Source organism: Cupriavidus sp. IK-TO18 (assembly GCF_015549295.1).
Lineage (GTDB): Bacteria > Pseudomonadota > Gammaproteobacteria > Burkholderiales > Burkholderiaceae > Cupriavidus > Cupriavidus oxalaticus_A.
Genome location: NZ_JADGMP010000045.1, coordinates 56,110 through 113,009 on the forward strand (window position 1 = coordinate 56,110; position 56,900 = coordinate 113,009).

Annotated in this window: 53 protein-coding genes (1 of these 53 running past the window's edge); 33 read left to right on the top strand and 20 right to left on the bottom strand. The window is 66.7% G+C overall.

Going from position 1 to position 56,900, the window contains the following annotated elements; genetic code table 11:
- The first annotated feature begins 508 nt into the window (after positions 1-508).
- The 6 genes from ltrA to dut all read left to right on the top strand — a co-directional run bounded on the left by ltrA (position 509) and on the right by dut (position 8,721).
- On the top strand, positions 509-2,209 hold the full coding sequence (ltrA, locus tag IPF36_RS30885; protein WP_195431927.1) for a group II intron reverse transcriptase/maturase: 1,701 nt from the start codon (positions 509-511) through the stop codon (positions 2,207-2,209).
- A gap of 121 nt (positions 2,210-2,330) precedes the next feature.
- On the top strand, positions 2,331-3,326 hold the full coding sequence (locus tag IPF36_RS30890) for a bifunctional riboflavin kinase/FAD synthetase (protein WP_133092225.1): 996 nt from the start codon (positions 2,331-2,333) through the stop codon (positions 3,324-3,326).
- Between the two features lie 114 nt (positions 3,327-3,440).
- Positions 3,441-6,341, top strand: a complete 2,901-nt coding sequence (gene ileS, locus IPF36_RS30895) for an isoleucine--tRNA ligase (protein WP_133092226.1) — start codon at positions 3,441-3,443, stop codon at positions 6,339-6,341.
- The gene (gene lspA, locus IPF36_RS30900; RefSeq protein ID WP_135705873.1) at positions 6,341-6,871 is read left to right on the top strand and encodes a signal peptidase II; all 531 of its coding nucleotides are present in this window, start codon (positions 6,341-6,343) and stop codon (positions 6,869-6,871) included. The genes ileS and lspA overlap by 1 nt, the downstream gene beginning before the upstream one ends.
- Before the next feature lie 122 nt (positions 6,872-6,993).
- A complete protein-coding gene (coaBC, locus tag IPF36_RS30905) occupies positions 6,994-8,196 on the top strand; it encodes a bifunctional phosphopantothenoylcysteine decarboxylase/phosphopantothenate--cysteine ligase CoaBC (RefSeq protein WP_133092228.1) in 1,203 nt (400 codons plus the stop codon).
- A 30-nt stretch (positions 8,197-8,226) separates the two neighbouring features.
- The gene (gene dut, locus IPF36_RS30910) at positions 8,227-8,721 is read left to right on the top strand and encodes a dUTP diphosphatase (protein WP_133092229.1); all 495 of its coding nucleotides are present in this window, start codon (positions 8,227-8,229) and stop codon (positions 8,719-8,721) included.
- Between the two features lie 54 nt (positions 8,722-8,775).
- On the opposite strand, the gene IPF36_RS30915 is transcribed toward dut, so the two are convergent.
- The 4 genes from IPF36_RS30915 to clpS form a co-directional block, all read right to left on the bottom strand.
- Positions 8,776-9,624, bottom strand: a complete 849-nt coding sequence (locus tag IPF36_RS30915; RefSeq protein WP_135705874.1) for a VOC family protein — start codon at positions 9,622-9,624, stop codon at positions 8,776-8,778.
- A 47-nt stretch (positions 9,625-9,671) separates the two neighbouring features.
- On the bottom strand, positions 9,672-10,667 hold the full coding sequence (locus IPF36_RS30920) for a tripartite tricarboxylate transporter substrate binding protein (protein WP_135705875.1): 996 nt from the start codon (positions 10,665-10,667) through the stop codon (positions 9,672-9,674).
- Positions 10,668-10,868: 201 nt separating this feature from the next.
- Complete coding sequence (gene clpA, locus IPF36_RS30925; RefSeq protein ID WP_195431928.1) at positions 10,869-13,163, bottom strand: ATP-dependent Clp protease ATP-binding subunit ClpA; 2,295 nt, start codon at positions 13,161-13,163, stop codon at positions 10,869-10,871.
- Positions 13,160-13,486: an ATP-dependent Clp protease adapter ClpS gene (clpS, locus tag IPF36_RS30930; protein WP_010814998.1), complete on the bottom strand. Its 327-nt coding sequence runs from the start codon at positions 13,484-13,486 to the stop codon at positions 13,160-13,162. The genes clpA and clpS overlap by 4 nt, the downstream gene beginning before the upstream one ends.
- Positions 13,487-14,016: 530 nt before the next feature.
- Here clpS and IPF36_RS30935 point away from each other — a divergent pair.
- Positions 14,017-14,223, top strand: coding sequence for a cold-shock protein (locus IPF36_RS30935; protein WP_010814999.1), 207 nt, complete (start codon positions 14,017-14,019; stop codon positions 14,221-14,223).
- Positions 14,224-14,445: 222 nt separating this feature from the next.
- Here IPF36_RS30935 and IPF36_RS30940 read toward each other — a convergent pair whose 3' ends face one another.
- Together IPF36_RS30940 and icd are read right to left on the bottom strand one after the other, a co-directional pair.
- Positions 14,446-14,907 carry a VOC family protein gene (locus tag IPF36_RS30940; protein WP_135705876.1) on the bottom strand — a complete coding sequence of 154 codons (462 nt, stop codon included), beginning with the start codon at positions 14,905-14,907 and terminating at the stop codon, positions 14,446-14,448.
- A gap of 149 nt (positions 14,908-15,056) precedes the next feature.
- Positions 15,057-16,307, bottom strand: a complete 1,251-nt coding sequence (gene icd, locus IPF36_RS30945) for an NADP-dependent isocitrate dehydrogenase (protein WP_133092234.1) — start codon at positions 16,305-16,307, stop codon at positions 15,057-15,059.
- A gap of 238 nt (positions 16,308-16,545) precedes the next feature.
- On the opposite strand from icd, the gene IPF36_RS30950 reads away from it, so the two are divergent.
- The 3 genes from IPF36_RS30950 to IPF36_RS30960 all read left to right on the top strand — a co-directional run bounded on the left by IPF36_RS30950 (position 16,546) and on the right by IPF36_RS30960 (position 18,090).
- Entirely contained in the window at positions 16,546-17,187 is a 642-nt protein-coding gene (locus tag IPF36_RS30950) for a pseudouridine synthase (RefSeq protein ID WP_133092235.1), read from the top strand.
- A 104-nt stretch (positions 17,188-17,291) separates the two neighbouring features.
- Positions 17,292-17,483, top strand: coding sequence for a hypothetical protein (locus IPF36_RS30955; protein ID WP_133092236.1), 192 nt, complete (start codon positions 17,292-17,294; stop codon positions 17,481-17,483).
- Between the two features lie 145 nt (positions 17,484-17,628).
- The gene (locus tag IPF36_RS30960) at positions 17,629-18,090 is read left to right on the top strand and encodes a DUF192 domain-containing protein (RefSeq protein WP_135705877.1); all 462 of its coding nucleotides are present in this window, start codon (positions 17,629-17,631) and stop codon (positions 18,088-18,090) included.
- 55 nt (positions 18,091-18,145) lie between these two features.
- Here IPF36_RS30960 and IPF36_RS30965 read toward each other — a convergent pair whose 3' ends face one another.
- Positions 18,146-18,631, bottom strand: coding sequence for a YajQ family cyclic di-GMP-binding protein (locus tag IPF36_RS30965; RefSeq protein ID WP_063240205.1), 486 nt, complete (start codon positions 18,629-18,631; stop codon positions 18,146-18,148).
- 131 nt (positions 18,632-18,762) lie between these two features.
- On the opposite strand from IPF36_RS30965, the gene murB reads away from it, so the two are divergent.
- Positions 18,763-19,773, top strand: a complete 1,011-nt coding sequence (gene murB, locus IPF36_RS30970) for a UDP-N-acetylmuramate dehydrogenase (protein ID WP_135705878.1) — start codon at positions 18,763-18,765, stop codon at positions 19,771-19,773.
- A gap of 27 nt (positions 19,774-19,800) precedes the next feature.
- Here murB and IPF36_RS30975 read toward each other — a convergent pair whose 3' ends face one another.
- Positions 19,801-20,112 carry a pyrimidine/purine nucleoside phosphorylase gene (locus IPF36_RS30975; protein ID WP_133092239.1) on the bottom strand — a complete coding sequence of 104 codons (312 nt, stop codon included), beginning with the start codon at positions 20,110-20,112 and terminating at the stop codon, positions 19,801-19,803.
- A 79-nt stretch (positions 20,113-20,191) separates the two neighbouring features.
- On the bottom strand, positions 20,192-21,115 hold the full coding sequence (gene argF, locus IPF36_RS30980) for an ornithine carbamoyltransferase (protein ID WP_133092240.1): 924 nt from the start codon (positions 21,113-21,115) through the stop codon (positions 20,192-20,194).
- Between the two features lie 428 nt (positions 21,116-21,543).
- On the opposite strand from argF, the gene IPF36_RS30985 reads away from it, so the two are divergent.
- Positions 21,544-21,843: a DUF3579 domain-containing protein gene (locus IPF36_RS30985; protein ID WP_063240208.1), complete on the top strand. Its 300-nt coding sequence runs from the start codon at positions 21,544-21,546 to the stop codon at positions 21,841-21,843.
- A 125-nt stretch (positions 21,844-21,968) separates the two neighbouring features.
- On the opposite strand, the gene rpsT is transcribed toward IPF36_RS30985, so the two are convergent.
- Entirely contained in the window at positions 21,969-22,238 is a 270-nt protein-coding gene (gene rpsT / locus IPF36_RS30990; protein ID WP_063240209.1) for a 30S ribosomal protein S20, read from the bottom strand.
- Between the two features lie 351 nt (positions 22,239-22,589).
- Here rpsT and murJ point away from each other — a divergent pair, with 351 nt between their 5' ends.
- Together murJ and IPF36_RS31000 are read left to right on the top strand one after the other, a co-directional pair.
- A complete protein-coding gene (murJ, locus tag IPF36_RS30995; RefSeq protein WP_133092241.1) occupies positions 22,590-24,140 on the top strand; it encodes a murein biosynthesis integral membrane protein MurJ in 1,551 nt (516 codons plus the stop codon).
- A gap of 52 nt (positions 24,141-24,192) precedes the next feature.
- The gene (locus tag IPF36_RS31000) at positions 24,193-25,041 is read left to right on the top strand and encodes a SirB1 family protein (RefSeq protein ID WP_133092242.1); all 849 of its coding nucleotides are present in this window, start codon (positions 24,193-24,195) and stop codon (positions 25,039-25,041) included.
- 28 nt (positions 25,042-25,069) lie between these two features.
- Here IPF36_RS31000 and IPF36_RS31005 read toward each other — a convergent pair whose 3' ends face one another.
- Entirely contained in the window at positions 25,070-25,723 is a 654-nt protein-coding gene (locus IPF36_RS31005; RefSeq protein WP_133092380.1) for a VTT domain-containing protein, read from the bottom strand.
- Between the two features lie 162 nt (positions 25,724-25,885).
- On the opposite strand from IPF36_RS31005, the gene mutL reads away from it, so the two are divergent.
- The 4 genes from mutL (at position 25,886) to IPF36_RS31025 (ending at position 30,300) form a co-directional block, all read left to right on the top strand.
- The gene (mutL, locus tag IPF36_RS31010) at positions 25,886-27,886 is read left to right on the top strand and encodes a DNA mismatch repair endonuclease MutL (protein WP_195431929.1); all 2,001 of its coding nucleotides are present in this window, start codon (positions 25,886-25,888) and stop codon (positions 27,884-27,886) included.
- A gap of 31 nt (positions 27,887-27,917) precedes the next feature.
- Positions 27,918-28,886 carry a tRNA (adenosine(37)-N6)-dimethylallyltransferase MiaA gene (gene miaA, locus IPF36_RS31015; RefSeq protein WP_135705881.1) on the top strand — a complete coding sequence of 323 codons (969 nt, stop codon included), beginning with the start codon at positions 27,918-27,920 and terminating at the stop codon, positions 28,884-28,886.
- Positions 28,887-28,942: 56 nt separating this feature from the next.
- A complete protein-coding gene (locus IPF36_RS31020) occupies positions 28,943-29,446 on the top strand; it encodes a GNAT family N-acetyltransferase (protein ID WP_135705882.1) in 504 nt (167 codons plus the stop codon).
- A gap of 110 nt (positions 29,447-29,556) precedes the next feature.
- Positions 29,557-30,300, top strand: a complete 744-nt coding sequence (locus IPF36_RS31025) for a GntR family transcriptional regulator (RefSeq protein WP_135705883.1) — start codon at positions 29,557-29,559, stop codon at positions 30,298-30,300.
- 55 nt (positions 30,301-30,355) lie between these two features.
- On the opposite strand, the gene IPF36_RS31030 is transcribed toward IPF36_RS31025, so the two are convergent.
- From IPF36_RS31030 to purM, 5 genes are all read right to left on the bottom strand, one after another.
- Entirely contained in the window at positions 30,356-31,099 is a 744-nt protein-coding gene (locus IPF36_RS31030) for an aspartate/glutamate racemase family protein (RefSeq protein ID WP_133092247.1), read from the bottom strand.
- A gap of 17 nt (positions 31,100-31,116) precedes the next feature.
- A complete protein-coding gene (locus IPF36_RS31035; RefSeq protein ID WP_195431930.1) occupies positions 31,117-32,511 on the bottom strand; it encodes an amidase in 1,395 nt (464 codons plus the stop codon).
- Positions 32,512-32,551: 40 nt separating this feature from the next.
- Complete coding sequence (gene hydA / locus IPF36_RS31040) at positions 32,552-33,988, bottom strand: dihydropyrimidinase (RefSeq protein WP_195431931.1); 1,437 nt, start codon at positions 33,986-33,988, stop codon at positions 32,552-32,554.
- A gap of 55 nt (positions 33,989-34,043) precedes the next feature.
- On the bottom strand, positions 34,044-35,372 hold the full coding sequence (locus IPF36_RS31045) for an MFS transporter (protein WP_133092250.1): 1,329 nt from the start codon (positions 35,370-35,372) through the stop codon (positions 34,044-34,046).
- 333 nt (positions 35,373-35,705) lie between these two features.
- Entirely contained in the window at positions 35,706-36,758 is a 1,053-nt protein-coding gene (gene purM, locus IPF36_RS31050; RefSeq protein ID WP_133092251.1) for a phosphoribosylformylglycinamidine cyclo-ligase, read from the bottom strand.
- A gap of 218 nt (positions 36,759-36,976) precedes the next feature.
- Between purM and IPF36_RS31055 the strand changes: the two genes are divergently transcribed.
- The 9 genes from IPF36_RS31055 to IPF36_RS31095 all read left to right on the top strand — a co-directional run bounded on the left by IPF36_RS31055 (position 36,977) and on the right by IPF36_RS31095 (position 44,608).
- Positions 36,977-38,047 carry an AI-2E family transporter gene (locus tag IPF36_RS31055; protein WP_133092252.1) on the top strand — a complete coding sequence of 357 codons (1,071 nt, stop codon included), beginning with the start codon at positions 36,977-36,979 and terminating at the stop codon, positions 38,045-38,047.
- Positions 38,048-38,106: 59 nt separating this feature from the next.
- A complete protein-coding gene (gene hda, locus IPF36_RS31060; protein WP_133092253.1) occupies positions 38,107-38,817 on the top strand; it encodes a DnaA regulatory inactivator Hda in 711 nt (236 codons plus the stop codon).
- Between the two features lie 61 nt (positions 38,818-38,878).
- On the top strand, positions 38,879-39,553 hold the full coding sequence (locus tag IPF36_RS31065) for an HAD family phosphatase (RefSeq protein WP_133092254.1): 675 nt from the start codon (positions 38,879-38,881) through the stop codon (positions 39,551-39,553).
- 1 nt (position 39,554) lies between these two features.
- Positions 39,555-41,084, top strand: a complete 1,530-nt coding sequence (gene pcnB, locus IPF36_RS31070; RefSeq protein ID WP_135705887.1) for a polynucleotide adenylyltransferase PcnB — start codon at positions 39,555-39,557, stop codon at positions 41,082-41,084.
- Positions 41,085-41,612, top strand: a complete 528-nt coding sequence (gene folK / locus IPF36_RS31075; RefSeq protein ID WP_133092256.1) for a 2-amino-4-hydroxy-6-hydroxymethyldihydropteridine diphosphokinase — start codon at positions 41,085-41,087, stop codon at positions 41,610-41,612.
- A gap of 28 nt (positions 41,613-41,640) precedes the next feature.
- Entirely contained in the window at positions 41,641-42,282 is a 642-nt protein-coding gene (locus IPF36_RS31080) for a deoxynucleoside kinase (protein ID WP_195431932.1), read from the top strand.
- Between the two features lie 106 nt (positions 42,283-42,388).
- A complete protein-coding gene (gene panB, locus IPF36_RS31085) occupies positions 42,389-43,210 on the top strand; it encodes a 3-methyl-2-oxobutanoate hydroxymethyltransferase (RefSeq protein WP_195431933.1) in 822 nt (273 codons plus the stop codon).
- Positions 43,211-43,214: 4 nt separating this feature from the next.
- A complete protein-coding gene (locus IPF36_RS31090) occupies positions 43,215-43,913 on the top strand; it encodes an ABC transporter permease (RefSeq protein WP_133092259.1) in 699 nt (232 codons plus the stop codon).
- Complete coding sequence (locus IPF36_RS31095; protein WP_133092260.1) at positions 43,910-44,608, top strand: energy-coupling factor ABC transporter ATP-binding protein; 699 nt, start codon at positions 43,910-43,912, stop codon at positions 44,606-44,608. Before IPF36_RS31090 ends, IPF36_RS31095 begins: the two co-directional genes overlap by 4 nt.
- Before the next feature lie 3 nt (positions 44,609-44,611).
- On the opposite strand, the gene IPF36_RS31100 is transcribed toward IPF36_RS31095, so the two are convergent.
- The 4 genes from IPF36_RS31100 to IPF36_RS31115 all read right to left on the bottom strand — a co-directional run bounded on the left by IPF36_RS31100 (position 44,612) and on the right by IPF36_RS31115 (position 50,826).
- On the bottom strand, positions 44,612-46,534 hold the full coding sequence (locus tag IPF36_RS31100) for a bifunctional anthranilate synthase component I family protein/class IV aminotransferase (protein ID WP_195431934.1): 1,923 nt from the start codon (positions 46,532-46,534) through the stop codon (positions 44,612-44,614).
- 229 nt (positions 46,535-46,763) lie between these two features.
- On the bottom strand, positions 46,764-47,909 hold the full coding sequence (dnaJ, locus tag IPF36_RS31105) for a molecular chaperone DnaJ (protein ID WP_135705891.1): 1,146 nt from the start codon (positions 47,907-47,909) through the stop codon (positions 46,764-46,766).
- A gap of 171 nt (positions 47,910-48,080) precedes the next feature.
- Positions 48,081-50,024, bottom strand: coding sequence for a molecular chaperone DnaK (gene dnaK / locus IPF36_RS31110; RefSeq protein ID WP_133092263.1), 1,944 nt, complete (start codon positions 50,022-50,024; stop codon positions 48,081-48,083).
- A 247-nt stretch (positions 50,025-50,271) separates the two neighbouring features.
- A complete protein-coding gene (locus IPF36_RS31115; RefSeq protein ID WP_135705892.1) occupies positions 50,272-50,826 on the bottom strand; it encodes a cob(I)yrinic acid a,c-diamide adenosyltransferase in 555 nt (184 codons plus the stop codon).
- Between the two features lie 282 nt (positions 50,827-51,108).
- On the opposite strand from IPF36_RS31115, the gene IPF36_RS31120 reads away from it, so the two are divergent.
- The 6 genes from IPF36_RS31120 to glcE form a co-directional block, all read left to right on the top strand.
- Positions 51,109-52,539: an FAD-binding oxidoreductase gene (locus tag IPF36_RS31120; protein ID WP_195431937.1), complete on the top strand. Its 1,431-nt coding sequence runs from the start codon at positions 51,109-51,111 to the stop codon at positions 52,537-52,539.
- A 10-nt stretch (positions 52,540-52,549) separates the two neighbouring features.
- A complete protein-coding gene (locus IPF36_RS31125; protein ID WP_022536516.1) occupies positions 52,550-53,440 on the top strand; it encodes a LysR substrate-binding domain-containing protein in 891 nt (296 codons plus the stop codon).
- Between the two features lie 21 nt (positions 53,441-53,461).
- On the top strand, positions 53,462-53,977 hold the full coding sequence (locus IPF36_RS31130) for a GNAT family N-acetyltransferase (RefSeq protein ID WP_135706305.1): 516 nt from the start codon (positions 53,462-53,464) through the stop codon (positions 53,975-53,977).
- Between the two features lie 218 nt (positions 53,978-54,195).
- Positions 54,196-55,719: an FAD-linked oxidase C-terminal domain-containing protein gene (locus IPF36_RS31135; protein WP_135705893.1), complete on the top strand. Its 1,524-nt coding sequence runs from the start codon at positions 54,196-54,198 to the stop codon at positions 55,717-55,719.
- Positions 55,720-55,729: 10 nt separating this feature from the next.
- Entirely contained in the window at positions 55,730-56,656 is a 927-nt protein-coding gene (locus tag IPF36_RS31140) for an ion transporter (RefSeq protein WP_135705894.1), read from the top strand.
- A 50-nt stretch (positions 56,657-56,706) separates the two neighbouring features.
- Positions 56,707-56,900, top strand: the start of a protein-coding gene (glcE, locus tag IPF36_RS31145; RefSeq protein WP_133092270.1) for a glycolate oxidase subunit GlcE. Its footprint extends 910 nt past the window's final position; the window shows 194 of its 1,104 coding nt (coding positions 1-194); its start codon is at positions 56,707-56,709; its stop codon lies beyond the right edge, outside the window.

Genomic DNA, 56,900 nt, shown 5'->3' on the forward strand with positions numbered 1-56,900 from the left:
GCAGCATCGGTTGAGGAGCTAGGCTGGCTGGTATGGGTAACACATGTGAACTGCTGATAAACGTCGTAAGCATTGCAGTGCCAAAGCTGATGATAGGCACTAACCAAAAGGTACGTGGTCGGATACTCCGCTTAAAGCTCGGAGTACATCGCCTTCAGACCACCGGCGAAGAGGCAGGCCCTAACCCAGTCGTGTAACGCGTGGGGAACGTGGTAAGCCCGTATAGCTGCCCGAGCGCTGTTTGGCTCAGGCAGGCGAACCGCAAGGAACGCTGTTGGCTGTGCGGGTATGGGAGGTTGGAAAAAGCGAATGCCGGGCTGTAACGGTCCGGATAGGGGTTGAAACATCATCCCACGCGAAAGCGGGCAGACTTCCAACTGGTCTACTCGTCGCAAGACGACTGACTGAACTCGCTTGTTTAACTTTTCTTCCCTTGTGGGACAACATGTCCCGCAAGGGGCATGTTGTCTTTCGATGTTGGGGAAGATCCTCAAGATAGGAGGGCAGCATGGAAGCATTGATCCGTGAGGATGAATCTGCGCCTTCCGGCGTACCAGAGCGATGGGGCGACATTGACTGGCGCCGCGTCGACCGGAACGTTCGGGTAATGCAGATTCGAATTGCGAAGGCAACACAGGAAGGGGACTGGCGCAGGGTGAAAGCCTTGCAGAGGTCCCTGACCCGCTCGTGGTCCGCCAAAGCATCGGCGGTACGGCGAGTGGCGATGAACCAAGGTGCGCGGACGGCAGGAGTCGATCGCGTAGAGTGGGAAACGCCTGAAGACCGATGGGAAGCCATCGGGAGGTTGGAGCACCGGGGGTATCGACCGCTGCCGTTGAAGCGTGTCTACATCCCCAAGTCAAATGGGAAGAAGCGCCCTCTGGGCATTCCGACCATGCACGACCGAGCCATGCAAGCGCTGTATCTGCTGGCGCTGGAGCCGGTGTCCGAAGGGACGAGCGATCCGAACTCTTATGGGTTTCGGATCAATCGGTCCACTCACGATGCCATGTCCCAGCTCTTCGCGTCCCTGTCCAAGCGAGCTTCGGCTCAATGGGTGCTGGAAGCGGATATCAAAGGGTGTTTTGACCATATCAGCCACAACTGGCTGGAGCGCAATGTCCCAATGGACAAAGCAATCCTTCGGAAGTGGTTGAAAGCTGGCGTGGTTTTTCAGGGCCAGTTTCAGGCGACCGACGCCGGAACACCACAGGGAGGCATCATTTCCCCGACTCTGGCAAACGTGGCACTGAACGGATTGGAGCGACAACTGGATGCGTCCCTACGGGCGAAATTCGGCGTCGTGAAATCCAACAAGCTGAAAGTGAATGTAGTGCGCTATGCGGACGACTTCGTGATCACCGGCAATACGCCGGAGGTGTTAGAAAATGAAGTGAAGCCGTGGGTGGAGAAGTTCCTGGCAGTACGGGGGCTGACACTATCGACGGAGAAAACGCGGATCGTCAACATCGCCGACGGCTTTGACTTTCTAGGGTGGAATTTCCGGAAGTACTCGGGAAAGCTGCTCATCAAGCCGAGCAAGAAGAACGTGCAAGCGTTCTACCGCAAAGTGAAGGAAGTCATCAGTGTCAAGAAAACGGCAAAGCAGGATGATCTGATCAGACTGCTGAATCCGATGCTAAGAGGGTGGGCGCAGTATCATCGCCCGGTGGTAGCAACGGCGGCGTTCACCAAGATGGAGCACCAGATCTTCTGTGCTTTGTGGAGGTGGGCAAAACGGCGACATCGAGGGAAGAATGCCGAGTGGGTGCGGAAGAAATACTTCGCCACCATAGAGGCTCGGAACTGGGTGTTTGGAACCACGACTGTGGATAAGAAGGGCGATCCTTTCTGGCTGGAGCTGTATTCGCTTGCGGGTACGCAGATCAGGAGGCACAAGAAGGTTCGGGCGGACTACCATCCGTTTGACCCAGCGCAGGAGATGTATGGCGAGAAATTGCGACAGGCACGCATGTCCGACGACATGTCACACCGCAAGCAATGGATCAAGCTGTATATGTCCCAGCGGGGCTTGTGTGCGGTGTGTCAGAGCAAGATAACCAAAGAGACTGGATGGGATGACCATCACATCGTGCCGCGCGTTCTTGGCGGCTCCGATGCTCTAGGAAATCGAGTGCTGGTGCATCCCGGTTGTCATGTTCAAGTCCATCACTACGGCAGAATCGCTGTAAAGCCGGTACTTGATTGACTCATTTACTTTGAGAGGCTTGAGCCGTATGCGGGGAAACTCGCACGTACGGTTCTTAGGGGGGAGCATCACCAGAAATGGTATGCTCCTACCCTACCCCGAAACATTTCCCGCCGTCCCCGTGAAAGTCTTCCGCGGCCTGCCCAACGCCGAGAGCCGGGCGCCCTGCGCGCTCACCATCGGCAATTTCGACGGTGTGCATCGCGGCCACCAGTCGCTGCTTGCGCGCGCGCGCGCGGCGGCGGACGCGCGCGGCCTGCCGCTGTGCGTGATGACGTTCGAGCCGCATCCGCGCGAGTTCTTCACCCCGGACAAGGCGCCCACCCGCATCGCGCTGCTGCGCGACAAGCTGGAAAGCCTGCGCCGCAACGGCGTGGACCGCGTCGTGGTCGAGCACTTCAACGCCCACTTTGCCAGCCAGTCCCCGCAGGAATTCGTTGAAAACGTGCTGTGGCACGGCCTGCACACGCGCTGGCTGCTGGTCGGCGACGACTTCCGCTTCGGCGCCAGGCGCGCGGGCGACTTCGCCTACCTGCAGGACGCCGGGCACCGGTTCGGCTTCGACGTCGAGCAGATGGGCTCGGTCTCCGAGGGCGGCATCCGCATTTCCAGCTCGGCGGTGCGCCAGGCCCTGGCCGATGGCGACCTCGAGCACGCGCGGCGCCTGCTGGGCCACGGCTATGCCATCAGCGGCCACGTGATCCACGGCCGCAAGCTGGGCCGCGACCTGGGCTTCCCGACGCTGAACCTGCGCATCTCGCACAAGCGCCCGGCGGTCAACGGCATCTTCGTGGTGCAGGTGCATGGCATTGCCGACCACCCGCTGCCCGGCGTGGCCAGCATCGGCGTGCGCCCGACCATCGAGGACGCCGGCCGCGTGCTGCTGGAAGTCCACCTCTTTGACTTCAATGAAAGCCTGTACGGCAAGCTGGTACGGGTCGAATTCATGAAGAAGCTGCGCGACGAGGCGCGCTTCGACAACCTGGAAGACCTGACCGCCGCGATCGCCAAGGACAGCGCCGACGCGCGCGGGTTCTTCGGCCTGACCGCGCCCGGCGCTGCCGAGGGCACCGGCGGCCGCGACTTCGCTACCTCCGCCACCGACCGAATTAGCTAGCGGCCGGCGCCCGCCAGTGTGCGCGGGCCCGGTTCGCATGCCCCGCCCAGTCTTCCCGCGCGCGCCCCGGCCTGCTGCCGGCCGCGCGCCAAACGAATTGCTCCGAGAATCGAAATGTCCGACGACAAACGCGCCAAGTCCGATCAGAACCAGAAAAACAAGTATCCCGTCAACCTGCTCGACACGCCCTTCCCCATGCGTGGCGACCTGCCCAAGCGCGAGCCGCAGTGGGTCAAGCAGTGGCAGGAGAAGCAGCTCTACAAGAAGATCCGCGCGGCGCGCAAGGGCGCGAAGAAGTTCGTGCTGCATGACGGCCCGCCGTATGCCAACGGCGATATCCACATCGGCCACGCCGTGAACAAGGTGCTCAAGGACATGATCATCAAGGCGCGCGGCCTGAGCGGGCTCGACGCCGTCTACGTGCCGGGCTGGGACTGCCATGGCATGCCGATCGAGATCCAGATCGAGAAGAAATTCGGCAAGGGCCTGCCGGTGCAGGAAGTCCAGGCCAAGGCGCGCGCGTACGCCACCGAGCAGATCAAGCGCCAGATGGTGGACTTCGAGCGCCTGGGCGTGCTGGGCGACTGGGACCACCCCTACCTGACCATGAACTACAGCAACGAGGCGGACGAATTGCGCGCGCTCGGCAAGATCATGGAAAAGGGCTACGTGTTCCGCGGCCTGAAGCCGGTGAACTGGTGCTTCGACTGCGGCTCGGCGCTGGCCGAGGCCGAAGTCGAGTACAAGGACAAGGTCGACCTGTCGATCGACGTGGGCTTCCCGTTTGCCGAGGCCGACAAGCTGGCGCACGCCTTCAAGGTGCCGTTCGACCAGATCAACGCCAAGCCCGGCTGGATCGTGATCTGGACCACCACGCCGTGGACCATCCCGAGCAACCAGGCGCTGAACGTGCACCCCGAAGTGGAATACGCGCTGGTCGACACGCCGCGCGGCTACCTGATCCTGGCCACCGAGCGCGTCGAGGAGCAGCTGAAGGTCTACGCGCTGGAAGGCAAGGTCATCGCCACCGCAACCGGCGCCGCGCTGTCGGAAATCCGCTTCCACCACCCGCTGGCCAAGATGGACGCGGGATATGACCGCCTGTCGCCGGTCTACCTGGGCGACTACGTCACCACCGACACCGGCTCGGGCATCGTCCACTCGGCGCCCGCCTATGGCGTGGAAGACTTCCAGTCGTGCAAGGCGCACGGGATGCCCGACAGCGACATCATCAGCCCGGTGATGGGCAACGGCGTCTACGCCGGCACGCTGCCGCTGTTCGGCGGGCTGTCGATCTGGGATGCCAACCCCAAGATCGTCGACGCGTTGCAGGAATCGGGCAACCTGTTCAACTCGCACAAGTACACCCACAGCTACATGCACTGCTGGCGTCACAAGACGCCGATCATCTACCGCGCCACCTCGCAGTGGTTTGCGGGCATGGACGTGGATCCGACCGAGGAGAACGGCAAGCCCGTGCCGACCCTGCGCGAGACCGCGCTGGCCGGCATCGATGCCACCGAGTTCTACCCGGCGTGGGGCAAGCAGCGCCTGCACAACATGATCGCCAACCGGCCGGACTGGACGCTGTCGCGCCAGCGCCAGTGGGGCGTGCCGATGGCCTTCTTCGTGCACAAGGAAACCGGCGCGCTGCATCCGCGCACGCCTGAACTGCTGGAAGCCATCGCCAAACGCGTCGAGCAGCAAGGCATCGAAGCCTGGCAGACGCTGGATCCGGCCGAACTGCTGGGCGACGAAGCCAGCCAGTACGAAAAGAACCGCGACACGCTCGACGTCTGGTTCGACTCCGGCACCACGCACTGGACCGTGGTCCGCGGCTCGCACCGCGACGACCTGTACGACCCGGCCGCCGACACAGCCGAAGGCCGCCTTGCCGACCTCTACCTGGAAGGCTCCGACCAGCACCGCGGCTGGTTCCATTCGTCGCTGCTGACCGCGTCGATGCTGTACGGCAAGCCGCCGTACAAGGCGCTGCTGACGCACGGCTTCACCGTCGACGGCGAGGGCCGCAAGATGTCCAAGTCGGTCGGCAACACCGTGTCGCCGCAGGACATCTCCAACAAGATGGGCGCCGAGATCATCCGGCTGTGGGTGGCCTCGACCGACTACTCGGGCGAGCTGTCAATCTCGGACGAGATCCTCAAGCGCGTGGTGGAAAGCTATCGCCGCATCCGCAACACGCTGCGCTTCCTGCTGTCGAACCTGTCCGACTACGACCACGGCAAGCACGCGCTGCCGGCGTCGGAATGGCTGGAGATCGACCGCTACGCCGTCGCGCTGACCGACCGGCTGCAGAAGGAAGTGCTGTCGCACTACGAGGCCTACGAATTCCACCCGGTGGTGGCCAAGCTGCAGACCTTCTGCTCGGAAGACCTGGGCGGCTTCTACCTTGACGTGCTGAAGGACCGCCTCTACACCACGGCGGCGGACTCCAAGGCCCGCCGCGCGGCGCAGAACGCGCTGTACCACATCACCCAGGCGATGCTGCACTGGATGGCGCCGTTCCTGTCGTTCACCGCCGAGGAAGCGTGGCAGGTCTTTGTCCACGGCACCGAGCACACCGACACCATCTTCACCAGCACCTACTACCCGGTGCCGGAAATGGACGACGCCGACGACCTGCTGCAGAAATGGCATACGCTGCGCGAAGTGCGCGCCGAAGTCACCAAGCAACTGGAAGCGGTGCGCGTCGAAGGCGAGATCGGCTCGTCGCTGCAGGCGGAGCTGACCATCCAGGCCGGCGGCCCGGTGCTGCAGGCGCTGCAGAGCCTGGGCGACGACCTGCGCTTCGTGCTGCTGACATCGTCGGCCAAGGTCACCGCCGCGCCCGAAGCCGGCGACCTGCTGGTGACGGTAACGCCGTCGGCACATGCCAAGTGCGAGCGCTGCTGGCACTACCGCGCCGATGTCGGCCACAACCCGGACCACCCCACCCTCTGCGGCCGCTGCGACAGCAACCTGTTCGGCGCCGGTGAACACAGGAGCCACGCCTGATGGCATCGACCACGTCCCGATCCGCCCGGCCGGCGCGCCGCGGCAGCAAGGCCGCGGGCAACACCACGCCGCTGCTGTGGCTGGCGTTCGCACTGCTGGTGGTGCTGCTTGACCAGTTCTTCAAGATCGTCATCGTGCGCAGCTTCACTTACGGTGAGTCGCGCCCGGTCACGAGCTTCTTCAACCTGGTGCTGGTCTACAACAAGGGCGCGGCATTCAGCTTCCTGGCCGACGCCGGCGGCTGGCAGCGCTGGTTCTTTACCGGACTGGGCCTCGTGGTCGGGGCGTTCATCGTGTGGCTGCTGTATCGGCATACCGGGCAGCGGTTGTTCTGCTTCGCCGTGTCGCTGATCCTGGGCGGCGCGGTCGGCAACGTGATCGATCGCGTGGTCTACGGGCACGTGGTCGACTTCCTGGATTTCTACGCGGGCCGGTATCACTGGCCGGCCTTCAATGTCGCGGACTGCGCGATCACGGTCGGCGCGGTGCTGCTGATCGTGGATGAGTTGCGGCGGGTGCGGAAGCACTGAACTGCCGGATTGTGTTCCCCTCTCCCGCCGGGCGGGAGAGGGGAGCAAACCATCTTGGGAAGCAAACCTCCAGCCGGCTTCCCCGGTATCATTTCCCTTTCCCCCCAGCCAGGTTCCCCACCATGGATTTGCGCGGCAAGCACATCGTTCTCGGCCTGACCGGCGGCATCGCCTGCTACAAGTCGGCCGAGCTGGTCCGCCTGCTGACCAAGGCCGGCGCCACCGTGCAGGTGGCCATGACCGAGGCGGCGACCCACTTCATTACCCCGGTGACTATGCAGGCGCTGTCCGGCCGCCCGGTGTTCCTGTCGCAGTGGGACGCCCGCATCGACAACAACATGGCGCATATCGACCTCTCGCGCGAGGCCGACGCCATTGTCATCGCACCCGCTTCCACCGACTTCATGGCGCGCCTGGCCAACGGCCTGTGCGACGACCTGCTGAGCACGCTGTGCATCGCGCGCGACTGCCCGCTGCTGGTGGCGCCGGCGATGAACCGCCAGATGTGGGCAGCGCCGGCAACCCAGCGCAATGCCGCGCAGCTGCGCGCCGACGGCGTGACCATCCTGGGGCCGGGCAGCGGCGACCAGGCCTGCGGCGAGGTCGGCGACGGCCGCATGCTCGAGCCCGAAGAACTGCTCGACGACATCATCGCCTTCTTCCAGCCCAAGCCGCTGCAAGGCAAGCGCGTGCTGATCACCGCCGGGCCGACCTTCGAGGCAATCGACCCGGTGCGCGGCATCACCAACCTGTCGTCGGGCAAGATGGGCTTCTCGATCGCGCGCGCGGCGCGCGAGGCCGGCGCCGAAGTGCTGCTGGTGGCCGGGCCGACCAGCCTGCCGACGCCGCGCGGCGTGGTGCGCACCGATGTGCGCAGCGCGCAGCAGATGCATGATGCAGTGCTGGCACAGCTGCCCGGCGCTGACGTCTTCGTCGCGGTGGCCGCGGTGGCCGACTGGCGCCCCGCCGAAGTGGCCCGGCAGAAGCTGAAGAAGGCCAACGACACCGACACGCCCACGCTGCAGTTCGTGCAGAACCCGGACATCCTCGCCACCGTGGCGGCGCGCACGGATGCGCCCTACTGCGTCGGTTTCGCGGCCGAAAGCGAAAACCTGGAGCAGTACGGCGAACAGAAGCGCCAGCGCAAGGGCGTGCCGCTGCTGGTCGGCAATATCGGCCACCATACCTTTGGCCTGGACGACAACGAGATCGTGCTGTTCGATGCCGCCGGCATGACGCGGCTGCCGCGCGCCGACAAGCTGTCGCTGGCGCGCCAGCTCGTTGCCGCCATCGGCCAACGCCTGCCCGGGCGGCCGCGTCCCTGATTGTTGAAACGAATTTCCCCGAGATTGTCTATGACCCAGCCTCTGAACCCCACCGTCGAAATCAAGGTGCTCGATGCCCGCCTGAACGAATGGGGCCTGCCTGCCTACCAGAGCGAAATGGCCGCCGCCATCGACCTGCATGCCTGCGTCGACACGCCGGTGTCGATCGCCCCGGGCACGCCCGCGCAATTAGTGCCGGCCGGCATCGCCGTGCACATGGGCAACCCCTACATGGCCGCGACCATCGTGCCGCGCTCGGGCCTCGGCCACAAGAAAGGCCTGGTGCTGGGCAACTCGATCGGCGTGATCGATGCCGACTACCAGGGCCAGATCATGGTCAGCGTGTGGAACCGCAACGCGCCGGGCACCGAGCCGATCGTGATCCAGCCGGGCGAGCGCATCGCGCAGATGATGTTCGTGCCAGTGCTGCGGCCGGTCTTCACGACGGTGGACGAGTTCAGCGAAGACAGCGAGCGCGGCGCCGGTGGCTTCGGCTCGACCGGGGTGCATCACGCCAAGGCCTGACGCTCATTCACGCTGGCAAAGGAAGACTGGCGCCCTGTGGCGCCAGTTTGCATTTCAGCTGCGCTGTTCGAACAGCAACGCCACGCCGCCGGCCGCCTCGGCCGGCACCAGCGTTTCGCGCGGGCCGAGGTCGAGGGTCGGCACACCGGCGTTGCGCCAGAGCGCGCGCGCCGCGGCCAGGTCGCCGGTACGCAGGCGCATCGCGGCGTATCCCGGCACCTCCCTGTGCACATGCGCCGTGCCGGTCGCCGAGGCCAGCGCCTGCGGCGTGCTGACCACCAGCGCGGCGTCATCCAGCGCCAGGCTGCTGACGTGCTCGCTCAGCTGCGTCAGCTCGCCGCCGGTCAGTTCCGCATAGGCCCGCGCCGCGGCATCGACCAGCGCGGGCGCCACCACCAGGAACATGGTCGCGATGCTGTCGGCGCCGTTGGCGTGTGACATCCATTCCGGCCGCCACAGCAGCTCGGGCGTGCGGTGCTCGCAGACGAAATAGCGCGCGCCCGGGGCATCGTCGAGCGCGGTCACGCGGAAGGTGGCGGAATGTTCGCTGCCGTCGTCCAGCCGCACCGGGCGCGAGAACTCGATCGGATCCGAGGTGTACCAGCCCGACGCACGCAGCCGTGCGGCGGCGCCGAAGGCGTCGTCGCTCTTGCACGACATTGCCGCGCAGCCGCCGCCGCGCGCCTGCGCGTCCCAGTAGTACTGGCGGCTGGGGGTGGGCGCTGTGACGTGCAGCAGCTCGACGTAGTCGTGCCCCAACATGATGCAATGGTTCTGCGAACCCAGCGTGTGGTAGCCGCGCGGCGTCAGCGTAAAGCCGAGCCGTTGCCAGGCCTGCGCCCCCGCATCGAGGTCGGGACACACCACCACCGCATGGTCAAACATTTCCGCTTGGCTTGCCATCGACATCACCTCGGTCTGTGCGGCGGGCGCGCCTGCGCCGGCCGCCGTCATTCGAACTGGATATTGGCCTTGCGCGCCACGGCCTGCCACTTGTCGTGCTCCTGGCGCACCAGCTTGCCGAGGTCGGCCGGGCTGCCGCCGACGATCTCGAAGCCCTGCGCGGCCAGCGCATCGACCACCCGCGGCTGGCGCAGCGACTCGACCAGCGCCTGGTGGATCCGCGTGACCGTTGCCGCGGCCAGGTTGGCGGGCCCGAACACGCCGATCCAGGAATAAGCTTCAAAACCCTTGAGCCCCTGCTCGGCCACGGTCGGCACCTGCGGCAACTGGCGCAGGCGGCTGGTGCCGGTCACGCCCAGCACCTTGATGGTGCGCGCGGCCACGTGCGCCTGTACCGCGGCATAGCTGCTGAAAAAGATATCGACCTCATTGGCCAGCACCGCCTGCACGGCCGGGCCGCCGCCCTTGTAGGGCACGTGGAGCATGTGCATGCCGGCTTCGGTCGCCAGCGCCTCGGCTGCAAGCTGGTTCAGGCTGCCGATGCCGGACGAGGCATAGCGCACGCTGTCGGGCTTGGCCTTGGCCAATGCCACCAGTTCGCGCACATTGGCGGCCGGCAGCGAGGGATTGGCGGCGATGACCAGCGGAAAGCGCACCAGCTGCGAGATCGGCGTGAAATCGTGGAAGGTGTCGTAGGGCAGCTGCTTGTAGGCAAACGGGTTGATGGCGTGCGTATCGAAGGCCATCAGCAACGTGCTGCCGTCAGGCCTGGCGCGCGCCACGGTGCTGGACGCGATCAGGCCGCCGGCGCCCGGCTTGTTGTCGACCACCACGGTCTGCCCCAGCGCCGCCTTCAGCCCCGGCTGCAGCTGGCGCGCGACGATATCGACACTGCCGCCGGGCGGGAACGGCAGCACCAGCGCGAGCGGACGGTTGCCGGCCGGCGCCTCGGCGGCGGCGTGCATCATCGGGACAGGCATGGCGCCCAGCGGCAGGATCTTGAGCAGCAGGCGGCGGCGCCGCGTGCGTTCGGCAGAGGACATCGGGTATTCGGGCGTTGGCGACCGCAATGCCGGCGGCCGCCGGGACAAAAAAGAAGGGGCGGCATCACTGCCGCCCCCTGTATTTTGCCCGATGATCGGCCGCGTTGCAGGCGACCCCCGCCGAACCGCGCCCGGATCGCCACGATCCGGTGCGATTTTCGGCCGTCTCCGGCCCTTTCAGGCCGGAGCGACGGTCGCCGCTCAGGCCTCGGCGCGCTGCTCTTCCGGCGCTTCGGGCGGTTCCGGCTCGATCTCGGAGAAATCGAGCTTGATCTGGTCCTGGTCGTCCAGGTCGACCACGACCTTGCCGCCGGATACCAGCCTGCCGAACAGCAGCTCGTCGGCCAGCGCCTTGCGGATCATGTCCTGGATCAGGCGTTGCATCGGACGCGCGCCCATCAGCGGGTCGAAGCCCTTGTGCGCCAGGAACTTGCGCAGCTTCTCGCTGAAGCTGGCTTCCACCTTCTTCTCGTGCAGCTGCTCTTCCAGCTGCATCAGGAACTTGTCGACCACGCGCAGGATGATTTCCTCGTCCAGCGAGCGGAAGCTGATGGTGGCATCCAGCCTGTTGCGGAACTCCGGCGTGAACATGCGCTTGATGTCGGCCATCTCGTCGCCCTGCTCGCGCGTGCTGGTGAAGCCGATGGTGGCGCGGTTCATGGTCTCCGCTCCCGCGTTGGTGGTCATGATGATGATCACGTTGCGGAAGTCGGCGCGCCGGCCGTTGTTGTCGGTCAGCGAGCCATGGTCCATCACCTGCAGCAGGATATTGAAGATATCCGGATGCGCTTTCTCGATTTCATCCAGCAGCAGCACGCAGTGCGGCTTCTTGGTGACGGCCTCGGTCAGCAGGCCGCCCTGGTCGAAGCCGACGTATCCCGGCGGCGCGCCGATCAGTCGGCTCACCGCGTGGCGCTCCATGTATTCGGACATGTCGAAGCGCAGCAGCTCGATGCCCATGATGAAGGCCAGCTGCTTGGCGACCTCGGTCTTGCCCACGCCGGTGGGACCCGAGAACAGGAACGAGCCGATCGGCTTGTCGGTCTTGCCCAGGCCGGCGCGCGACATCTTGATCGCCGAGGCCAGCGCCTCGATCGCGGGATCCTGGCCGAACACCACCGACTTCAGGTCGCGTTCCAGCGTCTGCAGCTTGCTGCGGTCGTCCTGGTTCACGCTCTGCGGCGGGATGCGCGCGATGCGCGAGACGATGTCCTCGATCTCGCCCTTGCCGATGGTCTTCTTCTGCTTGGACTTCGGCAGGATGCGCTGCGCCGCGCCGGCTTCGTCGATCACGTCGATCGCCTTGTCCGGCAGGTGCCGGTCGGTGATGAAGCGGGCCGACAGCTCGGCCGCGGCGGTCAGCGCCGAAGCCGCGTACTTGACGCCATGGTGCTCCTCGAAGCGCGACTTCAGGCCGCGCAGGATCTGCACGGTCTGGTCGACCGACGGCTCGACCACGTCGATCTTCTGGAAGCGCCGCGACAGCGCCGCGTCCTTCTCGAAGATGCCGCGGTATTCCGTGAAGGTGGTCGCGCCGATGCACTTGAGCTGGCCCGATGACAGCGCCGGCTTGAGCAGGTTGCTGGCGTCCAGTGTCCCGCCCGATGCGGCGCCCGCGCCGATCAGCGTGTGGATCTCGTCGATGAACAGGATCGCGTTCGGGTTGTCCTTGAGCGACTTCAGCACGCCCTTCAGGCGCTGCTCGAAGTCGCCGCGGTACTTGGTGCCGGCCAGCAGCGCGCCCATGTCGAGCGAGTAGACGGTGGCCTTTTCCAGGATGTCCGGGACTTCGTTCTTGGTGATGCGCCAGGCCAGCCCCTCCGCAATGGCGGTCTTGCCGACGCCGGCCTCGCCCACCAGCAGCGGGTTGTTCTTGCGCCGGCGGCACAGCACCTGCACCACGCGCTCGACTTCGCTTTCGCGGCCGATCAGCGGATCGATCTTGCCGGCCTTGGCCAGCGCGTTCAGGTTCTGGGTGTATTGCTCGAGCGGGCTTTCCTTGCCGTCGCCGCCCTCGCCTTCGCCGGCATTGTCGCCATGCTTGGCGGGCTCGGACTGGTCCTTGCGGATGCCGTGGCTGATGAAATTGACCACGTCAAGGCGCGTCACGCCCTGCTGCTGCAGGTAGTAGACCGCGTGCGAATCCTTCTCGCCAAAGATGGCGACCAGCACGTTGGCACCGGTCACTTCCTTCTTGCCATTGGAAGTGGACTGTACGTGCATGATCGCGCGCTGGATCACGCGCTGGAAGCCGAGCGTGGGCTGGGTATCGACCTCGTCGGTCCCCGGCACCACCGGCGTGTTATCCGCGATGAAGTTCTTAAGGCTGGTGCGCAGGTCCTCGATATTGGCCGCGCAGGCGCGCAAGACTTCAGCTGCCGTGGGATTGTCGAGCAATGCCAGCAGCAGATGCTCCACGGTAATGAACTCGTGGCGTGCCTGCCGGGCTTCGACAAAAGCCATATGCAGGCTCACTTCCAATTCTTGCGCAATCATGCTTCCTCCATCACGCACTGCAAGGGGTGCCCCGCCTGCCGCGCGTGCGTTGACACCAGCTCGACTTTTGTCGCCGCGATATCTCTGGTGTAGATACCGCAGACGCCCTTTCCTTCCCGGTGCACGGTCAGCATGATCTGCGTCGCCGTTTCCCGGTCCCTGCTGAAATACTGCTGCAGGATCATCACGACAAACTCCATCGGAGTGTAGTCGTCGTTAAGCAGCACCACCTTGAACATGGCAGGCGGTTTTAGCGCCTGCTCTTTACGCTCCAGGATGGTGCCCGCTTCGCGTTGTGGGACATTCGCAAGCCGTGTAGCCATGGCTTTATTCTAACCCTTACTCGCAACTCTGCAATTTGGGGAAAAGGCGCCGGATTCAAGGGCCGGGCTACCTGCTTCCGGTTATGAAAAAGCGCGGAACCGCACGCCAGAGGCATTGCAATGCACGTGACGGGAGACCGCAGGACTGATCCGGACAATACCCGATGCTTGCCGCCAAGGTACCATCCCGCGCCGTCCGTTTCCCGCCACACCCTGCCCGCAGTGGGGATTCCGCCAGCTTGACAGTATGTATGTTTGACAGAAGAATCGTTCGCACACCCGCCTGAAGCCGCGAGCCAAAGCAAAAGGCCAATGAGCGGGTGATCCGTGAGCAGGGAGGCCCACGGCCTGGCGGCGGCGAGTCAGCATCCAGACTGGCCGCCACGCGATTGCACCTCGCCGCGCGTCATCGCCGGCCGCACCTCGGGACGCGGCCGGTCATGGCGTCGCAGTGCGTGCGCTGCAGTCCGAGCCATCCGGCCGGCATCGGCTTCCCCGCTTTGAAATCTGCTATTTCGTTGGGGGAGTATATGGCAAGCGGTATCGTCAAATGGTTCAATGACGCCAAGGGCTTCGGGTTTATCAAGCCGGACGAGGGCGAAGAAGAACTGTTTGCGCACTTTTCGGCTATCCAGATGTCGGGCTTCAAGACGCTGAAGGAAGGTCAACGCGTCTCGTTCGAGGTGGTCCAGGGCCCCAAGGGCAAGCAAGCCACCAATATCCAGGACGCCAGCTAAGCTGCGCCGCGACCGTATCCCGGCCGGCAGAGCCGTGGAGCGGTCTACGAGGGTGCGGGGGGAGCTCCCCCGGGACGGGATCGGCGCCAGTGCCGGCCACGCTGTCTCAGGCAGCCGGGCAGGTTGTGGCGCATATCAGCTGCACGCACCGCATCCGACGGAAAGCCCGGCCTCGTGCCGGGCTTTCTGCTTTGCGCGGGCCGGCCATGGGGGCTGGCCAGCTCAGGCCCAGCCGTCGATCTTCAACCCGCTGGCCTGCTCGGCCTCTTCCTTTGTGACCTGCCGCACAGTCTGGCCGAAGGTCCAGACATGACCTTCCGGGTCCCTGGCAGTGTAGGAGCGGTCGCCATAGAACTCGTCCTGCGGCTCGCGCACGATCACCGCGCCCGCGGCACGGGCCCGCTCGCAGTGCTGGTCGATCCCATCCCGCAGGTGCACATGCACCGTCTGCGTATTCTTGCCGCCGATCGACGCCGGGCTGGCTGTAAAGTCAGCCCACTCGCTGCCGACCATCAGGTAGCTATCGCCGAAGCGCATTTCCGAGTGCACCAGCTGGTCCTGCTGGTCCCGGATCACCATCACCCGCTGGAAGCCGAAGGCGCGTTCGAGCCAGTCCAGCGCGGCCAGCGGGTCCTTGTAAAAGACGGCCGCGCCGAAGGCGGTGCGGCGGAAAGGATCGTCCATGGCAGTCTCCCCGGGCCAGCCCGCCCGTCCGTTGCAATCCCTGAAGTTCTAGGCAACGGCGCTGGCCGGCGCAAGAAAAAACCCCGCAGCCGGGGCACGGCAGCGGGGTTCTTCCAAGGCAGGTCGCCCGCTACAGCGGGAGTCCGTGCTTACATATTTTCGATCATCACCTGGCCAAAGCCCGAGCACGAAACCTGGGTCGCGCCTTCCAGCAGGCGGGCGAAATCGTACGTGACCTTTTTGGACAGGATCGACTTTTCCATCGACGCGATGATCAGGTCCGCGGCCTCGGTCCAGCCCATGTGGCGCAGCATCATTTCCGCCGACAGGATTTCCGAGCCCGGGTTGACATAGTCCTTGCCGGCGTACTTGGGCGCGGTGCCATGGGTGGCCTCGAACATGGCGACGGAGTCGGACATGTTGGCGCCCGGGGCAATGCCGATGCCACCGACCTGCGCGGCCAGGGCGTCCGAAACGTAGTCGCCGTTCAGGTTCAGCGTGGCGATCACCGAGTATTCGGCCGGACGCAGCAGGATCTGCTGCAGGAAGGCGTCGGCAATCGCGTCCTTGACAACGATGTCCTTGCCGGTCTTCGGGTTCTTGAACTTGCACCACGGGCCGCCATCAACCAGCTCGGCGCCGAATTCCTTCTGCGCCAACTCGTAGCCCCAGTCACGGAAGCCACCCTCGGTGAACTTCATGATGTTGCCCTTGTGCACCAGCGTCACCGACGGCTTGTCGTTGTCGATGGCGTACTGGATCGCCTTGCGCACCAGGCGCTCGGTGCCTTCGCGCGAAACCGGCTTGACGCCGATGCCCGAGGTGGCCGGGAAGCGGATCTTCTTCACGCCCATCTCGTCCTGCAGGAACTTGATGAGTTTCTTCGCCTGCTCGCTTTCCGCGGCCCATTCGATGCCGGCGTAGATGTCCTCCGAGTTCTCGCGGAAGATCACCATGTCGGTCTTTTCCGGCTCGCGCACCGGCGAAGGCACGCCCTTGAAGTATCGCACCGGGCGCAGGCAGACATACAGGTCCAGCTGCTGGCGCAGCGCCACGTTCAGCGAGCGGATGCCGCCGCCCACGGGCGTGGTCAGCGGGCCCTTGATCGAGACCACGTATTCCTTGAGCACATCCAGGGTTTCGTCCGGCAGCCACACGTCCGGGCCGTAGACCTTGGTCGACTTCTCGCCGGCGTAGATCTCCATCCAGGAGATCTTGCGCTTGCCGCCGTAGGCCTTGGCCACGGCCGCGTCGACCACCTTGATCATCACCGGCGTGATATCGACGCCCGTACCGTCGCCTTCGATATAAGGAATGATGGGGTTGTCCGGGACATTCAGCGAAAAATCCTGGTTGACCGTGATCTTTTCGCCGGCCGGAACCTTGATGTGTTGATACATGACGTCTCCAGTACGGAACGGTTTAGACGGCCGCCGGGGCTTGGCCGACGGCGAGATTCGCGAGGTGGCGCTGGCATTGTAGCGGGCATCGCGGCCCGCCCAGCACTGCATTGCACCACCTTGGCGTACATTCAGGCAAGTCTTAGTCTTATATAAGACACAAGACTGATTTCGTATTATGCAGCAATCTTTCATCATCCGCCAACCGCGGCGCGCGGCTGGGGCATACTTGCGCCCCATGACCCTGATCGCCCTGAACAAGCCGTACGGCACCATGAGCCAGTTCTCGGAACATCCCACGCGCCCCACGCTGGCCGCTTGCGTGGACGTGCCGGGCGTGTACCCGGCCGGCCGGCTCGATGCGGACAGTGAAGGTTTGCTGCTGCTGACCGACGACGGCGCGCTCCAGGCGCGCATTGCCGACCCGCGCCACAAGCTGGAAAAGACTTACCTCGCCCAGGTCGAGGGCATTCCCGATGCGGCCGCGCTGGCGCGGCTGCGCGCCGGAGTCGACCTTGGCGACTTCGTCACGCAGCCGGCGCGGGCGCGTGCGATCGGTGAGCCCGACTGGCTCTGGCCGCGCCATCCGCCGGTGCGTTATCGCGCCGCGATCCCGACGTCATGGCTGGAGCTGAAGATTCGCGAAGGCAAGAACCGGCAGGTGCGGCGCATGACCGCTGCCGTCGGCTTCCCCACGCTGCGGCTGGTCCGCGTGGGCATCGGGCCGCTCGACCTGCGCACGCTCGGTCTCGCCCCTGGGGAATCGTGCGAGGTCGAGCCCGATGTACTGGGCTTGACGGCGACACGCGCGCCGGCCACCCATGTCTCAAAGACCAGACAGGCGAACGACGCCAAGCGGCGTTCTCGTTACAAAAGCTAACAAATGGCGCGTCAACGCGCCGTCCGGACGCCTCGTTCTTGTCGGTGACACGTCCAATCACGCGTCACAACTTCCGACTGTTCTTATCCTTCGAGGTAATCGCCATGAAAAAACTGATCGCTGCTCTGGTTGTCGGCCTGTTCGCCACCGGCGCCTTCGCCCAGGCTTCGGCCCCTGCCGACGCTGCAGCGCCCGCGGCCACCAAGGAAGCCCCGAAGCCCGCAAAGAAGAAGACCAGCCACAAGAAGACCACCCACAAGAAGGCCGCCACGGCTTCGGCCCCGGCCGCGCAGTAAGCCGCCGTGCCGGCCACGCGCCGGCGAAGAAAGAGGCAGGCTGCCACCAGGCGCCTGCCTTTTTCGTTTTGGCCGCCGCCATCCATCGGCGCGGCACCTGCGCTATGCTTGCGGCTGCCGTCCGCGCCCTTCCAGACCGAACACCATGTCCTTCCTGCTCAAGACGCCGTTGTCACGCTGCTTCCAGATTGCCGCGGCGCTCGCCGTGCTCGCCGCCGGCCAGGCCCAGGCGCAAGCCGCGCTGCCGGTAGTGCCGTTGACCGCGGGCATGTACGCGATCCACGCCGAGGTTGCCGCCACGCCGGCGGCGCGCGAACAGGGGCTGATGTACCGCAAGAGCATGCCGGTCAACAGCGGCATGCTGTTCGTGTTCGAGCAAAAGGCCGGTCATTGCTTCTGGATGCGCAATACCGAGCTGCCGCTGTCGATCGCTTTTCTTGCCGACGACGGGACCATCGTCAATATCGAGGACATGGCACCGCGTACCGAGAGCAACCACTGCCCGAAGACGGCGATCCGCTATGCGCTGGAAATGAACCAGGGCTGGTTCACGCAGAAGGGCATTCGCGCCGGCGCGAAGATCGGCGGGCTGCCGCAGGCGCGCTGACGCGCCGCGGCGGCATGCGGTGCCGGCATGGTCGCCGGCACCGGGAGAATCCGGCTTAGTCGCGGAAGTTGTTGAAGTCCAGCGGCGCTTCCGAGACGTCCTTGCGCAGCATGGCGATCACGTTCTGCAGGTCGTCGCGCTTGGTTCCCGAGACGCGCACCGCATCGCCCTGGATGCTGGCCTGCACCTTGATCTTGCTGTCCTTGATCATGCGCACGATCTTCTTGGCCAGGTCGCCCGTCACCCCCTTCTTGATGGTGATGACCTGCTTGACCTTGTCGCCGCTGATCTTGTCGGTCTTGCCGTAGTCCAGGAAGCGCACGTCGACATTGCGCTTGGCCATCTTGTTGATCAGCACGTCCTTCACCTGGTCCAGCTTGAAATCGTCGTCGGCAAAGGCGGTCAGTTCGTTTTCCTTCTGCTCGACCCGGGCGTCCGAGCCCTTGAAATCGAAGCGGGTCGAGATTTCCTTGTTGGATTGCTCGACGGCGTTCTTCACCTCGACCATGTTCGCTTCGCACACTACGTCAAACGACGGCATTGCATTCTCCTTGTGATCCATATGCCCGGAAGGCGGCCGTTGGCGACGCCTTCCGTATAATTCAGGCCTACCTCGCAGCCAGGGGCCGCAACGCTTACCACCAGCGGCGGCCGCGTCACCTATCCCCTTGCATGGCAGATTTCCACGAATTTTATCCCCTGCGCCGCCACAATACATTCGGATTCGATGCGCGCGCGCGCTTCGCCGTGCATGTGCGCAGCGAAGCCGACCTGACCGAGGCACTCGCGGACCCGCGCGCCAATGGCCTGCCGCTGGTAGTGCTGGGCGGCGGCAGCAACGTGGTGCTGACGCGCGACCTCGACGCGCTGGTGCTGCTGATGGAGATCCCGGGCTACCAGGTCGAGGATGCCGATGACGCCTGGCTGGTCACCGCGGGCGCGGGCGAGAACTGGAATGCGCTGGTCGACCGCACCATTGCCGACGGCAAGCCGGGCCTCGAGAACCTGGCGCTGATTCCCGGCACTGCGGGCGCCGCGCCGATCCAGAATATCGGCGCCTATGGGGTGGAACTGCGTGACCGCTTCGAAGGCGTGCGCGCCTATGACCGCCATGCCGACTTGTTCGTCTGGCTTGATTTACGCGCATGCGGGTTCGGCTACCGCGACAGCCTGTTCAAGCAGGCCGGCGCGGGCCGCTACATCATTACCGCGGTGACGCTGCGCTTGCCCAAGGCATGGCAACCGGTCCTGTCTTACGGCGAACTGGCGCGCGAGCTGTCCGGCAATCTCGCGCCGGACGCCGCCACGGTCCGCGACGCGGTGGTGGCGATCCGCACGCGCAAGCTGCCCGACCCCGCGCAGATCGGCAACGCCGGCAGCTTTTTCAAGAACCCGCTGGTCAGCGCCGCGCAGCGCGATACGCTGCTGCAGGCCAATCCCGACCTGGTGAGCTATCCCCAGCCGGACGGCAGCTACAAGCTCGCCGCGGGCTGGCTGATCGACCGCTGCGGGTTCAAGGGCGTCAGCGACGGCCCGGTGGGTGTCTATGGCAAGCAGGCACTGGTGCTGGTGCACCGCGGCGGCGGAACCGGCGCGATGCTCCTGGCGCTGGCCAACCGCATCGCGGATACCGTCGAAGCGCGCTTCGGCGTGCGGATCGAGCCCGAGCCGGTAGTGCTGTAGCGCCTGTAGCGCCTGCTGGCCCGGCGATCACCCGAAGTGGCAGACGTAGTCCAGCGTCTCCAGCACCTCGATGTCGAAGCTGCTGTTGCCCGGCACGTCGAACTGCTGGCCAGCGCCGTAGGTCTGCCAGTCTTCCGCGCCGGCCAGGCGCACGCGGCAGCTGCCGCCGTTGATTTCCATGATTTCCGGCGCGCCGGTGTTGAACGTCAGCGAAGCCGGGAAAATCACGCCCAGCGTCTTGCGGGTACCGTCCGGGAACAGCACGGTGTGGCTCACGCACTTGCCGTCGAAATACAGGTTGGCTTTCTTGACGACCGATACGTTGTCGAACTGGCTCACTTCCATCTCCTTCACTGTCTTGAATCAGACGTAAAAAGAGGGGCCATCGCGGCCCCTCCCCTGTTCACTCCGCGCGCGCTCAGTAGCGGCCGCAGAGCAGGTATTCCATCAGCGCCTTCTGCACGTGCAGGCGGTTTTCCGCCTCGTCCCAGACCACGCTCTTGGGACCGTCGATCACGGCGGCCTCGACTTCCTCGCCGCGGTGCGCCGGCAGGCAGTGCATGAACAGCGCGTCGGGCTCGGCGCGGTCCATCATCGCGGTGGTGACCATCCAGTCCTTGAAGGCGCGCTTGCGGGCTTCGTTCTCGGCCTCGAAGCCCATGCTGGTCCAAACGTCGGTGGTGACCAAACTGGCGCCCTGGCAGGCGGCGAGGGGATCCTCGAAGACCTTGACCAGGCTGGCGGCGGTCGCCGGCACCATGGCGGGATCGAGCTGGTATCCCGGCGGCGCCGAGAAATGGAAATTGAAGCCCAGCCGCTCGGCAGCCTGGATCCAGGTATAGGCCATGTTGTTGGCATCGCCGATCCACGCCACCGTCTTGCCGCGGATGCTGCCGCGCTGCTCGATGTAGGTGAAGATATCGGCCAGCACCTGGCACGGGTGGTATTCGTTGGTCAGCCCGTTGATCACCGGCACGCGCGAGTGCGCGGCAAAGCGGTCGATGATGTCCTGGCCGAAGGTGCGGATCATGATGATGTCGACCATGCGCGAGATCACCTGCGCCGCATCCTCGATCGGCTCGCCGCGGCCCAGCTGCGAATCGCGGGTGTTCAGGAACACCGCATGGCCGCCCAGCTGGTGGATGCCGGCTTCGAACGACAGGCGCGTACGCGTGGAATTCTTCTCGAAGATCATGGCCAGCGTGCGGTCGTGCAGCGGGTGCCAGGTCTCGTAGTTCTTGAACTTGGCCTTCAGGATCCGCGCGCGGTCCAGCAGGTACTCGTACTCGTCGGGAGTGAAGTCGCTGAACTGGAGGTAATGCTTGATCGGGGTTGGGCTCATAAAACAAAGAAGGCGGCTCGGTGGGGACGCGCCGTCATGAAGTGCCATGACCTGAGCGCGCCGCGGAGCCGCCTTTCGCGTCGCATACGCAATTTAACTGCAGGAATCATAAGGGATTATTTCTGCTTTGCCCAGCCCGGGACAACCCGTGACGGGCGCCGCGCCGAGCGCGTTGACAGGTTCCCGACAGGATTCCGCCCTTATGCGCAAGTCTTATATAAGATATAATACTGGCTGATTCACGCGGGGCCCCGGCATACCCTTGCCGCTGCGCGCCGCCGGCATCAAAAGTGCCCCCGCAGACACCGACGCCCCGCCTTCCCGGCCGGAAAAAGCGCGAACCAAACGCGCACCAGCCGCGTCAAACGGGCGCACGTTTCCGCGGGCTTAACCGTCGAGTCGTCGCCTCACCCGCAGTGTCCAGCCTCATGAACCCCAACGTTCGCGAATACTTTATCCAAGGCATTACCAAGGAAGGCAAGACCTTCCGCCCGAGCGACTGGGCCGAGCGGCTGTGCGGCGTGATGGCGCAGTTCCGCCCCGAAGGCGACACCGGCGATCCCCGGCTGACCTATTCCCCCTACGTGCGCCCCATCTTCGCCGGCAACGTCAAATGCGTGGTGGTGGATGTGCGGCTGCGCGATATCGAACCGAAGGCGCTGGATTTCGTGCTGAACTTTGCGCGCGACAACAACCTGCAACTGGTCGAGGCCTGCTCGCTGGAATGACATCGCGGTAGGTCGCCAAACTACAGGCGCCGCAAAAGCAAAAAGCTCGTCGGATGACGAGCTTTTTTGTCTGGCGGAACCGAAGTTCCGCCGCTGCCGGGCCGCCGGGGCGACCCACACAACAATCAGGCAGCAGCCATGGCCTTGATGGCGGCCGACAGGCGCGACTTGTGACGTGCAGCCTTGTTCTTGTGCACGATCTTCTTGTCGGCAATGCTGTCGATCACAGCTTGCGAGTTCTTGAACACTTCAGCGGCAGCAGCCTTGTCGCCGGCGTCGATGGCCTTGCGGACGGCCTTGACGGCGGTGCGCAGACGCGAGCGCAGGCTGGAGTTGTGAGCGTTCTGGGCGACGGCCTGGCGGGCGCGCTTGCGAGCTTGTGCGGAATTTGCCATTTCGAAAATATCCTGAATTCAGATGCGTGCCGCGGGGGACACAACAATTAAGTCATATCGAGCGACCCGGGATGCACTGACACACGAATCCGGAACGCAACTGTCCTTGTGAATCGGCAATTATACACAGATGCCGACACACGGCGCAAGACTGCTGGGACTTTGCCGACGCGTGCGGGGCCTGTCACAGGCGATCCGTATAATATGCGCCACATCGCGCCGGTGCGCGTGGCGAGCCGGCAACTTTACCGCGTTGCCCACGTCTGAAAGGCGTCCCGGGCGCCACGTCCGGCACACGCCGCCCCGCGGCCCGCGCCCGCACCGATCCACCGTCCCGCTCCGATCCACACCTTGAACCTGCTCAAAGCGCTCGCCACCATCAGCAGCCTGACGATGCTGTCGCGCATCACCGGCCTCGTGCGCGAGATCCTGATCGCCCGCGCGTTCGGCGCGTCGGAGATGACCGATGCGTTCAACGTCGCCTTCCGCATCCCCAACCTGCTGCGCCGCATCTTCGGCGAGGGCGCGTTCTCGCAGGCGTTTGTGCCCATCCTCGGCGAATACCACAGCAAGCGTGGCGAGGAGCAGACCAAGGCGCTGATCGACGCCGTCGCCACGGTAATGACCTGGGTGCTGATGGGCGTGTCGCTGCTGGGCGTGATCGGCGCGCCGCTGGTGATGACGGCGGTGGCGACCGGCTTCCGCGGGCAGAGCGAGACTTATACCGCCGCTGTCTTCATGACGCGGGTGATGTTCCCGTACATCGGCCTGATCTCGCTGGTGGCGCTGGCCTCGGGCATCCTGAACACATGGCGCAAGTTTGCCGTGCCGGCGTTTACGCCGGTACTGCTGAACCTGTGCCTGATCGTGGCCGCCCTGTTCGTCGGCCCGCACATGGACCAGCCGATCTATGCGCAGGCGTGGGGCGTGCTGGTCGGCGGCGTGCTGCAGCTGGCGATCCAGGTGCCGGCGCTGCGCCGCCTGGGCGTGATGCCGCGCCTGGGCTTCAATGTGCGCACTGCCTGGTCCGATCCCGGCGTGCGCCGCATCCTGCGCCAGATGGGGCCGGCGCTGCTGGCGGTGTCGGTGGCGCAAATCAGCCTGATCATCAATACCAACATCGCCTCGCACCTGGCCGCGGGCAGCGTCTCGTACCTGACCTATGCCGACCGGCTGATGGAATTTCCGACCGCGCTGCTGGGCGTGGCGCTCGGCACGATCCTGCTGCCGAGCCTGTCGAAGGCGAGCGCCAAGGAAGACCATGCGGAGTACTCCGGCCTGCTCGACTGGGGCCTGCGGCTGACCTTCCTGCTGGCGGTGCCCTGCGCGGTGGGGCTGTTCGTGTTCGGCGCACCGCTGACCGCGGTGCTGTTCCACTACGGCAAGTTCGACGCCCACGCCGTCGAGATGACGCGCCAGGCGCTGGTGTCGTACGGCACCGGCCTGCTGGGGCTGATCGCCATCAAGATCCTGGCCCCCGGCTTCTATGCGCGCCAGGACATCCGCACGCCGGTCAAGATCGCGCTGCTGGTGCTGGTGATCACGCAGGCATGCAACGTCGTGTTCGTGCCGTGGCTCGGGCATGCGGGCCTGGCGCTGTCGATCAGTGCCGGCGCCACCATCAATGCGCTGCTGCTGTTCTTCGGCCTGCGCCGGCGCGGCCTGTACAAGCCGGCGCCGGGCTGGTGGCTGTTCCTGGCGCGGCTGGGCACCTCGGTGCTGCTGTTGTCGGGCATGCTGCTCTGGTTCGCGCGCAATTTCGACTGGATCGGCCTGGGCGCCACGCCGCTGCTGCGCATCGCGCTGCTCGCGTCGTGCCTGGTACTTGCAGCGGTGGTCTACTTCGGTACACTGTGGCTCATGGGACTGCGCTATTCCGCCTTCAAGCGGCGCGCCGCCTAGGCGTGGTGACCCACGCTGCGCGCGGCGCCCCTGGCGGCACCGGGAATCCGATATGACATCCACCAAAGTCCTGGATTACTTCGCCAGCCTCGTGGCTGACGAAAACGGCATCCCGCTGACCGAGACCGCACTGTCCATCGCGCAGGATGCCTATCCGGACCTGGACCTGCAGGCCGAGCTGGCCGCACTGGACGTGCTGGCGCTGCGCCTGAAGCGCCGGATCGCCGAAGGCACGCCGGCAATCCAGCGGCTGCGGCTGCTGAATCATTTCTTCTATCGCGACCTTGGCTTTGGCCCGAACGCCAACGACTACTACGATCCGGACAACTCGTACCTGAACGTGGTGGTGCGGCAGCGGCGCGGCATCCCCATCTCGCTGGCGGTGCTGTTCATGGAACTGGGCCAACAGATCGGCCTGCCCCTCAAGGGGGTGTCGTTCCCCAACCATTTCCTGTTGCGCATGACCATCCCGGCGGGCGAGGTGATCCTGGACCCGCTGACCGGCGAAACGCTCTCGAAGGAGCAGTTGCAGGAAATGCTGGATCCGTACCTGGAGCGCGAAGGCATCACCGATTCCGGGCAGGTGCCGCTGGGCCTGTTCCTGCGCGCGGCCAGCCATCGCGAGATCGTCGCGCGCATGCTGCGCAACCTGAAGGCGATCTACCTGCAGGAGTCACGCTGGCAGCGGCTGCTGGCGGTGCAGAACCGCCTGGTGATCCTGCTGCCGGGTTCGATCGAGGAAGTGCGCGACCGCGGGCTGGCGTATGCCAACCTGGAGTGCTTCCGACCGGCGCTGGCCGACCTGGAAGCCTATGTGCAGGCACGCCCCGATGCCGCCGATATCGGCCAGATCCGCGAGCGCATGCCGGCACTGCGCATGATGAGCCGCAGCCTCAACTGACGGGGCTGCGTCAGATATTACAGGCGCTTCAGCGCTCCACGCGCGAGGGCCGGCGGCGATTGCCGCGCACCAGCTTCCACAGTCCGCCCAGCACCAGCGGCACCACCGCCGCGCCGATCCCCGCCAGCACGATCAGGTTCAGGTACTGCTTGATGAACGGCAGGTTGCCGAAGAAGTAACCGGCAAAGACCAGCCCGACCACCCAGGCAAGCGCGCCCAGCACGTTGAACATCTGGAAGCGCGCGAAGGTCATCTGCGACACGCCGGCGACGAACGGCGCAAAGGTGCGCACGATCGGCACGAAACGCGCCATCACCAGGGTCTTGCCGCCATGCCGCTCGTAGAAATCATGGGTGCGGCGCAGCGCATCCTGGTCCAGGAAGCGCCACTGGTGGTCGAACACCTTGGGCCCGATCCAGCTGCCCACCCAGTAGTTGACGGTATTGCCAGTGACGGCCGCCACCAGCAGCAGGCCCACCAGCGCCCATTCGTTCATGGCGCCGGTAGCGCAGAAGGCGCCGGCGATAAACAGTAGCGAGTCGCCCGGCAGGAACGGCAGGACCACCAGCCCGGTTTCGGCGAACACGATCAGGAACAGGATGGCATAGACCCAGTGGCCATACTGGTCGATGACGGTGCCGAGGTATTTGTCGACATGGACCAGCATGTCGATGAGCTGCAAAGCGAATTCCAAGTCGTTCCCCGATATGGTTTGGTTGACTGCACAAGTCCACGCGGCGCGTGCCGCCCTGGCATGAATCATACAAGAGCCGGCGTGCCCTTCCGCCACTTGTCGCGGGCCGGTGGCGCCGACTCTGCGTGGACGGCCACGTATAATCGCCGGATGCCCGATTCCGCCAGCCAGAGCCCCGTTCGCACCACCCTTCGCGCCACCCTTCGCACCTCCCAGCTGCCGCGTCCGATCCGTCCGCTGCCGGACCAGCTCATCAGCCAGATCGCCGCCGGCGAAGTGGTGGAGCGCCCGGCGTCGGTGGTCAAGGAGCTGCTGGAAAACGCGCTGGACGCCGGTGCCACGCAGCTGGGCATCCGGCTGGAAGAAGGCGGCGTGCGGCGCATCGTCATCTCCGACAACGGCTGCGGCATCCCCGCCGCCGAGCTGCCGGTGGCGCTGATGCGCCACGCCACCAGCAAGATTGCGTCGCTCGACGAACTGGAATCGGTGCTGACGCTGGGCTTCCGCGGCGAGGCGCTGGCCTCGATCGCTTCCGTCTCCCAGCTTGCGCTGACCAGCCGCACCGCTGCCGACGCCCATGCCACGCAGGTCAGTGCCGATACCGGCACCGTGCAGCCGGCGTCTGGCGGAGTCGGCACCACGGTCGACGTGCAGCATCTCTACTTCAACACGCCGGCGCGCCGAAAGTTCCTGAAATCGGAGCAGACCGAACTCGGGCATTGCCTGGAGATGGTGCGCCGGGTGGCGCTGGCACGGCCGGACGTGGCCATCTCGGTCCACCACAACGGCAAGCCGCTGGAGCACTGGAACGCCGGCGACGTCGCCAACCGCACCGCGCAGGTGCTGGGCGCCGACTTCGCGCGGGCGCGGTTGCCGCTGGACGAACAGGCCGACACGCTGCACGTGTACGGCTTTGCCGGCCTGCCCACCGCGTCGCGGGGGCGGCCCGACCAGCAGTACTTCTTCGTCAACGGCCGCTTCGTGCGCGACAAGCTGCTCAACCACGCGGTGCGCAGCGCCTACCAGGACGTGCTGCACGGCGACCGTTTCCCGTCGTACGTGCTGTGCCTGGACCTGCCGCCGGAGATGGTCGACGTCAACGTGCACCCTTCCAAGATCGAAGTGCGCTTCCGCGAATCGCGCGCGGTGCACCAGTTCATCTATCACGCGGTGCAGCGCAGCCTGGCACGCCAGGCCGGCGAGAACGGCGACAGCCTGCATACCGATGAGGACGGCGAGATCCGGCTGCCGGCTGCGGCGCCTGCGGGCGCCCGACCGTCATTTGGCGGCGGCAGCGGCGGTGGTGGCAGCCAGTGGGTCAACTACTCCGCGGCGCGGCAGACCGAGCTCGGCATTGCGCAGCCGCGCCAGGCCTACCTCGGCATGGTGCGCGACGCGACCGCGCCGACGCCGCGCCCGTATGGCGCTCCAGGTGGCAATTTTCCCGGCGCTTCGGCGCAGCCGCCCGCCTGGCTGGCCGATGCGCAGGCCGCGCGCGCCGACGAGCCGCCGGGCCTGCTCGACCGCCTGCCGCCGGCCTCCGCCGACGCGGCAGACACCACCGACGACCACCCCCTCGGCTATGCCATCGCCCAGCTGCACGGCATCTATGTGCTGGCGCAGAATGCGCGCGGGCTGGTGCTGGTGGACATGCACGCCGCGCACGAACGCATCCTCTACGAGCAGATCAAGGCCGGCCTGGACGCGCGCGACCTGGCCGTGCAGCCGCTGCTGATCCCGGTCACGCTGCCCGCCAGCCCGGTGGAAATCGGCTCGGCAGAGGAGCACCAGGAAACGCTGGCGCTGCTCGGCTTCGACATCACGCCGGTATCGCCGACCACGCTGGCGGTGCGCGCGGTGCCCGCGCTGCTGCAACAGGCCGACGCCGAAGCGCTGGCGCGCGACGTGCTGCGCGACCTGCACGCCTACGGCGGCTCGCGCGTGCTGGCCGAGCGCCGCAACGAGCTGCTGGCCACGCTGGCCTGCCACAGCGCGGTGCGCGCCAACCGCAAGCTCACCGTCGAGGAAATGAACGCGCTGCTGCGCCAGATGGAGCAGACCGAGCGCGCCGACCAGTGCAACCACGGCCGCCCGACCTGGGTGCAACTGACCGTGACCGAGCTGGACCGCCTGTTCCTGCGCGGCCAGTAAGCGCCACCGCCTCTTTACGACTCTGCCGACGATGTCCGCCGTACCTGACGATTCCGCCACGCCTGCACCCGTGGTCTGCCTGCTCGGGCCCACCGCCTCGGGCAAGACCGCCGCCGCGCTGGCGCTGGCGGCCGATGCGCCGGTGGAGATCATCAGCCTGGACTCAGCGCTGGTGTACCGCGAAATGGACATCGGCACGGCCAAACCCACGCCCGCAGAACTGGCCGCGGCGCCGCACCACCTGATCGACATCATCGATCCGGTCGAGAGCTATTCCGCGGCGCAGTTCGTCACCGATGCCGGGCGGCTGATCGGCGAGATCCGCGCGCGCGGCAACGTACCGCTGATCGTGGGCGGCACCATGCTCTACTACAAGGCGCTGACGCAGGGGCTGAACGACTTGCCGCAGGCCGACCCCGCGGTGCGCGCCGAGCTGGACCAGCTCGCCGCCGAGCGCGGCTGGCCGGCGCTGCATGCGATGCTGGCGCAGGTCGACCCCGTCACCGCGGCGCGCCTGGCGCCCAACGATGCGCAGCGCATCCAGCGCGCGCTCGAAATCCACCGGCTTTCGGGCCAGCCGATGTCGGCGCTGCTGGCCCGCCAGGCCGAGGGCCGCACCTTTGCCGGTGCCGCAGACCAGCGCTACCGCGTGATCGCGCTCGAGCCCTCGGACCGGCTGGCGCTGCATGCGCGCATCGCGCAGCGCTACGACGCCATGCTGGCCAACGGCTTTATTGACGAAGTCCGCCGCCTGCGCACACGCGAGGACCTGCATCCGGGGCTGCCGTCGATCCGCTGCGTCGGCTACCGGCAGGTGTGGGAATACCTCGACGGCGAGTGCGATTTCGACACCATGCGCGAGCGCGGCATCGCTGCCACGCGCCAGCTGTGCAAGCGCCAGCTGACCTGGCTGCGCAGCACGCCGGAGCGGCTGGTGGTGGACTGCCTGGCGCCGGGCTATGTTGACGAGGTGCGCAAGCTGGCGGACTTTGGCCACTGACGGCAATGTGATGCACAGGCGATAATCGCGGATCCTGTTCTTGCCTACTCACGGACATGTCCAGATCCGCCTTCACCCTGCGCCCCGCCACCGCTGCCGACAGCGAAACCCTGTTCAACCTGATCCTGGCGCTGGCCGAATACGAAAAGCTGACGCATATCGTCGAAGCCACGCCGCAAAAGATCGAGGAAGCGCTGTTCGGCGCCACGCCGCACGCCGAAGCGGTGCTGGTTGAAGTTGACGCCAATGGCGCGCCCAAGGCGGTCGGCTTCGCCCTGTTCTTCCACAACTTCTCCACCTTCCTCGCCAAACCCGGCCTGTACCTGGAAGACCTTTACGTCGACCCGGCCTGGCGTGGCCACGGCCTGGGCAAGGCGTTGCTGCAGCACCTCGCCGCGCTGGCGGTCGAGCGTGGCTGCGGCCGCTTCGAGTGGTCGGTGCTGGACTGGAACCAGCCGTCGATCGACTTCTACCAGGCCATGGGCGCCGAAGTGCTGCCCGACTGGCGCATTTGCCGCGTCACCGGCGACGCGCTGGCCAGGCTGGGCAAGGCGAAGTAAATCCGCCGGCGCTGGCAACCGGTCCACCGCCGGTGTTATACACTTGATGGCAAGCCGCCATACAATGACGGCACCGAATGTCTTTTTCGGACCACCCGCGCCGACCCGCCATGCCACGAACCAGAACCGACCAGCCCGCGCCTGCCCTGGGCAATGCCAACGAAAACGATGCGGACAACGCGCGCGGTGCGTCGGTGGAGGAAATCGCCGACCGTATCCTGACCGCGATCTGGGAACACCGGCTGCCGCCCGGCACCAAGCTGGTCGAGGAAAAACTGGGCAGCGTATTCGGCGTCAGCCGCACCAAGGTGCGGCTCGCCTTCGGCAAGCTGGCCCATGAAGGCGTGCTGACGGTGCACCCGAACCGCGGCACCTTCGTGTCGAGCCCGAGCGTGGCCGAAGCCAGGCAGGTGCTGCATTCGCGCCGCCTGCTCGAACCGGCGCTGGTGCGCGACCTTGCCGGCGCGATCGATGCGGCCGGGCTGAAAGCGCTGCGCGCGACCACGCGCGAGGAAGCGCAGGCGCGCGACAGCAACGACCGGCGCGCCATCATCCGGCTGTCAGGCGAATTCCACTGCAGGCTGGCCGAGCTGACCGGCAACCAGTACCTGGGCAAGTACATGCGCGAGCTGTGCTCGCTGACATGCCTGATCATCGCGCTGTACGACGCGCCGGGCGTGCCGTCGTGCCCGCATCACGAGCATGACGATATCGTCGATGCGCTGGAAGCCGGCGATGGCGAGCGCGTGGCGCAGCTGATGGACGAGCACCTCGAGCATGTCGAGAGCACACTGCGGCTGGAATTGCCGGCTGAAGAGAAAGTGGACCTGGAAGCGGTGTTCGCCGCGGTGTAAGGCCGGCGTCATTCCCGCTGCGCGCGGAAATGACGCGGTGTTGGACAGACAGTGTTCAGCGGTGCTCGATGCGCGCCGCCAGCGCCTGCGCCAGGCCGATCGTCGGTTTGGCATCCGGACGCCGGAACGTGCCCGCGCTGGCCTTGCGCGGCTGCAACGCGACCAGCGCCTCGGCCTGCTTGACCGCGGCAGCCATCTGGTCGACCACCGGCACCGGGATGCGATCGCGCACGCGCGCGGCCAGGCCCGCCAGCGGCGCGCCGGCCAGGATCACCACGTCGGCCTCGTCTTCCACCACGGCGCGGTTGGCCAGTTCCACCAGCACCGCTTCCTTTTCTTCCTGCACGTCCGAGACCGAGGCAAAGCTGCCGTCGAGCATGCGGATGCCGGCCAGCCGGCCGCGCAGGCCGTGCATGTCCACGCATTCCTCGTACCAGGGGCCGAGGGCGCGCGCGAAAGTGACGATCGAAAAGCGCCGGCCCAGCATGCAGGCCGACAGCATGGCCGCCTCGGCCATGCCTACCACCGGCAGGTCGAACAGCTCGCGCGCGCCCATCAGGCCGGGATCGCCAAAGGCGGCGATGATCGCGGCGTCGAATTCCGTGTGGCGTTCCGCCAGCATCTCCAGCGCAATGGCGCCGCCGATCTGCGCCTCGGCGCGCGTGGCGATATACGGCACGCCACGGCTGGCGGTCAGCGGCACCAGCTCGGTGCCGGGCGATGCCACCGGCGTGGCCGCGGCCATCAGCCGCGCGGTGATGCCTTCGCTGGTATTGGGATTGAGGACAAGAATTCGCATATCTTTGTTATCCGTAGTTATCCGTTAGCGCCGGGCCGCGCCGCGAGCACGCGTTCGGCAAGCCTGGCCGCGGCCAGCACGGTGCGGTCGGCGCCGCGCGGGCCGGCGATCTGCAGGCCCACCGGCAGGCCGTCGCGGCCGCTGCCGCAAGGCACCGAGATCGCCGGTGCCAGCGCATGGTTGAAGAAAGGGGTGAAGACCGCATGGGCGCGCGGCTCGACGGCAACGCCGCCGATCCGTTCGGGCCCGAGCCGGTCGTTACGCCACGCCACGCACGGCGTGGTCGGGCACAGCAGCAAGTCGTAGCGGGTAAAGAACTCCGCCATGGCCAGCGCGATCTGGTGGCTGGCTTCGCGCGCACGCGCCACGTCGGCGCCGGTCCACGCCAGCCCGCGCTCGATCTGGCGCGCGACATCCGGATCGAATACATCGGGATCGCGGCGCCAGGCGTCGCCGTAGAGATTGGCCAGCCCCACGTGCTGCAGCGGCATCAGTGCTGCCTCGTCGGCGCCCCGGGGCCAGGCCGGGTCGGCCATCTCGATGCTCAGGCCTGCCGCCTGCAGCCGCGCCACTGCCTGCGCGCAGGCTTCGGCGACGTCATCGTCGACCGGCGTATCGAAGCCCAGCCGCGGGCTCAGCGCGATCCTGAGCGTATGCAGCGGGCGCTCTGCCGCCAGGCTGAAGCCCAGCGTATCCGGATCGCGTGCATCGGCGCCGGCCAGCGCCTCGAACATCAGCGCCGCATCGGACACGGTGCGCGTGATCGGCGCGATCACCTGGATGCCGTTGAAGGCGTGGGCAAAGCCGATCGAATCGGGAATCGCGCCATAGGACGGCTTGAAGCCGACCACGCCGGCATGTGCGGGCGGGCGCCGGCTGGAGCCGCCGCCGTCGGTGCCCAGCGCCAGCGGCGCCATGCCGGCAGCCACCGCCACCGCGCAGCCGCCGGACGACCCGCCGGCGGTCAGCGTGGCGTCGAGCGGATGGCGCGTCAGGCCGTAGACCTTGTTGGTGGTCAGGCCCTTGCAGGCGAACTCCGAGGTATTGCCCATGCCGAGCACGATCGCGCCGGCGCGGCGCAGGCGCTCGACCGCGATCGCATCGGCCGGCGCGATAAAGTCGCGGTACAGCTGCGAGCCCTGCGTGACGCGGCGGCCCTGGCTCCAGATCACGTCCTTGACGATCACCGGCACGCCCGCCAGCAGCGGGCGCTCGCCCTGCGCCAGCCGTGCGCGCAGCTGCGCCAGGTCGGCGTCGACCAGCTCCTGGCGTTGTTCGAAGACGGCGTTGAGCTGGTCGTTGCGCGCCGCGATGCGGGCCTGGAACGCGGCCACCACCTCGGCGGGATCGAGGCGGCCGGCGGCCACGCGCCCGGCGATGGTGGCGGCGTCCAGGCTGTTGGTCAGTTCCATATCGGCAGTGTCGGTCAGATCATCGAAAAAACCACCGCATTCACAGGCTGCCGCCCGAGGTGCGGTAGCGCGGCCGCGCCATCTCCGGCAGCGCGCACGGCAGGAACTCGCCATGGCCGGCCTCGGCGCGCACTTCGCCTTCATGCGCGATGACCTTGCCGCGCACCAGCGTGGTCACCGGCCAGCCGGTCACGCGCTGTCCTTCATACGGCGTGTAGTCGACGGCGTGGTGCAGGTCGGCATTGCGGATCTGCACTTCGCGCTTCGGATCCCACAGCACCAGGTCGGCGTCGGCGCCGATGGCGATGGTGCCCTTGCGCGGGTGCAGGCCGTACAGCTTGGCGGGATTGGTCGAGGTCAGCGCCACGAACTGGTTCACCGAGATGCGGCCGCCGTTGACGCCCGCCGAGAACAGCAGCGGCAGGCGCGTCTCGAGGCCCGGGATACCGTTGGGGATGTACTGGAACGGCACTTCCTTCCCGCCGGGCTTCTTGCCCTCGGGATCGTCGTAGCGGAACGGCGCGTGGTCGGACGAGAAGATGGTGAACAGGCCGTCGGCAAGCCCGTCCCAGATCACCTCCTGGTTGCCGCGGTCGCGCGGCGGCGGGCTGCAGACGCACTTGGCGCCGTGGTAGTCGGGCTGGTCCAGGTCGTCGGCGGTCAGGAACAGGTACTGCGGGCAGGTCTCGGCAAAGATCTTCATGCCGCGGTTGCGCGCCCAGCGGATCTGCTCCACCGCTTCCTTGCCGGAGACGTGGACGATCAGGATCGGCACATCGACCAGCTCGGAGAAGGTGATGGCGCGGTGCGTGGCCTCGCGCTCGATCGCCATCGGCCGGGCCAGCGCATGGAAGCGCGGCGCGGTGTTGCCAGCGGCCTCGAGCTTGTCGGTCAGCCACGCGATGCAGTCGGAATTCTCGGCATGCACCATCACCAGCGCGCCTTCCTGGCGCGCCACCGACAGCACCTCGAGGATCTCGCGGTCGTTAAGCTTGAGGTCGTCGTAGGTCATGTAGATCTTGAACGACGAATAGCCCTCGCGGATCAGCCCCGGCAGTTCGTCCTGCAACACGGCATGGGTCGGGTCGGCAACGATCAGGTGGAAGGCATAGTCGACCACCGACTTGCCGCCGGCGCGGCGATGGTAGTCGTCCACCGCCGCGCGCAGCGAATGGCCCTTCTCCTGCGCGGCGAAAGGGATCACGGTGGTAGTGCCGCCGCACGCGGCCGAGACCGAGCCGGTGCGGAAGTCGTCGGCCATCCTGAGGCCGTCCGGCATGGGCTGGTCCAGGTGGCAGTGCGCATCGACGCCGCCCGGCAGCACCAGCTTGCCGCTGGCGTCGATGACCTCCGTGGCTTCGCCCAGGTCAAGGCCGAGCTGCACGATCCGGCCGTCCCTGACGGCGATGTCGCATTGCATGGTGTCGCTGGCAGTCACCACGGTGCCGTTGCGGATGATCAGGTCAAACTGTTTCACGATGTTCGTCACGTAAGGAAAAGAAGGGGCGCGCCGGGCGCCCCCGAGGTTGTCTTCAACGGTCTGCGTCGGACAGGTGCATCCGCGCGGTTTCGCGTGCGGCGGCCGCGGCGACCGCGATCAGCGCGCACACCACCGCCAGGTAGATCGCCACCGGCGCGGTGCTGCCGAAGCGGTCGAGCAGGCCGATCGCGATCAGCGGGGCCAGCGCGCCGCCGAACACGCCGGCGAACTGGAAGCCAAGCGAGGCACCGGTGACGCGCACCCGGGTGGCGAACAGCTCGGGCAGGAACGAGGCCAGCGGCGAGAACATGAACGACACCAGCACCATGCCGACGAACGAGGCCAGCATAATCAGCGCAGGGCTGCCGGTCTTGACCATGGCAAAGAAGACAAAGGCCCACACCGCGCCGCCGATACCGCCGATCATCAGCACCGGGCGGCGCCCGATGCGGTCAGCCAGCAGCCCAGCGATCGGGATGAACAGGATCTGCGCCACCGCGCCCAGCAGCACGGCGTTAAGCGCGATGCTCTTGGGCAGGCCCAGCTTGGTCGGCACGAAGTACAGCAGGAACAGCGTGAACACATAGAAGGCGATGTCGCCGCCCAGCCGCGCGCCGAAGGCGATCAACAGCTGCTTCTTGTAGTTGCGCAGCACTTCCATGATGGGCGCGCGCGCTTCGGCATGCGATTCCTCCAGCTTCTCGAACATGCCGGATTCCCGCACGTTGGAGCGGATATAGAGCCCGACCCCGACCAGCAGCGCCGACAGCAGGAACGGCACGCGCCAGCCCCAGCTGAGGAAGGCTTCTTCGGACACCTGCCACGTCACCAGCGCAAAGATGCCGTTGGCCAGCAGCAAGCCGATCGGCGCCGCCAGCTGCACCAGGCTGCCGAGGATGCCGCGCCGCTTACCTTCGGGATCAAGCTCGTTGACCATGATCGCGGCCCCGCCCCACTCGCCGCCCAGCGCCAGGCCCTGCACCACGCGCAGCAGCACCAGCAGCAGCGGCGCCAGCGCGCCAGCCGCGGCATAGGTCGGCAGCAGGCCGATGCCGAAGGTGGCCAGGCCCATCATCAGCAGCGTGATGATCAGGATCGACTTGCGGCCCATCTTGTCGCCGAAGTGGCCGAAGATGGCCGCGCCCAGCGGCCGCGCCACGAATGCCACGCCATAGCTGGCGAAGGACAGCAGCGTCGCGGTCAGCGGATCGCTCTGCGGGAAGAACAGCTTGGGGAAGACCAGCGCCGCGGCCGATCCGTAGATGAAGTGGTCGTAGAACTCCAGCGTAGTGCCGGCCAGGCTGGCCCCGGCGACGCGCGCGACTGACTGTTTCTTGGCCGACGCGCCTTTTCCCGCGGCGTCGATGCTGACTGCTTGCATGGTGTTCCTCCAATGGTCCCTGGCCTGCCCGCTGCGCATCGGTCGCCGGTTGCGCGCGGGGTTGTCTCCGACGGGGCATGCATGCGCCTCGCCTTTGCTCAGTACATTAGGACATAAACCGCCATACAATCAAGCAAAATATTGTTTGTCAGATATGGTGCATATGCATGCTGGAATTTGGTGCAATGCACTAAAGCGATATCTGCCACAAATGGTGGCAGCGGGTTCGGGTAAACACCTAACCACCATATCCGCCAGGGCACGGACGAAAAAAAACGGCGCATGCCCGAAGGCAAGCGCCGTTTTCTGTATGTGTGAAACGCTGGGGTCGCGTCAGATCACGATGGTCTGGGCCTCGCCCTCGGCACGTTCGCGGATCTCACCAATCTCCCACACGGCTTCGCCGGCGGCCTGCAGGTGGCGGATGGCGCGTTCGGCGTCTTCCTTGGCCACGATCACCACCATGCCGATGCCGCAGTTGAAGACGCGGTGCATTTCGTCGTCGGCCACGCGGCCCTGCGCCTGCAGCCACTGGAACAGCGGCGGCAGGGCCCAGGCATCACGATGCAGCACGGCAGTCACGTTCTGCGCCAGCACGCGCGGCACGTTCTCGGTCAGGCCGCCGCCGGTGATGTGGGCCATGCCCTTGACCGGAAGGGTCTCGATCAGAGACAGCAGCGGCTTCACGTAGATGCGCGTCGGCGCCATGATGGCGTCCTGCAGGCGCTGGCCGTGGAAGTCGGCATTCAGGTCCGGCTTGGCCACCTCGATGATCTTGCGCACCAGCGAATAGCCGTTGGAATGCGCGCCCGACGACGCCAGGCCCAGCACCACGTCGCCCGGGGTGATGGTGCTGCCGTCGATGATCTTCTTCTTCTCGACCGCGCCGACGGCAAAGCCGGCCAGGTCGTATTCGCCGTCCGGGTACATGCTCGGCATTTCAGCGGTCTCGCCGCCGATCAGCGCGCAGCCGGCCAGTTCGCAGCCGCGGGCGATGCCCTGGATCACGGTGGCGGCGGTGTCGACGTCCAGCTTGCCGCAGGCGAAGTAGTCCAGGAAGAACAGCGGCTCGGCGCCCTGCACCAGGATGTCGTTGACGCTCATCGCGACCAGGTCCTGGCCGACGGTGTCGTGGCGGTTCAGCTGGAACGCCAGCTTGAGCTTGGTGCCCACGCCGTCGGTGCCCGACACCAGCACGGGCTCCTGGAATTTCTTCGACAGCTCGAACAGCGCACCGAACCCGCCGATGCCGGCCATCACGCCTTCGCGCATGGTGCGCTTGGCAAACGGCTTGATGCGGTCGACCAGCGCGTCGCCGGCATCGATGTCAACACCGGCGTCGCGGTAGGAAAGGCCGGCCTGGCCGTCGGTCGGGGATGCGCTCATGGGAACCTGCTTGTCCTGGAGGAATAAAGGGAGGAACTAAAGTGACAAATCCGGCGCTCGCGCAGTCGGGGCTTCCGTTGCAGCTTCCGCCGCTTGGCATCGGAAGGCGGGCGCGAGTCCAGTAGAATCGCAATTTTAACGGATAGAGGCCCCCGGCTTCCAGTTTCCGGCCAACTATGCCGAAAACCCGCCCTGCCGCCTCTTGCCCAGATTATTTGATGAACGCCCCGCTGCTGAACCACGAGACCAAACGCATCCTGCTCTGGATCGCAGTGGCCGCCGCGCTGTTCGCCGCGATCATCGCGCTGGCGCCGGTGCTGACGCCGTTCCTGTTCGCGTTCATCTTCGCCTATATCCTGAACCCGGGTGTGGACTGGCTGCAACGGCGCCGGGTGCCGCGCGCCATCGGCGTGACGCTGATGATCCTGCTGCTGACGGTGATCTGCGTGATGCTGGTGCTGCTGCTGATCGCGGTGCTCCAGCGCGAGATCCCGCAGGTGCGCGAGCAGTTGCCGATCCTGCTGAAAAAGCTCAATTCCGTGGTGGCGCCGCGGCTGGCGGAGTTCGGCGTGCGCGTGCGCTTTGACTTCCCGGGGCTGCGCAGCATGCTGTCGGACCGCTTCTCGGCCAGCCCGGAAGACCTGCTGGTGGTGTTGCTGAACTACGTCAAGATGTCGGGTTCGGCACTGATCGAGGTGGCGGGCATCATCTTTATCGTGCCCATCGTCATGTTCTACCTGATGATGGACTGGCACATGGTGATGCGCCGCATCGAGGGCGTGGTGCCGCGCCGCTGGGTGCCCAAGGTGCGCGAGCTGACCAACGAGACCGATGCCCTGCTGTCGCAATACCTGCGCGGCCAGATCCTGGTGATGGTGATCCTGGCGGCGATCTACTCGATCGGGCTGACCATTGCCGGCTTCGATATCGGCGTGCCGGTCGGGGTCTTCACCGGGCTGGCGGTCTTTATCCCGTATATCGGCTTCGGTGTCGGGCTGGTCATGGCGATCCTGGCGGCGATGCTGCAGTTCGGCAACTGGTATGGGCTGGGTGCGGTGGCGGTGGTGTACGGCTTCGGCCAGTTCATCGAGAGCTTCTACCTGACGCCGCGCCTGGTGGGCGAGCGCATCGGGCTGCACCCGCTGGTGGTGATCTTCGCGCTGCTTGCCTTCGGCCAGCTGTTCGGCTTCTTTGGCGTGCTGCTGGCGCTGCCGACGTGCGCCGTGCTGCTGGTCGGCGCGCGGCAGCTGCGCCGGGTTTACGTGGCCAGCGACCTGTACCGAAAATAACGGCTGCCACTATCCCGACCCCATCCCCCAGACGCCACCCCGCAAGTTAGCCATACGTCATGTCCCCGCGTCCCAACAAGCAACTGTCGCTCGAACTGGGCAGTCCGCCGCCTTCGACCTTCGAGAATTTCGTGGTGGCGGCCAACCGCGAGCCGGTGCAGCGCCTGCAGGAGCTGCCCGCCGCGGTCGCGCAGGAGCGCGCCACCGACCGGCTGGTCTACCTGTGGGGCGAGGTCGGCTGCGGCCGCACCCACCTGCTGCACGCGGTCTGCGAGGCAGCGCCACAGCATGGCATCCGCTCGCGCTACCTGAGCCCGCACCACCCGTTGTCCGACTTCCTGTTCGACCCGTGGTGCCAGCTCTACACCGTCGACGATGTCGAGCTGCTGGACGAAGCGCGCCAGATCGCGGTGTTTTCGCTGTACAACGAGGTGCGCGCCCACGTGCGCACCGCGCTGGTGGTCGCCGGCGGCCTGGCCCCGCGCGCCATGCCAGTGCGGGAAGACCTGCGCACCCGGCTGGGCTGGGGCCTGGTGTACCAGGTCGCGCCGCTGTCCGACGACGACAAGAAGGCCGCGGTGCTGCAAGCGGCACGCGAGCGCGGCCTGCAGCTGTCGCCCGAGATCACGCACTGGCTGGTCACGCGCCACTACCGCGACATGCCCAGCCTGATGGCGCTGCTCGACGCGCTCGATACCTACTCGCTCGAACGCAAGCGGCCGGTCACGCTGCCGCTGCTGCGCGAGATGTTCGCTGAATTCCGGGACTAGGCGACGGCCCCGCCCCGCCCGCTCCCTTACCCCATCCTGCCTTAAGGTAAAATCGCGCCCCATGAATCTGGCACTCTTTGACCTCGACCACACCCTGATCCCGACCGACAGCGACCACGAATGGGGCCGCTTCCTGGTCCGCCTGGGCATCGTCGACGAGGAAATTTACCGGCAGAAGAACGACGAGTTCTACAACCACTACAAGGCGGGCACGCTGGACATCCAGGCGTTCCTGCGCTTTGCGCTGGGGCCGCTGGCGGCCAACCCGCGCGACAAGCTCGACGCCATGCGCGCGCAGTTCATGCACGAGGTGATCGACCCGGTGATCACGCCGCAGGCGCGCGCGCTGGTCTACAAGCACATCGAGGCCGGCGACCTGTGCGCGGTGGTGACCGCCACCAACAGCTTCGTCACGGCGCCGATCGCCGCCGCCTTCGGCATCAAGCACCTGATCGCGACCGAGCCCGCCACCGTCGACGGCAAGCCGGAAAGCCAGTTCACCGGCGATGTCTTCGGCGTGCCGAGTTTCCGCGAAGGCAAGATCACCCGCGTCGAAGCCTGGCTCAAGGCCCAGGGCGCGACCTGGGACAACTTCGAGACCACCACCTTCTACAGCGACTCGGCCAACGACCTGCCCCTGCTGGAAAAAGTCTCCGAGCCGATCGCCACCAATCCGGACGATCGCCTGCGCCACCACGCCGCCGCGGCCGGCTGGCGCATCATGGATCTGTTCTGACGTGATCAAGAAGCTCATTACCAGGCTGCTGGGCAAGCCCGGCCCCAAGCAGCGCCGCACCGGCCGCGCCCATACGCCGCGCATCGTCAACGTGGACGAGCACCAGATCGACCCCACGCTGTTGTCGCGCAATGCCGTCAAGGTCACTTCGACGCTGCAGCAGGCCGGCTACCAGGCCTATATCGTCGGCGGCGCCGTGCGCGACCTGCTGCTCGGCATCAAGCCCAAGGATTTCGACGTCGCCACCAATGCCACGCCCGAGCAGGTGCAGTCGCTGTTCCGCCGCTCGCGCATCATCGGCCGCCGCTTCCAGATCGTGCACGTGACCTTCTACGGCGGGCGCGAGCAGGAAATCATCGAGGTCTCGACCTTCCGTGCGCTGGTCGACGCCATCGCCAGCGAGACCCTGCCCGAAGGCCGCCGCCTGAAGCGCGCCGAGCTCGACAGCAAGACCCATGCGATCGACGCCTCGGGCCGCGTGCTGCGCGACAACGTGTGGGGCTCGCAGGCCGAAGACGCGGAACGCCGCGACTTCACCATCAACGCGATGTACTACGACCCGGCCGCGCAGACCGTGCATGACTACCATCACGGCATGGAAGACATCCGCGCCCGCACGCTGCGCATGATCGGCGACCCGGCCACGCGCTACCGCGAAGACCCGGTGCGGATGCTGCGCGTGGTGCGCTTTGCTGCCAAGACCGGCTTCGATATCGACGAGGCCACGCGCCATCCGGTCGCCAGCCTGGCCGAGCTGATCCACAACGTGCCCAGCGCACGCGTGTTCGACGAGATGCTCAAGCTGCTGATGTCCGGCCACGCCTGGGCCTCGCTGCAGGAGCTGCGCAAGGCGGGCCTGCACAAGGGCCTGCTGCCGCTGCTGGACGTGGCGCTGGAGCAGCCCATGGGCCAGCGCTTCGTGCAGCTGGCGCTGGATAACACCGACCGCCGCGTGCAGGCCGGCAAGCCGGTGTCGCCGGGCTTCCTGTTTGCCGCGCTGCTGTGGCACCACGTGCTGCAGCGCTGGAACCAGTTGCGCGACGAAGGCGAGCACGCCATCGCCGCGCTCAACAGCGCCATGGATTCGGTGCTCGAAAAGCAGACCGGCCAGCTGGCGATCCAGCGCCGTTTCGTCACCGACATGCGCGATATCTGGGGCATGCAGCCGCGCTTCGAGAAGCGCGTCGGCCGCATGCCGTTCCGCCTGCTGGAGTCGCCGCGCTTCCGTGCCGGCTACGATTTCCTGCAGCTGCGCTGCCAGTCCGGCGAGCTGCCGGAAGAGCTGGCCGCCTGGTGGCAGGACTTCCAGAACGCCGAGCCACATGAGCGCGAAGACCTGATCGACGCCGTGCGCGGCGCGCGGGGCCAGGGTGGCGGCCAGGGCGGAGCCCAGGGTGCGGAAGGCGAAGGCCCGGCGCGCAAGAAGCGCCGCCGACGCAGTCCGCGGAAATCGGATAAAGTTTCTTCCCGGAGCGACTCGGACGCGGGCCAGGCAGCACATGCCGGCCCCGGCCAGCCGGAGGAAACGTAAATGACTCTCGCCTTCATCGGCATCGGCGCAAATCTGGGCGATGCCCGCCAGGCCATCAAGGACGCCATCGTGTGCCTGGCCCAGCAGGTCGGCATCACGGTGCTGGCGCGTTCCTCGCTCTATCGCACCGCGCCAGTCGATGCCGGCGGCGACGACTACTACAACGCGGTGGTCAAGGTGCAGACCTCGTTCACCGCGTCGCAGCTCCTGCGCATCTGCCACCACATCGAGGACCAGTTCGGGCGCGAGCGCCCGTTCCGCAACGCGCCGCGCACGCTCGACCTGGATCTCCTTGTGTTCGGCAACGAACAATACGACGACGAGCACCTGACCGTGCCGCATCCGCGCGTGACCGAGCGCGCCTTCACGCTGGTGCCGCTGGTGGAGCTGGACGCCGAACTGTCGATCCCCGGGCGCGGCCGCGCCGCCGACTTCCTGGCCGGCGTGACGTCCCAGCGCATCGAGAAAGTCTCCACCTGCAAGTGCCTGCGCCTGCAGGCCGAAGGCAGGGCCGGCAGCAACGGCTGAGGCTCCCGGGTCATCCGCGCAAAGCGCCATGCTCGACCACCTGCGCCGCATCGTCGTCGAAGGCCCCGTCGGATCGGGCAAGACCTCGCTGGCCCAGCGCCTGGCGCACACGCTGCAGGCGCACGAGCTGCCTGACTGCGCGCGCCGCAGCCCCTTCCTGGAACCGTTCTACCGCGATCCCGCGCGCCACGCGCTGGCAATGCAGCTGTGGTGCCTGACGCAGCGCGCCGCGCAGCTGCAGCAATGGCAGGCCGCGCTGCTGGCCGGCCAGCGCATGGTCAGCAATTTCCTGATGGCCAGGGACCGCCTGCACGCGGCCCTGACGCTGGCGCCTGACGAACTGGCGCTGTACGACGCCATTGCCGCGCGTTTCAGCCTGCCGCCGCAGCGGGTCGACCTGGTCATCGTGCTGCAGGCCACGCCGTCGCTGCTGCGCGAGCGCATCGTGCGCCGCGGCGAGCCGGGCGAGGCCGGCATCGACGAACACTATCTGCAGCGGCTGGCCGACGCCTACGGCGAACTGTTCCACCGCTACGACGAGGCCCCGGTACTGGTCGTCGATACCGCCCACTTCAATCCGGTGGACAACGATGACGATTTCCGTACACTACTGTCGCGCATTGAAATCATGCGCGGCCGCAAGGCCTTTCTCAATCTCGCTGCGCCCTGACAGGCCCCGCCTGCCAGCCACAACACAATAACGACGGCAGCCGTTGCCCTGCGTGGTATCGCGGGTGGTTTAGCGGCACAACCCGCCGTCACCTTCGGGCACTGCCATGAGTTACCTCCTCGACCCCTCCCGCAAGACCATCACGATCCCCAAATTGCAGGCGATGCGCGACGCCGGCGAGAAAATCGCCATGCTGACCGCGTACGACTCCAGCTTCGCGGCGCTGCTCGACTACTGCGGCGTCGAGATGATCCTGGTCGGCGATTCGCTGGGCAACGTGATGCAGGGCCAGCAGACCACGCTGCCGGTGACGCTGGAACACATGGCCTACCACACCGAATGCGTGGTGCGCGGCAACCAGACCGCCATGCTGGTGACCGACCTGCCATTCGGCACCTACCCAACGCCGGAAACCGCGTTTGCCAGCGCCGTCACGCTGATGAAGGCCGGCGCGCAGATGGTCAAGCTCGAAGGCGGCGACTGGCTCGCGCCTATCGTCAAATTCCTGGTCGAGCGCAGCATCCCGGTGTGCGCGCATATTGGCCTGACGCCGCAGTCGGTGCATGCGCTGGGCGGCTTCAAGGTGCAGGGCAAGACCGACGCGGGCGCCGCGCAGCTCAAGCGCGACGCGCTGGCGCTGCAGGAAGCGGGCGCGCAGGTGGTGCTGATGGAAGCGGTGCCGGCCAAGCTCGCCGGCGAGATCACGCAGCTGCTGAAGGTGCCGACCATCGGCATCGGCGCCGGCGCCGACTGCACCGGCCAGGTGCTGGTGCTGCAGGACATGATCAACGTCTACCCCGGCCGCAAGGCAAAGTTCGTGCGCAACTTCATGGAAGGCCAGACCTCGATCGAAGGCGCCGTGCGTGCCTACGTGGCCGCGGTCAAGGACGGCAGCTTCCCCGCTCCCGAGCACACCTTCTCCGCCTGACCCGGTGGAGATCGCTGCCGCCACCGCCGCCGCATTCCGCCTGCTCGGCAGCGGCGACGCGGGGCTGTGGTTCATCGTCTGGACCTCGCTGGCCATCGCGGTGCTGGGACTGGCGCTCGCCACCGTGCCCGCCATCGCCGCCGCCTGGCTGATCGCCACGCGGCAGTTCCCGGGGCGGCGCGCGGTGGTGGTGGTGGTGCAGGCTTTTCTCTCGTTTCCGACCGTGCTGGTCGGGCTGATCCTTTATCTCTTGCTGACGCGCCAGGGGCCGCTGGGCAGCCTGCACCTGCTGTTCACGCCGTCGGGCATGGTGCTGGGGCAGGCGGTGATCGGCTTCCCGGTGGTGCTGGCGTTTGCGCTGTCGACGCTGCAGGGTGCCGATGTACGCCTGCGCGAAACCGCGTGGGTGCTGGGCGCCGGGCGCTGGCGCACCTTCTTTACCGTGCTGCGCGAGCTGCGCTTCGGGCTGATGGCGGCGGTGGTGGCGGGCTTCGGGCGCGTGATCGCCGAGGTCGGTTCGGCGCTGATGATCGGCGGCAATATCGAAGGCTCGACCCGCACCATCACCACCGCGATCGCGCTGGAAACCAGCAAGGGCGAATTCGCGCAGGGCATCGCGCTGGGCATCGTGCTGGTGGCGCTGGCGCTGCTGGTCAATATCGGCATGGCGTGGCTGCAGGGCGCAGGAGGGTTCCGGCGATGACAGCGGCATCCCAACCACCGGCCTCCCCGTTGCTGACCGTGCGCGGGCTGGCCCGCACCATCGGCCTGCGCCGCCTGTTTGCCATCGACACGCTGTTGATCCCGCGCGCCACCGCGATCGTGCTGACCGGCATGAATGGCGCCGGCAAGACCACGCTGCTGCGCATGCTGGCCGGGCTGGAACGCGCGCCCGGCGCCACCGTGCAATGGACCGATGCCAACGGCCAGACCCATGGCGCGCCGCTCGATCCGCTGCCGCTGGCGGTGCGCCAGCGCATTGCCTATCTGCACCAGCACCCCTACCTGTTCCGCACTTCGGTGCGCGCGAACATCGCCTACGGCCTGCATGCGCGCCGCCTGCCGCACGACGAGATCGCGCGGCGCGTGGGCGAGGCGCTGGGCTGGGCCGGCGTGTCGCACCTGCAGGATACCGCGCCCGAATACCTGTCGGGCGGCGAGATCCAGCGTGTGGCGCTGGCGCGCGCCAAGGTGCTGGAGCCGGAGCTGTTGTTGCTCGACGAACCGACCTCGAGTCTCGACGGCCATGCACGCGAACAGGTGATTGCGTTGGTGCGCGACCTCGCCACCGAAGGCCGCACCGTGATCATGGTGTGCCACGACCGCGAGCTGATCAACCTGCCGGGCGTGGTGCGCTGGAAGCTGGGCGACGGCGTGCTGGACACGCATCACCCGTAGCGCCTAGATGAGCGTTGCCGGCATTGCGCCGCGCAGTGCACTGACTACCACGACGGCGTCGGCACGCGCCAGCATGGCACGAGTGATGACGCCCTCCTCTACCGTTTCACCGGGCGCGCCAAGTGCCGCGCCGCCTTGCTCCAGCACGACCGCGCGCATCACCCCGGGCAGGATGTCGGCCGACAGCGGCGGCGTCAGCCAGCGGCCATCGATGCGGACGAAAACCGAACTGCGCCCGCCTTCCAGCAACTCGCCACGGGTATTGAAGAACAGGCGGTCGAAGCCGCCGGCGCGCTCCGCGGCTTGCCAGCCGGCGTCGTAGACGGCGCGGGCGCTGGTCTTGTGGCGGCGCAACGGATCGACGTCGGGCAATGTTTCGGGCGCCAGGTCGACCGAGACGGGCACCGGCAACGGCACAACCGCGCCGCTGGAGATGGACAGCGTGCCCGCCTTGTCCAGCGCCATGCGCAGGCGCCAGGTACCGGCGCCAAGTTGCCCGGCCTGCGTCACCGCCGCTGCCCGTGCAGCGTCGGCATCGAAGGCAAACCCGAACGCACGCGCCGAATTTCCGAGGCGCGTAAGGTGGCGGTCCGCGTGCAGGCATTCACCGTCCTGCACACGCATGGTCTCGAACAGCGTGAAGCCGGGATCGAGCCGCGTCAGGAAGCGCGCCTTCCAGCCGCATTCCGCGAATTCCTCGGCGGCCACGCTGTCGTGGACGATGCCGCCGCCGACGCCCATCTCGCCGGAACGCAGCCCGCTGGCCGCTGGCGGCGCCAGCACCAGGGTGCGGATTGCCACGGACAGCGCAAACGGGCCCATGGCGGCACCGGCTTGCGGGGCATCGATCCAGCCGATCGCGCCGGTGTAGAGGCCGCGCGGCGTGCCTTCCAGCGCGGCGATGATCTCCATGGTGCGGCGCTTGGGCGCGCCGGTGATCGAGCCACATGGGAACAGCGCCGCCATCAGCGCGCCGAAGCCGGTCCCTGGACGCGCCGTGGCGGTGACCGTCGAGGTCATCTGCAGTACCGCGCCGAACGGCTGCACGGCAAAGCGCTCGGGCACCGCCACGCTGCCCGGCTGCGCGATCCGGCCCAGGTCGTTGCGCAGCAGGTCGACGATCATCACGTTCTCGGCGCGGTTCTTGGCATCGGCGGCGAGCGCGGCCGCGGCCTGCGCGTCGCGCTGCGCATCGCCCGAACGCGGCGCGGTGCCCTTCATCGGGCGCGTCAGCAGGTGGCCGCCGCCGTCGTGGCGCACGAACAGCTCCGGCGACAGCGACAGCACCCAGGCGTCGCCCGGCAGCCGTGCCAGCGTGCCGTAGGGCACCGGCTGCGCGGCGCGCAGCGCGGCGTACAGCGCCAGCGGATCGCCGAAGGCATGGAAGCGCAGGCGCTGGGTGTAGTTGACCTGGTAGGTGTCGCCGGCCTCGATCCACTGGTGGATGCGGGCGATGGCGTCGTCGAAGGCTTCGCGCGGAGTATCGGAGGCGACGTCCATCAGGCCGGCAGGCGCAGGCGTGGCGTTACCCTGGAGCCATTCAGTCACGGCCGCGCCGTCGAGGTGGCGCAGCTCGCGGAACCAGAGCAGGCGCAGCGCACCGTCATGGCACGGCATCGTCCCGCCGGTGTGGACCGGGGCGTCGACCAGCGCGCCGCCGAACTCGTAAGGGGCGAACAGCGTGGCGTGCCAGCCTTGTCGCCAACCTTCGGCGAGCATCGCGTCGAGCCGGGCGGTATCGCTGCCAGCGGGCAGTACGTCTTCGTGGAGGAAGCTGGTGTAGAGACGCGATGCGGCCTGTGGCACCGGGGCAGTGGCGTCATCGAGAAGGACGAAGACCTCTCCTTGGGCTGAGGGCGTGCTCCCCTCTCCCGCTTGCGGGAGAGGGGCCAGGGGTAAGAGCGGGGGCTGGATGCTGGCTACCACGGGAAATCGTCAGGGAAAACTGGACTGCCGGCACGGCCGGCATGAAGTACCAGGATGCATTATCGCGCGCGACGGGGTGGTGGGCGATGGAGGCGCCTGCCCTCTCCCCCGGCCCCTCTCCCGCAGGCGGGAGAGGGGAGAAAACCGGCGGCTTTTTGAGGGACAGCGCCGCACCAAAAACAAAACCGGCCACGCTCTCACGTGGCCGGTCTCATACCGCCAGGCCGGATCAGCTGAAGAAACTCTTCACCTTATCCAGCCATGATTGCTCCTGCGGGCTATGCCGCGAACCGCCCTCGTGCACCGAGCGGTCAAACTGGCGCAGCAGTTCCTTCTGCGACTCGGTCAGCTTGACCGGCGTCTCCACGTTCACATGCACGTAGAGATCGCCCGGATAGCCCGAGCGCACGCCCTTGATGCCCTTGCCGCGCAGGCGGAAGGTCTTGCCCGATTGCGTCGCCTCGGGCACCGGGAAGGTGGCCTTGCCGTTCAGCGTCGGCACTTCCAGGTCGCCGCCCAGCGCCGCGGTGGCAAAGGAGATCGGCATCTGGCAATGCAGGTCGTCGCCGTCGCGCTCGAACACCGCGTGCTGCTTGATGTGGACTTCCACGTACAGGTCGCCCGGCGGCCCGCCGTTGATGCCCGGCTCGCCGTTGCCCGACGAGCGGATGCGCATGCCTTCGTCGATGCCCGCCGGGATCTTCACTTCCAGCGTCTTCTGCGACTTCAGCTTGCCCTGGCCGTGGCACTTGGTGCACGGCTTGGGAATGAATTTGCCGCTGCCGTGGCACTTCGGGCAGGTCTGCTGCATGGTGAAGAAGCCCTGCGACACGCGCACCTGGCCGGCGCCGTGGCAGGTCGGGCAGGTCTCGACGCTGGAGCCCGGCTCCGCGCCCTTGCCGTGGCAGTGGTCGCAGTCGTCCCAGTGCGGCACGCGGATCTGCGCCTCGTGGCCGTGCGCGGCCTGCTCCAGGCTGATCTCCATGCTGTAGCGCAGGTCGGCGCCGCGATAGGCCTGCGGGCCGCCGCCGCCGCGGCGACCACCCTGCTGCTGGCCGAAGATATCGCCGAAGATGTCGCCGAAGGCTTCGGCGAAACCGCCGTAGCCCTGCGCGCCGCCGAAGCCGCCGGCCATGTTGGGGTCGACGCCGGCGTGGCCGTACTGGTCATAGGCCGCTTTCTTCTCCGAGTCGGAAAGCATCTCGTAGGCCTCTTTGACCTCCTTGAATTTTTCCTCGGCGACCTTGCCGTCCTTGCCCTCCGGATTGCGGTCCGGGTGGTACTTCATCGCGAGCTTGCGATAAGCCTTCTTGATTTCGTCGTCGCTCGCGTTCTTGCCTACCCCGAGCACTTCGTAATAGTCACGTTTTGCCATGGTGGCTCAAACCTTTTTGGCCGGCACGCGCATGCGGCGCTCCACCGGCGAATAGCAAAAAAGCCGAGCGAGGCATCCGACGGCGGTTTCCCGCTGGGTCCGATGGCCGCGCCCGGCGTCGGGGCGGGAGCGGTGCCGGCCAGTGCCTGCACCGCCGCCCGCGTGTCCCGATTACTTCTTGTCGTTGACTTCCTTGAATTCGGCGTCCACAACGTTGTCGTCCTGCGGCTGGGCCTGCTGCTGCGCGCCGGCACCTGCCGCACCCGCTGCGCCCTGCTCGCCGGCCTTGGCCTGCATGTCGGCGTAGACCTTCTCGCCCAGCTTCTGGCTGACTTCCGACAGCGCGTTGACCTTGGCATCGATCTCGGCCTTGTCGCCGCCGCGGGCGGCGTCTTCCAGTTCCTTGATCGCGGCTTCGATCTTTTCCTTCTCGCCGGCTTCCAGCTTGTCGCCGTATTCGGTGACGGCCTTCCTGGTCGAGTGGATCAGCGCGTCGGCCTGGTTGCGGGCATCAGCCAGCTCGCGGGCCTTCTTGTCTTCCTCGGCGTTGGCCTCGGCGTCCTTGACCATGCGCTGGATCTCGTCTTCCGACAGGCCCGAGTTCGCCTTGATGGTGATCCGGTTTTCCTTGCCGGTGGCCTTGTCCTTGGCGCCCACGTGCAGAATGCCGTTGGCGTCGATGTCGAACGAGACTTCGATCTGCGGCGTGCCGCGCGCTGCGGGCGGAATGCCTTCCAGGTTGAACTCGCCCAGCAGCTTGTTGCCCGAGGCCATTTCACGCTCGCCCTGGAACACCTTGATGGTCACGGCCGGCTGGTTGTCGTCGGCGGTCGAGAACACCTGCGCATGCTTGGTCGGGATGGTGGTGTTCTTGGTGATCATCTTGGTCATCACGCCACCCAGGGTCTCGATCCCCAGCGACAGCGGCGTCACGTCCAGCAGCAGCACGTCCTTGCGGTCGCCCGACAGCACCGAGCCCTGGATCGCGGCACCGACGGCCACGGCTTCATCCGGGTTCACGTCCTTGCGCGCTTCCTTGCCGAAGAACTCCTTGACCTGCTCCTGCACCTTGGGCATGCGGGTCATGCCGCCGACCAGGATCACGTCGTCGATGTCGCTGACCTTGACGCCGGCGTCCTTGATCGCGGTGCGGCACGGCTCGATGGTGCGGGTGATCAGCTCTTCGACCAGCGACTCCAGCTTGGCGCGGGTGATCTTCAGGTTCAGGTGCTTCGGACCCGAGGCATCGGCCGTGATGTACGGCAGGTTGATCTCGGTCTGCTGCGAGCTCGACAGTTCGATCTTGGCCTTTTCCGCGGCTTCCTTCAGCCGCTGCAGCGCGAGCACGTCCTTGGACAGGTCGACGCCCTGGTCCTTCTTGAACTCGGCGATGATGTAGTCGATGATGCGCTGGTCGAAGTCTTCGCCGCCCAGGAAGGTGTCGCCGTTGGTCGACAGCACTTCGAACTGCTTCTCGCCGTCAACGTCCGCGATCTCGATGATCGAGATGTCGAAGGTACCGCCGCCGAGGTCATACACGGCGATCTTGCGGTCGCCCTTCTCGTTCTTGTCCAGGCCGAAAGCCAGTGCGGCCGCGGTCGGCTCGTTGATGATGCGCTTGACGTCCAGGCCGGCGATGCGGCCGGCGTCCTTGGTCGCCTGGCGCTGCGAGTCGTTGAAGTACGCCGGCACCGTGATCACGGCTTCGGTCACCGGCTCGCCGAGGTAGTCCTCGGCCGTCTTCTTCATCTTGCGCAGGACTTCGGCCGACACCTGCGGCGGCGCCAGCTTCTGGTCGCGCACCGACACCCATGCGTCGCCGTTGTCGGCCTTGACGATGGAGTACGGCATCAGGCCGATGTCCTTCTGGACTTCCTTCTCTTCGAACTTGCGGCCGATCAGGCGCTTGACCGCGTACAGCGTGTTACGCGGGTTGGTCACGGCCTGCCGCTTGGCGGGCGCGCCGACCAGGATCTCGCCGTCTTCCATGTAGGCGATGATCGACGGGGTGGTGCGAGCACCTTCCGAGTTTTCGATGACCTTGGGGGTATTGCCCTCCATGATCGCCACACAGCTATTGGTGGTACCGAGGTCGATACCGATGATCTTACCCATTATTCTCTCCTCTTGAGCCATCGCCATCCGCGCGGCTGCAATTCAACCTGAGGCCGAAATGTGGCCGCCCGGGGTCTTTTCAAGGGCAGAAACGGCAAATCCGAGTAAATTTCTCGGATTTTGCGTTTCCTCAACGGCATTTGCGGCCGGGGCTTGAGCCCAAGCCCTCGGCCGGCGACAAAAAAATGCCGCCGACTTAACTTGCCGCCTGGCTTCCTGCCTGGCTTGCTGCGTAACTGGCCGCGACTCAGCCTCCCTGCCGGTCGCGCTGCCACAGCACGTCGGAGCCGCCGCCGGCCCGGTTCAGCACCCGCGCCAGCACGAACATCAGGTCAGACAGCCGGTTCAGGTATTGGCGCGGCGCCTCGTTCAGCGGCTCGGCCGCGCCCAGCGCCACCAGCGCGCGCTCGGCGCGCCGGCACACGGTGCGGCACACGTGGGCCTGGGCCGCGGCGCGGCTGCCGCCGGGCAGGATGAATTCGGCCAGCCGCGGCAGGTTGGCGTTGTAGTCCGCCAGCCAGGTGTCGAGCTGCGCCACCTGCTCGGGCTTGAGCAGGGTGTAGCCGGGGATGGAAAGCTCGCCGCCCAGGTCGAACAGGTCATGCTGGATATGCAGCAGCGCGGCGCGCACGTCGTCGGGAAGCGTCTCGGTCAGCAGCACGCCGACGTGGCAGTTCAGTTCGTCGACGTCGCCGATGGCGGCGATGCGCAGGCTGTCCTTGCCGGTGCGGGTGCCGTCGCCCAGGCCGGTGGTGCCGGCATCGCCGGTGCGGGTGGCAATCTTGGACAGGCGGTTGCCCATGCCGGTCTCCTCTTGGCTGGTAAGCGTGTGGGGGGAAATGGGGCATTATCGCGCCGGAGCGCAGGGATGCGCCATGCGCGCGAGGGGCTGCCCCCGCTTCCGCCCGCTTGTGCGGCTATCGGCCAGCTCGGCGCCGGCCAAGGGTGCATGAGCCGCCGCGCGGCGTAGAATGCCGTTATTCGTCCATTCGCCAACCGGGTCGCGCCCCGCCTGCCTTTCCGGACCACAAAACCGGAACGCCACCGCCGGCAACCTCGCCGCGCCGACCCGCCGGAGACCCGCATGAACCACCCCACGCCGCCCGCCGCGCTCGAACGCCGCCCCCTGCCGCCCGCCTTCAGCGACGCCCTCGCGGCGCGCTTCGGCGAGCGCTTCACCACCTCGGCCGGCGTGCGCGAGCACCATGGGCGCGATGAATCGCCGTTCCCGCCGGCCGCGCCGGATGCGGTCGTGTTCGCCCACAGCACCGACGAAGTCGCCGAGGTGGCGCGCCTGTGCAACCACCACGGCGTGCCGCTCATTCCCTACGGCGCCGGCTCGTCGCTGGAAGGGCACCTGCTGGCCGTCGCCGGCGGCGTCAGCCTCGACCTGTCGCAGATGAACCGCGTGCTGGCGGTGCAGCCCGAGGACCTGACCGTGACCGTGCAGCCCGGTGTCACGCGCAAGCAGCTGAACCAGGAAATCAAGGACACCGGCCTGTTCTTCCCGATCGACCCGGGCGCGGACGCGTCGCTGGGCGGCATGTGCGCGACGCGCGCCTCCGGGACCAACGCGGTGCGCTACGGCACCATGCGCGAGAACGTGCTGGCGCTGACCGTGGTAACCGCCGATGGCCGCGTGATCCGCACCGGCACGCACGCGCGCAAGTCGTCGGCCGGCTATGACCTGACCCGCCTCTTCATCGGCAGCGAAGGCACGCTCGGCATCATCACGGAGGTCACGGTGCGGCTCTACCCGCAGCCGGAGGCGATCTCGGCCGCGGTGTGCGCCTTCCCCAGCATGGGCAGCGCGGTGCAGGCCGTGATCCAGACCATTCAGCTTGGCGTGCCGGTGGCGCGTGTTGAATTCGTCGATGCGCTGGCGATCCGCGCCATCAACCGCCACGACAACCTGACGCTGCCGGAGACGCCGCACCTGTTCTTCGAATTCCACGGCACCGAGGCCGGCGTGCGCGAGCAGGCCGAGACCGTGCAGCAGATCACCGCCGAGCACGGCGGCCAGGGCTTCGAGTGGGCCACGCGCCCCGAGGACCGCAGCCGGCTGTGGAACGCGCGCCATACCGCGTACTTTGCGATGCTGCAGCTCAAGCCCGGCTGCAAGTCGGTCACCACCGACGTGTGCGTGCCGATCTCGCGCCTGGCCGAGTGCGTGACCGAAACCGAAAAGGACCTCAACGCCTCCGCCCTGCCCTGCCCGATCGTCGGCCACGTCGGCGACGGCAATTTCCACGTGGCGATCCTGGTCGACCCGGACAAGCCGGAGGAAATGGCCGAGGCCGAGGCCATCAACCAGCGCATCGTCGAACGCGCGCTGGCGATGGGCGGCACCTGCACCGGCGAGCACGGCGTGGGGCTGCACAAGCAGCGCTTCCTGGTGAAGGAGCACGGCGAGGATGCGCTCGACCTGATGCGCGTGATCAAGGACGCGCTCGATCCCAACCATATCCTCAACCCGGGCAAGATCTTCAGTGCCACGCGCGGCGGCGCGCACTGAACCGGCCGGCATGGCTTCCATGTTCAACCGCGTCCCGCCGCTGCACCTGCTGATCGCCTTCGAGGCCGCCGCGCGCCTGGGCAGCTTCGCGCGCGCGGCCGAGGAGCTGTCGGTCACGCCCAGCGCCGTATCGCACCGCATCAAGAACCTCGAGGAGCTGTGGGGCGAAGACCTGTTCGTGCGCGCCAACGCCGCGCTGCGGCTGACCGCGGCCGGCACGCGCTACCTGCGTAACGTGCAGGACGCGCTCAAGTCGCTGAACGAGCTGGCGCGGCCCGAGTACAACAAGCTGCGCACGCGGCTGCGCGTGGCGATCCCGCCGACGTTCGGGCGCCAGCACCTGGTGCCGCGGCTGCCCGAGTTCGGCGCGCTGTACCCGCATATCGACCTGGAACTGCACCTGGCGATCCCGTTCCTCGACGTCAAGGCCGAGGACACCGACGTCGAGATCCGCTACGGCACCGGCCGCTACCCCGACCTGAAGACCACGAAATTGCTGGTCGAACCGGTGTTCCCGGCATGCGGGCGCGAATACTACGAGCGCGTCAACGGCCGCGCCATCACCAAACCCGAGCACCTTCATGGCCTGGTGCTTTTGCGCAGCCCGCTGGAGCCGTGGAAGCCGTGGTTCGAGACCGCCGGACTGGACTGGCCCGAGCCGCAGACCGGGCCGCAGTTCAACGACATCGGCCTGATGCTGGAAGCGATCGCATCCAACCAGGGCGTGGCGCTGGTGCGCCAGCGCATGGCGCGGCACTGGCTGTCGCTGGGGCAGATGGTGCGGCTGCTCGATATCGAGTCGGTATCGCCGCACGGCTATTACATCGTCGAGCGCGAGCAGGCGCCGCTGAAGCCCGAGGCACGCTATTTCGTCGACTGGCTGCTAAGCCTGGACTGGTAGGAGACCGCACGTATGCAGAACCTGGAGATCCGGCTGCTGACCCCCGCCGATGCCGAAGCCTTCCATGCGCTGCGCCTGCAGGGCCTGGCCGAGGCGCCGGAAGCCTTTGCCGCCAGCCTGGAAGAAGAACGGGACCTGTCGCCGGAAGTGGTGGCGCAGCGCCTCGCGCCGAGCGCCGACAAGGCCGTATACGGCGCCTTCGACGGCACCGCACTGGCCGGCGTGGTCGGCATCATGCGCGAGCCGCGCCGCAAGCACTGGCACAAGGCATCGATCTTCGGTATGTATGTGGCGCCGGGCTGGCGCGACAGGAAGCTCGGGCGCGCGCTGATGGAGCGCGTGCTGGAGCAGGCCGCCGCCATGGAAGGCGTGCGCCAGGTGATCCTGTGCGTCAATGCCGGCAGCGCCGGTGCGGTGCGGCTGTACGAATCGCTTGGCTTCGAGCGTTTCGGCCTGGAGCCCGACGCGCTGTATGTCGCGCCGCACTTCTACGACAAGCTCGACATGGTGCTGCGGCTGCCGGCCCCGGCACGCTGAGGCGGGGGCGCCGCATTTCCTGCACTCGCCGGCCGGTGCTACGCTGAAACCGGGGCCGGTGCCTGCCTGGCCATGATGAGCATTTTTGATCGGCTTGCCATGCGGAATTCACGTGCCTGGTGGTGCCCGCGGCATGAGGGCTGCGCTATAGTCAGCCGTCCCGTCAGCCGTCCCCACGGCGGGCCGCCCGCCGGCCCGACCAGAGTCCAGGAGTCGCCATGAATGCCCCGCACGAAGCCCGCACCCTCGCCACCGAAGGCACCGCAGGCGCGCAGGCCACCGCCGAAGGCCGCCGTAATGCGCTGCTAGCCGGCCTGGCGCAGATCCTGCCGGACGCCGCGCTGCTGTCCAGGCCGGAGGACACCGTGCCCTACGAGTGCGACGGCCTCGCCGCGTACCGCCAGGTGCCGATGGCCGTGGCCCTGCCCGACACCGAGGAACAGGTCTGCGCAATCCTCCGCCTGTGCCACAAGCTGGGCGTGCCGGTGGTGCCGCGCGGCGCCGGCACCAGCCTGTCCGGCGGCGCCATGCCGATCGCCGAGGGCCTGGTGCTGTCGCTGGCCAAGTTCAAGCGCATCCTGTCGGTCGACCCGTATTCGCGCACCGCGGTGGTCCAGCCCGGCGTGCGCAACCTGGCCATCTCCGATGCCGCCGCGCCCCACAACCTCTACTACGCGCCCGATCCCTCCTCGCAGATCGCCTGCACCATAGGCGGCAACGTCAGCGAGAACTCCGGCGGCGTGCATTGCCTGAAGTACGGCCTGACCGTGCACAACGTGCTGCGCGTGCGCGCCGTGACCATGGAAGGCGAGGTGGTGGTGTTCGGTTCGGATGCGCCCGATTCGCCCGGCCTGGACCTGCTGGCCGCGGTGATCGGCTCCGAAGGCATGCTAGCCGTGGTCACCGAGGTGACCGTGCGCCTGATCCCCAAGCCGCAGCTGGCGCAAGTCATCATGGCGTGCTTCGACGACGTCGAGAAAGGCGGCAATGCGGTGGCCGACGTGATCGCCGCCGGCATCATCCCGGCCGGGCTGGAGATGATGGACAAGCCCGCCACCGCCGCGGTGGAAGAGTTCGTGCACGCGGGCTATGACCTCGATGCCGCCGCCATCCTGCTGTGCGAATCCGATGGCACGCCCGAGGAAGTGGCGGAAGAGATCGAGCGCATGAGCGCGGTGCTGAAGGCGTCGGGCTGCACCCGCATCGTGGTCTCGCAGAACGAAGCCGAGCGCCTGCGCTTCTGGAGCGGGCGCAAGAATGCCTTCCCCGCCGCGGGCCGCATTTCGCCGGACTATTACTGCATGGACGGCACCATCCCGCGCAAGCACATCGGCACGCTGCTGCGCCGCATCGAAGAGATGGAGCGCAAGTACGGCCTGCGCTGCATCAACGTGTTCCATGCCGGCGACGGCAACATGCACCCGCTGATCCTGTTCGATGGCTCGGACCAGGACGAATGGCACCGTGCCGAGCTGTTCGGCGCCGACATCCTGGAAGCGTGCGTCGAGCTCGGCGGCACCGTCACCGGCGAGCATGGCGTGGGCGTGGAGAAGCTCAACTCGATGTGCGTGCAGTTCTCGCCCAGCGAGCGCGAGGCGTTCTTCGGCGTCAAGGCAGCCTTCGACCCGGCCCGCCTGCTGAACCCCGACAAGGCCATCCCCACGCTGGCGCGCTGCGCGGAATACGGCAAGATGCACGTCAGGAAGGGACTGCTGCCGCATCCGGACCTGCCGCGCTTCTGAAGCCCGCGCCATGGCCAACGAACGCCGACGCCAGTACCAGGAAGCGGTGGTCCGCCAGCGCCTGGGCCAGCCCGAGACCGGCTGGCGCCAGCGCTGGTACACCATCATCTTCGAGGCCGACACGCGCGAAGGGCGCATTTTCGACGTCGCGCTGCTGATCGCGATCGTCGCCAGCGTAATGGTGGTGATGCTCGACAGCCTGCCCGCCGTCCATGACCGGCTCGGCACGCTGTTCACCGTGCTGGAGTGGGGCTTCACGCTGATCTTCACGGCCGAGTACGTGATGCGCATCCTCGTGGTGCGCAGGCCATGGCGCTATGTCTTCAGCTTCTACGGCATCATCGACTTCATTTCGATCATGCCGACGTGGCTCGCGTTCTTCGTGCCGGAACTGCACTTCCTGATCGACGTGCGCCTGCTGCGGCTGTTGCGCGTTTTCCGGATCCTCAAGCTGACGGTGTATTTCGAGGAAGCGGAGATCCTGTACAACGCGCTGATCAACAGCCGGCGCAAGATCTTCGTGTTCCTGGGCACGGTGTTCATCATCACCGTGATCCTGGGCACGGTGATGTATGTGGTCGAAGGTCCCGAGCACGGTTTCCACAGCATTCCGCTCGCCATGTACTGGGCGGTGGTCACGCTCACCACCACCGGCTTCGGCGACATGGTGCCGAAGACGCCGCTGGGCCAGTTCATCACCTCGCTGACGATCCTGCTGGGCTACGGCATCATCGCCTTCCCCACCGGCATCGTCGGCGCCGAGCTGGCCGCAAGCATCCTGAAGAAGCCGCTGACCACGCGCACCTGCACCCATTGCCTGACCGAGGGCCACGAGCCCGACGCGATGTACTGCAAGCACTGCGGCAGCGCGCTGCCGGATTACCAGAACGACAGGCCTGAAGTCCCCGGCGGCCGCGACGGCAAGCCCGGATCCTGAGCCGCGACGGAAACAATCTCCTCCTCATCAGCCACGCACCACCCACGCATATGCAAGCCACCCTCGACGCCTTCCGCGACGCCGTCAGGCAAGCCACCGAAACCCGCACGCCGCTGCGGCTGCGCGGTGGCGGCAGCAAGGACTTCTACGGCCAGGCACCTGAAGGCCAGGTGCTGGACACGCGCGCCTACGCCGGCATCGTCGACTACGACCCGGCCGAGCTGGTGATCACGGCGCGCTGCGG

Excerpts from the sequence above, each read along its gene's own strand:
- IPF36_RS31080 (WP_195431932.1), top strand. The coding sequence starts at position 41,641 with ATGCTCGACCACCTGCGCCGCATCGTCGTCGAAGGCCCCGTCGGATCG.
- IPF36_RS31115 (WP_135705892.1), bottom strand. The coding sequence starts at position 50,826 with ATGGGCAACCGCCTGTCCAAGATTGCCACCCGCACCGGCGATGCCGGC.
- IPF36_RS30955 (WP_133092236.1), top strand. The coding sequence starts at position 17,292 with ATGAAAAAACTGATCGCTGCTCTGGTTGTCGGCCTGTTCGCCACCGGC.
- IPF36_RS31140 (WP_135705894.1), top strand. The coding sequence starts at position 55,730 with ATGGCCAACGAACGCCGACGCCAGTACCAGGAAGCGGTGGTCCGCCAG.
- clpA (WP_195431928.1), bottom strand. The coding sequence starts at position 13,163 with ATGATTGCGCAAGAATTGGAAGTGAGCCTGCATATGGCTTTTGTCGAA.
- IPF36_RS31030 (WP_133092247.1), bottom strand. The coding sequence starts at position 31,099 with ATGCGAATTCTTGTCCTCAATCCCAATACCAGCGAAGGCATCACCGCG.
- IPF36_RS31135 (WP_135705893.1), top strand. The coding sequence starts at position 54,196 with ATGAATGCCCCGCACGAAGCCCGCACCCTCGCCACCGAAGGCACCGCA.
- IPF36_RS30965 (WP_063240205.1), bottom strand. The coding sequence starts at position 18,631 with ATGCCGTCGTTTGACGTAGTGTGCGAAGCGAACATGGTCGAGGTGAAG.
- ileS (WP_133092226.1), top strand. The coding sequence starts at position 3,441 with ATGTCCGACGACAAACGCGCCAAGTCCGATCAGAACCAGAAAAACAAG.
- murB (WP_135705878.1), top strand. The coding sequence starts at position 18,763 with ATGGCAGATTTCCACGAATTTTATCCCCTGCGCCGCCACAATACATTC.
- argF (WP_133092240.1), bottom strand. The coding sequence starts at position 21,115 with ATGAGCCCAACCCCGATCAAGCATTACCTCCAGTTCAGCGACTTCACT.
- icd (WP_133092234.1), bottom strand. The coding sequence starts at position 16,307 with ATGTATCAACACATCAAGGTTCCGGCCGGCGAAAAGATCACGGTCAAC.
- IPF36_RS31035 (WP_195431930.1), bottom strand. The coding sequence starts at position 32,511 with ATGGAACTGACCAACAGCCTGGACGCCGCCACCATCGCCGGGCGCGTG.
- rpsT (WP_063240209.1), bottom strand. The coding sequence starts at position 22,238 with ATGGCAAATTCCGCACAAGCTCGCAAGCGCGCCCGCCAGGCCGTCGCC.
- IPF36_RS31095 (WP_133092260.1), top strand. The coding sequence starts at position 43,910 with ATGACAGCGGCATCCCAACCACCGGCCTCCCCGTTGCTGACCGTGCGC.
- panB (WP_195431933.1), top strand. The coding sequence starts at position 42,389 with ATGAGTTACCTCCTCGACCCCTCCCGCAAGACCATCACGATCCCCAAA.
- IPF36_RS31025 (WP_135705883.1), top strand. The coding sequence starts at position 29,557 with ATGCCACGAACCAGAACCGACCAGCCCGCGCCTGCCCTGGGCAATGCC.
- dnaJ (WP_135705891.1), bottom strand. The coding sequence starts at position 47,909 with ATGGCAAAACGTGACTATTACGAAGTGCTCGGGGTAGGCAAGAACGCG.
- IPF36_RS30920 (WP_135705875.1), bottom strand. The coding sequence starts at position 10,667 with ATGTCCTCTGCCGAACGCACGCGGCGCCGCCGCCTGCTGCTCAAGATC.
- IPF36_RS31125 (WP_022536516.1), top strand. The coding sequence starts at position 52,550 with ATGGCTTCCATGTTCAACCGCGTCCCGCCGCTGCACCTGCTGATCGCC.
- miaA (WP_135705881.1), top strand. The coding sequence starts at position 27,918 with ATGTCCGCCGTACCTGACGATTCCGCCACGCCTGCACCCGTGGTCTGC.
- hda (WP_133092253.1), top strand. The coding sequence starts at position 38,107 with ATGTCCCCGCGTCCCAACAAGCAACTGTCGCTCGAACTGGGCAGTCCG.
- IPF36_RS31055 (WP_133092252.1), top strand. The coding sequence starts at position 36,977 with ATGAACGCCCCGCTGCTGAACCACGAGACCAAACGCATCCTGCTCTGG.
- folK (WP_133092256.1), top strand. The coding sequence starts at position 41,085 with ATGACTCTCGCCTTCATCGGCATCGGCGCAAATCTGGGCGATGCCCGC.
- IPF36_RS30940 (WP_135705876.1), bottom strand. The coding sequence starts at position 14,907 with ATGGACGATCCTTTCCGCCGCACCGCCTTCGGCGCGGCCGTCTTTTAC.
- purM (WP_133092251.1), bottom strand. The coding sequence starts at position 36,758 with ATGAGCGCATCCCCGACCGACGGCCAGGCCGGCCTTTCCTACCGCGAC.
- lspA (WP_135705873.1), top strand. The coding sequence starts at position 6,341 with ATGGCATCGACCACGTCCCGATCCGCCCGGCCGGCGCGCCGCGGCAGC.
- IPF36_RS31020 (WP_135705882.1), top strand. The coding sequence starts at position 28,943 with ATGTCCAGATCCGCCTTCACCCTGCGCCCCGCCACCGCTGCCGACAGC.
- dut (WP_133092229.1), top strand. The coding sequence starts at position 8,227 with ATGACCCAGCCTCTGAACCCCACCGTCGAAATCAAGGTGCTCGATGCC.
- IPF36_RS30950 (WP_133092235.1), top strand. The coding sequence starts at position 16,546 with ATGACCCTGATCGCCCTGAACAAGCCGTACGGCACCATGAGCCAGTTC.
- mutL (WP_195431929.1), top strand. The coding sequence starts at position 25,886 with ATGCCCGATTCCGCCAGCCAGAGCCCCGTTCGCACCACCCTTCGCGCC.
- dnaK (WP_133092263.1), bottom strand. The coding sequence starts at position 50,024 with ATGGGTAAGATCATCGGTATCGACCTCGGTACCACCAATAGCTGTGTG.
- IPF36_RS30915 (WP_135705874.1), bottom strand. The coding sequence starts at position 9,624 with ATGGCAAGCCAAGCGGAAATGTTTGACCATGCGGTGGTGGTGTGTCCC.
- IPF36_RS30985 (WP_063240208.1), top strand. The coding sequence starts at position 21,544 with ATGAACCCCAACGTTCGCGAATACTTTATCCAAGGCATTACCAAGGAA.
- IPF36_RS31120 (WP_195431937.1), top strand. The coding sequence starts at position 51,109 with ATGAACCACCCCACGCCGCCCGCCGCGCTCGAACGCCGCCCCCTGCCG.
- ltrA (WP_195431927.1), top strand. The coding sequence starts at position 509 with ATGGAAGCATTGATCCGTGAGGATGAATCTGCGCCTTCCGGCGTACCA.
- IPF36_RS31000 (WP_133092242.1), top strand. The coding sequence starts at position 24,193 with ATGACATCCACCAAAGTCCTGGATTACTTCGCCAGCCTCGTGGCTGAC.
- IPF36_RS31045 (WP_133092250.1), bottom strand. The coding sequence starts at position 35,372 with ATGCAAGCAGTCAGCATCGACGCCGCGGGAAAAGGCGCGTCGGCCAAG.
- coaBC (WP_133092228.1), top strand. The coding sequence starts at position 6,994 with ATGGATTTGCGCGGCAAGCACATCGTTCTCGGCCTGACCGGCGGCATC.
- IPF36_RS31065 (WP_133092254.1), top strand. The coding sequence starts at position 38,879 with ATGAATCTGGCACTCTTTGACCTCGACCACACCCTGATCCCGACCGAC.
- clpS (WP_010814998.1), bottom strand. The coding sequence starts at position 13,486 with ATGGCTACACGGCTTGCGAATGTCCCACAACGCGAAGCGGGCACCATC.
- IPF36_RS30935 (WP_010814999.1), top strand. The coding sequence starts at position 14,017 with ATGGCAAGCGGTATCGTCAAATGGTTCAATGACGCCAAGGGCTTCGGG.
- IPF36_RS30960 (WP_135705877.1), top strand. The coding sequence starts at position 17,629 with ATGTCCTTCCTGCTCAAGACGCCGTTGTCACGCTGCTTCCAGATTGCC.